This is a genomic window from Pseudoalteromonas sp. UCD-33C (genome assembly GCF_001306895.1).
Taxonomy (GTDB): domain Bacteria; phylum Pseudomonadota; class Gammaproteobacteria; order Enterobacterales; family Alteromonadaceae; genus Pseudoalteromonas.
In genome coordinates this window covers 1-57,671 of record NZ_LJTB01000014.1, presented here as the reverse complement: position 1 = coordinate 57,671, position 57,671 = coordinate 1, and the positions used below count along the sequence as shown (strand labels likewise).

Below are 57,671 nucleotides of genomic sequence, written 5' to 3'. Positions count from 1 at the left end.
AGATATACCAAAGATGCTTTGCGGTATCGGCAATACGCGGTGTCATTTTTGAGTCTTTAACCGGACCTGGTGTTTCTGCACGGTATAGCTGCATACCACCGACCCCTAGCATAGGCAGTACCGCGACTGCTAGTACGATGATCCCCATACCACCTAGCCATTGCAGTTGCTGGCGATAAAAGAGGACTGATTTAGGTAGGTATTCTATGCCCGTAAGTACGGTAGCCCCTGTGGTTGTCAGCCCTGAAAAGGCCTCAAATACGGAGTCAGCTAAGGAAAGATTAGGCTCTTGTAAGAACACTAAAGGCACCGCAGCGAAGGTACCTAGTACCAACCAGAACAAGACTACAATCAAGAAGCCTTCACGGGCTTTAAGATCACCATGCTCATGACGGTTTGGATAATAAGCTGCTAAACCAATAACAACACTAAAAATGAAAGCGAGAACGAATGGCACACCACCACCGTCTTTGTAGATCAAAGACACCAGTGCCGGTGGCACCATAGTGATACTAAATAACGCCACCAGCTGGCCGAGAATTTTTATTATGGTACGAAATTGCATCTAGGCGTATCGCTTTCTTATTAAATGTTTAGCTAATACAGTTTATTGTCTTACAGCCTTAATTGTAAGTAAACGGAATGTATTATTTTTACATTTCAAATTTTTCTGACTTTTAGGCTAACTCCGCCATGAGTCAATTCATGGATATCATCAATCGCTTGCTCTGCCTGACGGCTATCGATTTCAATTTGCCATGTGATGTTCTCTGCAAATTGTTTTTCGATATTAAGCACCTGATACTGATTTTTTAATAACTGCTCAATTGCACCTTGTACGCTGTAATCACTTTGGCCAACCAGCTCAACACTCGGTACCTTGGTAATGGTTTTAAGCTCTCGCATGGCATTATTTAAACTACCGCCATAGGCGCGAACTAGCCCACCTGTACCAAGCTTGATGCCCCCGAAATAACGGGTTACCACCGCTGTAATTTCACCAATACCAGAGCCTGTTAATACATTAAGCATTGGCTTACCTGCTGTGCCATTGGGCTCACCATCATCAGAAAAGCCATACACATGACTACCACCGGGGTTACCCGCAACATGTGCCCAGCAATTATGACGAGCATCGCTGTATTTATCTTGAATTTCTTTGATAAAGGCTTTTGCTGACGCAAGATCTGGGGTGTGGGCAATATGCACAATAAAGGTGCTTTTTTTGATTTCTTCTTGGTAAAAAACCGGCTCAGCCGGATATTGGTATTCAGACATAATTGCTTATCTAAAAAAAATGGGGCCTATTGGCCCCGATATTCACTAACCTTTATCGTTAATCTAAGTGTAGATCACGAGTCATGTTTTCTAGGCTATCTTCATGAACGATAATATTATCTTCAATACGGATACCGCCAAATGGCTTAAACTCTTCAACTTTTTCCCAGTTAATAAACTGTTTGTTGTCAGTTTGCGCAAGGTCACCTAATAACGAGTCGATAAAGTATAAACCAGGTTCAATAGTAAATACTTGGTTCTTTTCGATTAAGCGAGTGCAACGTAGGAACGGATGACCTTCAGGTGGTGCTTGGTGCGCACCTGTATCATCAGCCATGAAGCCACCCATATCGTGAACTTGTAAACCAAGGTGATGACCAAGACCATGCGGGAAGAACGTCGACGTAATACCACGCTCAACAATTTCAGCGGCTGGTAACTTCACAATATTAAAGTCGCTTAGTACTTGCGCTACACGCTGGTGACAATCTAAATGCAATTCACCGTATAACAAGCCAGGTTTTAATGCTTTACCTAAAGCGATTTGATGCTCAGTCATTACTTTAATTAAATCGCTAAACTCACCTGACTTTTTAAAATCATAAGTACGTGTGATATCAGCAGCATAACCATTAAAGTTTGCACCTGCGTCAATAAGGAAAGAGTGATGCGTTTGCGGCGCTTTAGGTTCAAAATGCGTGTAATGTAAAATTGCACAGTTCTCATTTAGTGCAACGATATTGCCGTAAGGCATCTCGTTTTCACTCTGGCGGGTAGCCATAAGGTAAGCTTGCTGAATATCAAACTCTGAACCACCAGCAAAAAACGTATCACGTGCTGCTTTGTGGCCATCTACCGCGATACGGTTAGCTTGGCGTAAACACTCAAGCTCATACTGCGTTTTATAAGCACGATGAAAATGAAGGTAGTTCATAACTGGCTCTGGGTTCATAATACTAAAGCCCAGCGCTTGCGCTACTTCTAGGTATTCACCGATATAGGCATATTTAGCTTTATCATAAGGAAGCAGTTTTTCTACCTGATCTGGCTGTACTAATAATTCAATATCAAAATACTCAGCCCAAAAATCACGTGGTTCGTCAGGTACTTTATGCCAAAAGTCGACAGGACGATAAAAAATCAGTTTCGGCTTAGATGCACCATCAACCACAATCCAACAATGTGGGTTGTCGATCACTGGTAACCAAGCTTTAAATTGCGGATTCACCTTAAACGGATAATACATGTCATCTAAAAACTGACGTTTAGCCTGACCTGAGTGAATTACTAACCCTTCTAAACCTTCACGCTCTGTAATTGTTCGAGTGCGTTGTTGCAAGGTTGCAATATGTTCGGCATATAACACCGCTAATTTATCCATAGTAAACCCATCTTTAGTAAATTTAACTTGTTAGCAGTCTATCATAGCCAGCACCATCCCCCAACTGAGGGAGGATAGTGTGACAAATCGAGTTTAACCACCCATCGACATATCAAGAATTGGCGCTAGAACATTGCCATCGCGTCCTAATCGAGTATGGTATACCTGCCTGTAAGCAAATACATTCTTAACGTAGTTTCGTGTTTCTGTATAAGGAATTAACTCAATCCACAGTTCAGCTGGCATAGCTTGCTCTGGGATCCAACGTTTAATACGATGATAACCCGCATTATAAGAAGCCGTTGCAAGGATTTCGTTGCCGTGGTTTTTCTTTTTCAAATACTGCAAATACTCACTACCAAGGCGAATATTAGTACGAGGCTGGTATAACTGCTTTCGTGATACAGAGCTTTTATTCATATACTTAGCAGTGCTTGGTAACAACTGCATCAAACCATGGGCATTGGCATGAGAACGTGCATCGGGCGCAAAAGAACTTTCACGACGTGAAATTGCAATGCTCCAAGCAACATCAATATGGCTGCGACTGCTATATGTTGCAAATACATCTTTGAACGCAAATGGGAAACGTAAGTCGACATAGTCCCACTCTTTTAACTGCGCCAAAGTGTAGATAGTACTGTCGTACCAATCAAGTTCAGCAGCAAGCAAAGACGCGGCGAGCTTTTCTTCTTTGGTTGATGTACCCGTTAAATAATTCCACTCACGACGCGCAGATGTAAAGCGCTCAAGCTCATATAAAGCACGAGCTCGCTTAAAGCCTGGAGCATTCGCCACTTCAAGCTTTAGCTTATTACTAATATTTATCTCTTTATTATTTAAGCTAACCGGAATACCTAAGCGTGCAGATGCTAAAAAGCCGTAATAATCACGCTCTTTAGCTACTGTTTGCCAGATTTCACGAGCACGCTCGACTTCACCACGTTGGTTTAAGCTATATGCTAACCAATATTGTTGACCTAGGCTCAGGTTTTCTTTGCCTGTAAAAAACGCCACAATGCCAGACCAATCTTGTCTCTCTAACATATTGCCAAGTTGCCATTGCATTAACTTTCTAGTTTGACGGTCTTTAGGCACTTTATTTAACCAAAAGCGCGCTTGTTGGTGGCCACTTGAAGCAAGCGACAAGGCAAAGCTGTAGTAAACATCCGCTTTTTGCTCGTCTGTATAATCGAACATGGTTTCGAGCTTTTCCCAGGCACGCAGTGCAAGGTCTTTATCTCGCCATACTAGGCGCTTAACTCCATAAATCGCAATCTGCCCTTCTTTAGCTGATTTTTTCTTGTAGCGATAAAGGCCCGCTGAAGCACTCGGATCTTTGCGTACCTTTAGATATAAATCAGCTAAATATTGGTCAGCACGAGGCAGTAGTGTTTTTAAGTATGGGATTAAACTTGATGAGCCCCCTTCGGCAGCCAAGCTAATGCGCTGCCAAACCCGCTCTTCGGTCTGGTAACCTTTTTTCTTCCAAAGAGAGAACAACTTATCGCACTCTTTTGGTTGTGATTTTCCTACCACCCATAAATCAGTAACTTGATTCATGATGGCTTTTTCAGGCGCACCTAAGTCCAATTGAAAACTTAAATAAGGACAGGTCAATTCGTTATTGCTTGTTTCGCGATAGTTACGAATATAAGCCGCTTTTTTGTTGTACTTTTTTAAGTAATTTAGCCATGCCTTACGTACAGGCCACTCTAGTGGCGTGTTTTGGTAAACATTGAGGTAGTTTTCGATTTCTGTCTGGTGTTTTAAGCTCGGATTACGTTGCCAATAAGCCTTTTCGACATAAGGCTTCAAAGGGTGATCAAGCCCACTTGCTGCCTCTTTCATGTCTTGATAATCACCGTAACGCGCCTTTTTTTCTGCTTTTAAAAAAGCGTCATGTTTATCGTTGGCTTCAGCTGCAAAAAAAGGAAAAAGTAATGCGGCAGCTGTCCAACCAAGGAGTTGTTTTTTCATGATGACCTTTAACAAAAATTAAAGAATTAATAACAAAAAACTTCTCCTACACCTTAGCACCAAACCAGCTATATTTTAACCAATCGCGATAAAGCGCAGTAAATTTTTCGTTGCATTTTCATTTTAAAGCAAGCACACTGATTGAAATGCAAACTCATCGTACCAGTCTTAGTTAATAAACTAGGGAGAATAATAATGTTATATAAAAGCGATTCATTTGAAGTTGCTTTCATCAAGGACAACATCGCCGAGTTTAAGTTCTGTGCAGACGGCTCAGTAAATAAACTTTCGCAGCAAACCTTGCAAGATTGCGCTTTAGCATTAAAAGAATTGGCAACAAACTCAGATATCAAAGGCATGGTGTTCACCAGCGATAAAGATCATTTCATTATCGGTGCCGACATTTTCGAATTTTTACCTACCTTCACTAAACCTCAAGAAGAACTTGTTGCATGGATCAAAAATGCAACTGACGTTTTTGATGCAATTGAAGATTTACCTTTCCCAACGCTAAGTGCTGTAAACGGCATGGCGCTTGGCGGTGGATGTGAGTGGGCACTTGCTACCGATTACCGCGTTGCTAGCTCTAACGCTAAAATTGGCCTACCTGAAGTTAAACTAGGCATCATGCCTGGTTTTGGTGGTACAGTTCGCCTTCCGCGCCTTATTGGCGCTGATAATGCGATGACATGGATCACTACAGGTAAAGAAAACCGCGCTGCTGATGCCCTAAAAGTAGGTGCTTTTGACGCAGTAGTTAGTGCTGACAAACTTTTAGAGTCAAGTATTGCAACACTTGAGCAAGCAATTGCTGGCAAGCTAGATTGGCAAGCAAAACGACAAGTAAAATTACAGCCACTGAAAATGAACCGTGTTGAGCAAGGTATGAGCTTTGCGATGGCTGAAGGCATGGTAATGGGTCAGACAAAAGGTCACTACCCAGCACCTGTTATGGCTGTAAAAACAATCAAAGCTGCAGCAAACTGTGAACGCGCTGAAGCAATGGCGATTGAAAACGCTAACTTTGCTAAATTAGCAGCAACAAGCGAAGCTGCTGCACAAACAGGTATTTTCTTAGCTGACCAATACATTAAAGGTAAAGCGAAGAAGCAAGCTAAACACAGTGAACTTGAGATCAAACAAGCAGCTGTATTAGGCGCAGGTATTATGGGCGGCGGTATTGCATACCAGTCTGCTTATAAAGGCACACCTATTATCATGAAAGACATCAACCAAGATGCACTTGATTTAGGAATGGGCGAAGCATCTAAGCTACTTGGCAAAAAAGTACAACGTGGCCATATGGCGATGGATAAGATGGTTGCTACCTTAGGCAAGATCAAGCCAACGCTAAACGATTCAGACTTACAAAGCGCAGACATCGTTGTTGAAGCCGTAGTTGAAAACCCTAAAGTGAAGCAAGCCGTTCTTGCTGGTCTTGAAAAAGACTTACCAGCGGGCACTATCCTAACTTCAAATACCTCAACAATTCGTATTGACGAGTTAGCATCGGCACTTGAAAAACCAGAAAACTTCTGTGGTATGCACTTCTTTAACCCAGTGCCAAAAATGCCATTAGTAGAAATCATTCGTGGTGAAAAAACATCAGAAGCGACAATTAATGCGGTTGTTGATTACGCATTAAAACTTGGTAAATCACCAATCGTTGTAAACGACTGCCCTGGTTTCTTTGTAAACCGCGTACTATTCCCTTACTTTGCAGGTTTCAGCAAACTTGTTGTTGAAGGTGCTGACTTCACTAAAGTTGATAAAGTGATGGAAAATGTATTTGGTTGGCCAATGGGTCCTGCATATCTTCTTGATGTTGTAGGTATCGATACGGCTTACCACTGTACAGGTGTAATGGCTGACGGTTTCCCTGAGCGTATGGCTCGCCAAGATAAAGACCCAGTTACTGTATTTGCAAACGAAAAACGCTTTGGTCAGAAAAATGGAGCAGGTTTCTACCAGTACGCACCAGACCGTCGTGGTCGCCTGAAAAAAGCAAAAGATGCAACAGCAACTCAGTTACTAAGTGCTATCACTGATGCACCTAAAGATTTCGACAAACAAGAAATCATTGACCGTTGTATGATCCCGATGATCAACGAAGTACTACTTTGTTTACAAGAAGGTATCGTAGCGTCTCCACAAGAAGCTGACATGGCGCTAATTTACGGCATTGGTTTCCCTCCATTTAGAGGCGGTGCATTCCGTTACTTAGATCAAACTGGTTTAGCGAACTTTGTTGCGACAGCAGACAAGTACGCTCATTTAGGTGCGATTTACCAAGTATCAGATGAAACTCGCAAGTGGGCCGAAGAAGGCCGTGTATTCTATAAGGTGGAAGGATAAGAAACATGAATAATCCAGTAATCGTAGATTGTATCCGCACACCAATGGGTCGTTCAAAGAACGGCGTATTCAAAAACAAGCGTGCGGAAGATTTAAGTGCTCACTTAATGAAAGGTTTGTTAGACCGTAACCCAGCCGTTGATCCAGCATCAATTGATGATATTTACTGGGGCTGTGTACAACAAACTTTAGAGCAAGGTTTTAACATTGCTCGTAACGCATCACTACTAGCCGGTATCCCTCACTCAGTACCAGCTGTTACAGTTAACCGTTTATGTGGTTCATCAATGCAAGCATTACACGATGCAGCACGCGCTATTATGACTGGCGCTGGTGATACCTACATCATTGGTGGTGTTGAACACATGGGTCACGTACCTATGACTCACGGTAATGATTTTCACCCAGGTTTATCAACGTCTGTAGCACAAGCTGCTGGCGTAATGGGTTTAACTGCAGAATACCTTGCTACGCTGCACGGCATTAGCCGCGAGCAACAAGACGAATTTGCTTACCGTTCACACCAACGTGCACACGCAGCAACTGTTGAAGGTCGTTTCCGTCGTGAAATCCTGCCAATGGAAGGTCACGATGCAGATGGTTCTTTAATCTTAGTTGAAGACGATGAAGTAATCCGCCCAGAGACAACTGTTGAAGGCTTATCGCAACTACGCCCTGTATTCAATCCAGCATCAGGTAGCGTAACGGCAGGTACTTCTTCTGCACTTTCTGACGGCGCGTCAGCAATGCTTGTAATGAGCGAAGAGAAAGCAAAAGAACTTGGTTTACCAATTCGTGCGCGTATTAAATCAATGGCTGTTGCAGGTTGCGATCCATCAATCATGGGTTACGGCCCAGTTCCAGCTTCGCAAAAAGCACTTCAACAAGCAGGTATCACCATCGACGATATCGATGTTGCTGAGCTTAACGAAGCGTTCGCAGCACAATCTCTACCAGTGTTAAAAGACCTCGGTCTGATGGATGTGGTAGATGAGAAAGTTAACCTAAATGGTGGTGCAATTGCACTTGGTCACCCACTTGGTTGTTCTGGTTCACGTATTAGCACAACGCTTGTTCATCTAATGGAAGACAAGAACGCTAAATACGGTCTAGCAACTATGTGTATTGGTTTAGGCCAAGGTATTGCAACTGTATTTGAGCGCGTAGAATAACGAGCTCACACCAAACATCTTGGTGATAAAAAGGCGCACTGACTTGCTCAGTGCGCCTTTTTTATTTGCTTTGCTTTCGGTTATTGAAACTGGCGGCAATAGAAAGTTAAAATAGCTGCTTATTAATCGTCTCTTTCACCTAAAAGGTCAGCCATGAGTTTTGATAATCCCGATCACCAATTAGATGCACTTGGCCTACGTTGTCCAGAACCTGTTATGATGGTGCGTGGCGCAGTACGTAAAATGAAAGATGGCGAAACATTACTTATCATCGCCGATGACCCATCAACCACCCGCGATATCCCAAGCTTTTGTACTTTTATGGATCACACACTTGTGGCTAAAGATGTAGAACAAGCACCCTATCGATACTTGGTGAAGAAAGGGTTGTAACAACGAGTTTCGAGTTTCGAGTTTCGAGTTTCGAGTTTCGAGTTAATCAATTAAAATTAAAAGTGAGCATTTATCAATATTAAACGCTCACTCGAACGGCTTAAAACTGACAGCTGAAAGCTTAAAGCTATTTCTTCGTTACTGTCACTTTTGGTTGATTACTATTGCGGTAATCAAAGCTCACGACATACACGCCTTTTGCAGCGGGTTTAAAGCTGAAATAATTGTAGATGGTATTACAGTCTGCATTGGCGGCTTGGCCTAGCACTAATGATTGCCCTGCTGGGTCCATATCACTGTAACCACAGTTATAGCCTTCGCTAAAATCTGCATCCGCTACTTTGAATTCATAAACCTTACCTGGTGTTGAAAACTTAACGTCGGTTTGGAATATGCCCGGTGCAACTTGCTCTAATTGATACTGCGGCTCGGCATCCCATAAGGTGAAATCACCACGTAAATACATAGTACGGTCAAGCTCTTTGCTAGGCAGAATATCGTCGATGCTTGGCATTTGCATTTGGCTAGAACAGGCCGTTAATAAGCCTGCTAATGCTAAAGTAATTACACGTTTCATTACTGTTCCTTTTGCTACAAAAAAGCCAGCACTGAGCTGGCTTTTATTAATTGGCTACTGCTTACTTCTGAAGTACAGAAATATCAGCAATATCTAAAAACAGACGGCTTAGTTGGCTTAATAATGCTAAACGGTTTTGTTTAACCGCTTCGTCATCGGCCATTACCATGACGTTATCGAAGAAGTTATCAACACTCTCACGGATACCCGCAAGTTGTGACAATGCTTCTTGGTAATCGCCATTTGCATATAAAGGTGCAAGCTCAGTTGCAAACTTAGCAACGTGTGACGCTAATACTTTTTCTGCGTCATCGCTTAATAGGCTCTCATTCACATCACCTTGTGTTGTGATGTCATTCTTAGCCAAGATATTGCTTACACGTTTATTTGCTGCTGCAAGCGCTTCTGCTGCGTCTAATGTACGGAAGTGACTTACTGCTTTAACACGGCGGTCGAAATCAACTGGTTTAGTTGGGCGACGTGCTAGCACTGCTTGAATGACATCAACTTCGATACCTTCATCTTGATACCATGCGCGGAAACGACCTAACATAAACTCAAACACATCTGTTGATACGTTTAGGTTCGTTAGCTTTTCACCGAATAGCGTTTGTGACTTAGCAACAAGGTCTAAGATATCTAGCGGTAATGATTTTTCAACCATGATGCGTAATGCACCGATAGCTGCACGGCGTAGTGCAAATGGGTCTTTGTCGCCTTTTGGCGCTTGACCAATACCAAAAATACCCACCAGCGTATCAAACTTATCAGCAATTGCTACCGCACAGCTGATCACATTTGTTGGTAAGTTATCACCCGCGAAGCGAGGCATATATTGTTCGTTTTGCGCTAGTGCCACTTCTTCTGCTTCACCGTCGTGACGGGCGTAATGCATACCCATTACACCTTGTACGTCGGTAAACTCCATAACCATTTCGGTCATTAAGTCTGTTTTACTTAATAAACCTGCTCGCTTAGCCAGCTCTGCATCAGCACCTAATTGCTCAGCAATATAACCGGCAAGTTCACTAATACGTTCAGATTTATCTTTCAGCGTACCAAGTTGCTTTTGGAATAAAACGGTATCTAGCGATTCTAAACGGCTCTCTAGCGTTTTCTTCTTATCTGTTTCGTAGAAGAACTGCGCATCCGCTAAACGAGGACGAACAACTTTTTCGTTACCAGCAATTACCACGCTTGGATCTTTACTTTCGATATTTGAAACAAATAGGAACTTGTTTAGTAAGTTGCCATCTTGGTCTAATAACGGGAAGTACTTTTGGTCGTCCTTCATAGTATAGATAAGCGCTTCTGAAGGAACATCTAAAAATGCTTCTTCGAATGTTGCTGTCAGCGTTACTGGCCATTCAACCAAGGATGTTACTTCTTCAAGTAAGTCTTCATCCATCGCTACTTTTGCATTTACAGCGCTAGCTGCTGCTTCAATTTGTTCGCGAATTTGTGCTTTACGCGCTTCGAAGTCAGCGACAACGTAAGCAGATTTAAGAACATCAAACACATCATCAGCGTGGTTGATTGTTACTTTTTCTGGATGATGGAAACGGTGACCTTGTAATTGGTTGCCAACTTGCTTACCAAGGATTTCACCTTCAATTAGCGTGCTACCAAATAAGATAGTCGCTGTGTGCACAGGGCGAATAAATTGTGTTTTATTTGCACCCCAACGCATTGGTTTAGGGATAGGTAATTTAGTAAGTGCTTTGTTTACAGCATCACTCATAAGTGATGTAGTTGCTTGACCTTCAACCTGTGCCTTATGTAATAACCAAGCGCCTTTATCTGTCTCAAGTGTTTGTGCATCGCTTACATCGATACCACAACCACGAGCCCAACCCATTGCTGCTTTAGTTGGATTACCATCGGCATCAAAAGCTGCTGCAACTGCAGGACCACGCTTTTCTACAACCTTGTCACTTTGCTTAGCCTCAAGTGCAGTAACACGCAAACCTAAACGACGTGGTGATGCGTACCAGTTAACGCCTTGGTGATTTAATTCTAAGCTTGCAAGCTCTGTTGCTAAGTTCTCAGCAAACGACTCAGCAAGTTTACGAAGTGCTTTCGGTGGCAACTCTTCTGTGCCAATTTCTACTAATAAATTTTCTGCTGACATGCTAATTCTTAATCCTTACAAAGCGGGAAACCAAGAGCTTCACGGGCATCATAGTAACTTTGCGCACATGCTTTAGATAAAGCACGAACACGTAAGATATAACGTTGACGTTCTGTTACTGAGATAGCGTGACGAGCGTCTAATAAGTTAAACGCATGTGAGGCTTTCATTACTTGCTCATAAGCTGGTAATGGTAAGCCTGCTTCAATTAGCTTTTCGCTTTCTTTTTCACAGTGATCGAACTGTGCAAATAAGAACTCAACATCCGCTTGTTCGAAGTTATAAGCTGACTGCTCTACTTCGTTTTGATGGAATACATCACCGTATGTCACACGACCCATAGGACCGTCTGCCCATACTAGGTCATAGATACTATCTACGCCCTGAATATACATTGCTAAACGCTCAAGACCATAAGTGATTTCACCGGTTACAGGTGAGCACTCTAAGCCACCTACTTGTTGGAAGTAAGTAAACTGAGTTACTTCCATGCCGTTTAACCAGATCTCCCAACCTAGACCCCATGCACCTAATGTAGGAGACTCCCAGTTGTCTTCTACGAAGCGAACTTCATCAGTTAGTGTATCGATACCAACGGCAGCTAAAGAGCCTAAATAGAGCTCCTGGATGTTTTCTGGTGATGGCTTTAATACTACTTGGAATTGGTAGTAATGCTGTAAACGGTTCGGGTTTTCACCATAACGACCATCAGTTGGACGGCGGCATGGTTGAACATACGCGCTCGACATTGGCTCTGGGCCAATCGACTTTAAGAAAGTTAACGGATGAAATGTCCCTGCTCCCACTTCCATATCGAGTGGTTGAGCAATCACACAGCCTTGCTGTGCCCAATAGTCCTGTAAAGCCAGGATCAAACCTTGAAAGGTTTTAACGTCATATTTTTGCATATTTGGCTTATAGTATCTGGTGCGTTTAGTCTGAAAATTGCTCTCAGTATACCTTGTGTGCAGTAAGGTTTTAAGCAGTTTGTGCTTTTTCAGCAATAAAAAAAGGAGCCTGTAGGCTCCTTTTTAATTCTTAATTTAGTGTTATACGTCTAGGTTAACTACACGTAGCGCATTCGTTTCGATGAAGTCACGACGCGGCTCAACTTGGTCACCCATTAGAGTCGCGAACAATTGGTCTGCAGCTACGGCATCTTCAATTGTTACTTTCAACATACGACGAGCATCTGGGTCCATAGTGGTTTCCCAAAGCTGATCAGGGTTCATCTCACCGAGTCCTTTATAACGTTGGATATAAAGACCACGCTTCGACTCATTGATTAACCACTCTAATGCATCCACAAAGTTATCAACAGCTAGAGTTTTCTCACCGCGTTGAACATATGCCCCTTCTTCAAGTAAGTTAGCAATGTTTACGCCTGTCGCTGCAATGCGTTTGTAGTCACGCGATGTGATGAAGTCATGGTTAAGTACATGTGCTTTATCCACACCATGCTGACGAATATTCACAACAGGATAATACATGTTGCGCTCAGTATCGTGCTCAGTACCCGCATGGAAGATAGTTGCATCTTCATCACGTGCAATTAAGTCGTCAACAAGGGTGTTAGTCCACTCTTTAACTTTTGCTTCATCTGCTAAATCAGCTTCGGTAATTTCACTTTGATAAATTAAACGTTCCATAACCGAATTTGGATATTTACGTTTTAAGCGCTCAATCACTTTAACTGTATTTTGATAGTCGTGAACAATTCTTTCTAGTTCTTCACCTTCAAGTGCAGATGCACCTTCGCTTGTATAAAGTGCAGCATTGTTTAATGCTAATGATGTTAAGTAATCAACAAGCGCTGGGTCATCTTTAATGTAGCGTTCTTGCTTACCTTTTTTCACTTTATAAAGTGGTGGCTGCGCAATATAGATAAAGCCTTTTTCTACAATCTCTGGCATTTGACGGTAGAAGAAAGTCAGTAGCAAGGTACGAATGTGAGAACCATCCACGTCCGCATCGGTCATGATAATGATACGATGATAGCGTAGCTTTTCTGGGTCATATTCATCACGACCAATACCACAACCTAATGCAGTGATTAGAGTTGCGACTTCTTGAGAAGAAAGCATCTTATCAAAGCGTGCTTTTTCAACGTTAAGAATCTTACCTTTAAGTGGCAAAATTGCTTGGTTTTTACGGTTACGACCCTGCTTAGCTGACCCACCTGCAGAGTCACCCTCCACTATGTATAGTTCAGAAAGTGCTGGATCTTTTTCTTGGCAGTCTGCCAATTTACCTGGTAAGCCAGCTAAATCCATTGCACCTTTACGGCGTGTCATTTCACGTGCTTTACGTGCTGCTTCACGAGCTCGTGCTGCATCAATAATTTTGCCAACAACTGTTTTAGCATCAACTGGGTTTTCTAATAAGAACTCTGTTAATTTTTCTGCCATTGCTTGTTCTACAGCAGACTTAACTTCACTTGATACTAGTTTGTCTTTAGTTTGTGATGAGAACTTAGGATCAGGAACTTTAACACTTACAACCGCAGTTAAGCCTTCACGAGCATCATCACCCGTTGCATTGCTTGTTGTTTTAGCTTTCTTATTAAAGCCTTCTTTTTCCATGTAGTTATTTAGCGTACGTGTTAGTGCTGCTCTAAAGCCAGCTAAGTGCGTACCACCATCACGTTGTGGAATGTTGTTTGTGAAACAGTAAATGCTTTCTTGGAAGCCATCGTTCCATTGCATTGAAACTTCTACACTAATACCGTCTTCTTCACGCTCATGGGTAAAGTGGAAAACACTTTTATGTACAGGTGTTTTGTTACGGTTTAGATATTCTACGAATGCTTGAATACCACCGTCATATTTGAAGTGGTCATTCTTAGATTCTTCGCGCTCATCAGTAAGAATGATACTTACACCAGAGTTTAAGAACGAAAGCTCACGTAAACGCTTTGCTAAAATATCGTAGTGGAAGTTAAGGTCAGTGAATGTTTCACCACTTGGCCAGAAACGTAATTCAGTACCTGTGTCTGTTGCGTCACCAATTATAGCTAATGGCGCATCTGGTACACCCATAGTATATGTTTGTTGGTGAATTTTGCCTTCACGACGAATGGTCAGTTGCAGCTTTTCAGATAGTGCATTTACTACCGAAACACCTACACCGTGTAAGCCACCAGATACTTTATAAGAGTTATCATCAAACTTACCACCAGCGTGAAGTACCGTCATGATAACTTCAGCCGCAGAAACACCTTCTTCTTCGTGAATAGATGTAGGAATACCACGACCGTTATCTCTTACAGAGACTGAACCGTCTAAGTGAATCGTTACAAAAATATCATCACAATGACCAGCTAAGGCTTCATCGATAGAGTTATCAACAACCTCAAACACCATATGGTGAAGGCCTGTACCGTCATCGGTGTCCCCTATATACATTCCTGGACGCTTTCTTACTGCGTCTAATCCTTTAAGTACTTTAATACTCGACGAATCGTAATTCTCAGACATGGTTAATCCCACTTATCTTGTTATTAGGTTGCCATGTTTCACGTGGAACATTTTTAGTTCTCGTTGCATGGGTTCCACCACAGCAGAAATACTTTCAGATAAAATTGATGAGATAAAAAGTTGCGAATCGCAATGAGTCAAAAGTTGACCCACTTTTTCTTTTGTATCTTCACCTAGTTCTGAAGGTAAGTCATCTATTAGCAATATAGATTGCTTATCTGTTTCTGACTCAATTAAGCTATTTTGCGTTACTTTTAACGCATAAAGCAAGAGCTTCAATTGACCGCGAGAAAAGGTATTTTCTACACTGTTACCAGAAACGCTAAAACTAAAATCAGCTTTATGCGGACCTTTACTTGTGAAACCTTGTTTGGCATCACGTTCAAAGCTTTGCTCAAGCGCCTCTGAGAGCGTTTCACTCTCTTTCCAGCCCGCATGAAAGTTAATTTCTAAATCGCTTACAAGCGTTAATTCTGCACACATTTTATCAAAAAACTGCTGCTTAAACCTACTTATATACGCGATTCTTAGATTATTTATTTGTTCAGCTAGTCTAACAAATTCTTTATCCCAAAACTTGATCTGTTCAAAATAATCTCTAGGTTTACTTTTTAATAGAGCATTACGTTGTTTCAGTACTTTATTAAAAGACTGCCACAAGTAAAAAAAGTCATGTTCCACGTGGAACAATCCTAAATCGAGAAATTTTCTACGTTCTTTTGGACCGCCAAAAAACAATGAATAGCTTTCTGGAGTAATAACTTGCACCGGCACTAGCTGAGCTAATTCAGAGATTTTACGGCTCGTTTTTCCCTGAATCTTTAAAGACGTTTCACCCGCTTGGTTTTTGCTTATACCAATCGGAATAGACAAATCATGCAGCGCTTTGCGACCATGAATCACAAACTTGTCTTGTTGATGCTGAATGATATTTTTATGTTTGGCGGTACGAAATGATTTACCGTGAGAAAGGAAATATATAGCCTCAAGGAGACTGGTTTTTCCGCTGCCATTTTCGCCATAGATAATGTTTATGCCATTAACCGGCTCAAGTGTCAGCGCCTCAATATTTCGAAAATTATTGAGGCTTAAATGACTTAAACTCATATAAGCTTATAGGCGCATCGGCATAACAACGTACATAGCTTCTTCGTCACCTGCACCTTCAATTAGCGCACTGCTATTAGAGTCTGCAAGTGTAAAGGTTACATCTTCTGTTTTTAATGTATTAAGTACATCAAGTACATAAGAAACGTTAAAGCCAATTTCAAGTTCGCCGCCTTGGTACATTACTTCAACGACCTCTTCAGCTTGTTCTTGCTCAGGGTTGTTTGCTGTAATTTTTAATAAACCTTCAGACAGGTTTAAACGTACACCACGGAATTTTTCATTCGATAAAATAGACACACGTTGGAAAGCACTGCGCAACCATTCACGATTAGCTGTAATTACTTTGTCACCACCACGCGGCAATACTCGACGATAATCAGGGAAACGACCATCAACTAGTTTACTAGTAAATGTAAACTCAGTATCAATAATACGAATATGGTTAGCACCAAATTGAATGGTTACTAGCTCATCATCAGCCACCATTAGGCGCATAATTTCTTGCACACCTTTACGTGGAATAATTAACTGACGCTGTGTATTTAAAGACTGTGGTAATTGCTTTTGTGCAATTGCCAAACGGTGGCCATCTGTAGCCACTGTTTTGATATCTGCGTTATCAACTTCAAATGACATACCGTTTAAGTAATAACGTACGTCTTGATTCGCCATAGAAAAGTGCGTGCTTTCTAAAAGTTTACGCAATTCTAAACGCGTTAGTTGAAATTCAACTTCACCATCCCACTGCTCAAGATTCGGAAAATCTTCAGCGGCCAGCGTAGTTAAAGAAAAACGGCTTTTACCACTTGTTAATAGTAACTGATGATCTTGGCTACTTAACGTTAGGTCTGAGCCATCAGGTAAACTTTTACAAATATCGAGTAACTTTTTAGCTGGTAAAGTGAGTTGCGTATCTGTGGTATCTTCACCGACAAACACACTCGCCACTAACTCAATTTCAAGATCAGTACCCGTCATCGAAAGTTGCCCGTTTTCAACAACTAACAGTACGTTCGATAAAATCGGTAAGGTGTGCTTACGCTCAATCGCACCAGACACTTGAACTAAAGGTTTTAAAAATTGCTCTCTTGATATTGTTATTTGCATAATAAAGTCGGCCTTAAGATGACAAGGTTCTTATTAAGTTTTGATAATCTTCTTTCACTTCGTGGCTTTCGTCACGTAGTGATTTAACTTTACGACAAGCGTGTAATACAGTTGTGTGATCACGACCACCAAAGGCGTCACCAATCTCAGGTAAACTGTGATTTGTAAGTTCTTTTGATAATGCCATGGCCACTTGACGTGGTCTTGCTACTGAACGGCTACGACGTTTAGATAGTAAATCTGACACACGAATACGGTAATACTCAGCAACAGTGCGTTGAATATTATCTATCGTTACCAGTTTATCTTGCAGCGCAAGTAAGTCACGTAGCGCTTCTTTTACAAAGTCGATTGAAATCGGACGACCAGTAAAGTTTGCATTAGCAATAACGCGGTTTAACGCCCCTTCTAATTCACGCACATTTGAACGCAACTTTTTAGCGATAAAAAAGGCAACTTCGTGAGGTAAATTGATTTTACTTTGCTGCGCTTTTTTCATCAAAATAGCAACGCGCGTTTCAAGTTCTGGTGGCTCAATAGCAATTGTTAAGCCCCAACCAAAACGTGATTTAAGGCGATCTTCAACCCCTTCTATCTCTTTAGGATAGCGGTCTGAAGTTAAGATAATCTGTTGATTTCCTTCAAGTAAAGCATTGAAGGTATGAAAGAACTCTTCTTGTGAGCGTTCTTTATTAGCGAAAAATTGAATGTCATCGATCATCAATGCATCAACACTTCGGTAATAACGTTTAAATTCTTCTATGGCATTATTTTGTAGCGCTTTAACCATGTCTTGCACAAATCGCTCAGAGTGCATATAAACAATTTTCGCGTCTGGCTTATTAGCCATAATACCGTTACCAACAGCGTGTAATAAGTGAGTTTTACCTAAGCCAGTACCACCGTATATAAATACAGGGTTAAATGCTGAACCTGGGTTATCTGCAACTTGAGTCGCTGCAGCTTTTGCTAATTGGTTTGATTTACCCTCAACAAAGCTATCAAAGGTGTAATTTTCTTTAATGTTTGATTTATAGCCTGATTTTGGTGCAGGTTCGACCGCTGCTTTTTCAGGTTTTGGCTGTTGTTTTTCGGGAGTTTGTTGTGGAACAGATGCGCTTGCTTCTGTTGCAGCCGGTGCAGATGCCACTTGGGCATTTAAAATAGGTTTACTACCAACATCAAAACGTAATTCAGGTGCTTCATCACCACAAATTTCAACGAGTAGTTCATTAATACGGTTTAAATACTTTTCTCTCACCCAATCCAAAACAAAACGGTTAGGTGCATATATAGTCAACGTATCTTCGGTACTTTCTGCTTGAAGTGGTCTTACCCACATACTGAATTGCTGTGAAGGCAATTCATCTTGCAATACATATAAACAACTTTGCCAAACCGACAGATACACAGTTAAACTCCCAGAGATTTAATTTTTATTCCCGTTCATCTTTAATGATGGAAAATCAAACATTTATTGCTAATCTTTGACCAACTTTCTTGGCCCAGACCGACTATTATGAAGGTACTTTATCCACAAGTACAAGATTGATTTTTATGAAAAATATGATCTCAGCAACATAAAAGAATAAAACACTGATTTTTAAGAAAATTATTTTTTAAGCTCGAACAGTGATCATAACAAATTTACAGCCAGATCGCGATCAAATTCTACGATCGAATTGGCTTTTCCCAAGCTTTTATTCACTTTTTATACAGAGGCTGTGGAAAACTTCTTATTTATGATGATCCTATATGATCAGCTAAAAGGATCCTTTATAATTACGGCCTCTGCAGCGTTTTAATGATTGACTTTTGTTGTCTTCATCTATAATATCTCGCGCTCGCAATGGCACCTGTGCCAGGATCGCGACCTGCATAGGATGTTTTAACCTTAACCGATCGGATGGAATTGTTATGAAAAGAACTTTTCAACCTAGCGTTTTAAAACGCAAACGTACACACGGTTTCCGTGCTCGTATGGCAACAGCAAATGGCCGTAAAGTATTAGCTCGTCGTCGTGCTAAAGGCCGTAAAGTTCTTTCTGCTTAATATATAAGTGGAAGACTTTAGCTTCAGCAGGGAGTTACGTCTGTTAACTCCCTCGCATTACTCTCGAATCTTTAATGAACCAGCACGCGCTGCGACTCCTTTCTTTACCCTATTAGCTAAACGCAATGACCAAACTAATCCTCGATTAGGTCTTACGGTCGCAAAAAAACGCGTTAAAAAAGCCTGTCAACGTAATCGAATTAAACGACTTGCTCGCGAAAGTTTCCGTTTAAATCAACATAAACTCGATAACATTGATATTGTGCTTATGGTTAAAAGTGGTATTGATGAACAGTCAAACGAAGAGCTAACAAAGCAACTAAATAAATTGTGGCGAAAAATTAACGAACGCTGCAAGCCTGGTGCACCTAAACCACCACCATTTAAAAAACGCCCGAATAAATCAGCTAAATCTAATAAACAAGCCTGATAGCAATAGAATTACAGGCTTAATTAAGGTATCTTTAGCTCACCTTTTAATCATGCATTTAAAATTCTACGATGGGAATTTAAATTCATGGTATCCATTGACTAAATTAACGCAGGGGCAGACACATCATGAGGTTACTTAAACCACTTGTTGCTATTCCAAAGCGCTGTTTAGTCATGCTAATACGCGGCTATCAAAAATGGATAAGCCCATTATTAGGCCCGCATTGTCGTTTTAATCCAACCTGCTCTAGTTACGCTATTCAAGCAATTAATTTGCATGGAAGTGTAAAAGGCAGTTGGTTAGCTGTTAAACGCATATTAAAATGCCACCCTTTACATGCTGGTGGGGATGATCCCGTACCGGCAAAAAATCATATTAACCACCAACACGAGAAATAAGAGCTGTTATGGAATCGCAACGCACGTTTTTATTAATCGGCTTGATGCTTGTGTCGTTTTTATTATTTCAAGAATGGAATAACGACTACAACGCACCAAAGGCTGATCCAAGTGCCACAACACAAACACTAGGCGCAACAACACCAGAATCTGATGACTTTATTCCAGCATCATCTGACGGTGAAGTTCCAGCTGTAACGACAGCAAAGCGCTCAGTTATTGATGTAACAACTGACGTATTCACTGTTAAAATTGACACCCGTGGTGGTGACATCATTGAAACAGACTTACTTCAGTACGAAGAAGAAAAAGGCAGTAACACACCTTACATGCTATTAGGTGAGTTCGATGGTAAGCAATACTTCTCGCAAAGTGGCTTAATTGGTTTAAATGGTCCTGACGCAACTGTTGCTGGTCGCCCTGTTTATAAAACCACACAAAAAGCATTCACTTTAACGGGTGATGAGCTACGTGTACCACTTGAGTTTACTGACAGTAAAGGTGTGACGTTTACTAAAACTTATATCTTCAAAAAAGGCGACTACGCTGTAGATTTAGAGTACACAGTAAACAACGTAACAGCTGATCCAATTCAAGTTCAGTTATACACGCAAGTAAAACGCACAGTACAAGAAAAAGGTAGCTTAGTAGATCAAAACTACTTAGGTGGCGCTTATGGCTCAGATGAAGAGAAGTATGAAAAATACAGCTTCTCAGACATGGCTGATAAAAACCTTAATATCACCACATCTGGCGGCTACATTGCATTTATTCAACACTACTTTGTAAGTGCGTGGGTACCAAAGCAAGATCAACAAAATACTCTTTACAGCAAACTTGTATCAGGTAATGCAGCAATTATTGGTGTTAAAGGTGAAGCAGTTAATGTACAAGCTGGTTCGCAAGCAACGCTTGGCTCAACCTACTATATGGGCCCGAAAGAGTCTGACGTACTAGAAGCAATTCACCCAGACTTAGACCTAACTGTAGATTACGGTTGGTTATTCTTTATCTCACAACCATTATTCGTATTACTTAAGTGGTTATACGGTATCTTAGGTAACTGGGGTCTAGCTATCATTGCAATCACGGTTATCGTTAAAACGGCAATGTACCCGCTTACTAAAGCACAATACACATCAATGGCGAAGATGCGTGCACTTCAGCCTAAAATGGCTGCACTAAAAGAGAAGTATGGTGATGACCGTCAAAAATTCGGTCAAGCTATGATGGAAATGTACCGCAAAGAAAAAGTGAACCCTATGGGTGGCTGTTTCCCGCTGTTACTACAAATGCCAATCTTCTTAGCATTATTCTACGTATTCTTAGAATCAACAGAGCTACGTCATGCTGAATTCGTTTTATGGTTAAATGACTTATCAGCAATGGACCCATACTACGTATTACCGGTTTTATTTGGTTTAAGTATGTTCATCACTCAAAAGCTGCAACCGATGACGGTTACTGACCCTATGCAGCAAAAAATGATGACCTTTATGCCAGTAGTATTCTCTATTTTCTTCTTATGGTTCCCATCTGGCCTAGTACTTTACTGGTTAGTATCGAACCTTATCTCAATCGCACAGATGCTAATCATCTACCGCGGTATGGAGAAAAAAGGTATTAAGGTAAGAGGCTAAACTCTTAACCCAATAAAAAAGGCGCTAACTGCGCCTTTTTTATTGCCTGGAAAAAAGCTAACCGAGAATAGGAGAATAAACTTGATTAGGCTCACTGCGTTCAGTAAAGCTCAAACTTGTTGTTAGTAGCGAAGCAACTACCAAACCGATTGCAACCACCCCAGATAAACCAAGCCACTTTACAGCCGTTGATTTACGCTTAACCCTAAGCCAACTCATATACATGCCAGCAGCGCTTACAAAGCTCATCAATGCACCAAATAGCCCCCAAATAAGCTTGGTACCAATTCCTGCAAAGTTACCAAAGTGCAGCGGATCAGCGGTGTCTTTAATTCGTGGAAGCAGGTTGAGTTCTTCCCCTTTTTGTACACCAAGAACTTCACCGGAACTTGGATTTAAATAAACCCGGTTAGCACGCAGGCGCAATAAAATATCATCGTTATAACCACGTACTTCAATAGGCTGAGCCGCTTTATTAGGATAACGAATATAGCGAATATCAAGGCTAGGAAACGCCTGTTGAGCGGCTTCATAAGCAGCAGCTAAACTAATTGGCGATAGACCTTTACGAGGACTTTGTTTTTTAAACTCACTTACAGCAGGTGGAATAGAGACATAGTGAGGTACCTTCGCAGTTTGCAGCCCATGTTCTACCAGATACCAAACCCCTGTGATGGCCATCACAGCAATAAACCATAAACTCCAAAGCCCTAACAGCTTATGCCAATCAGACCAACTACTTCGTTTACCAAGGCTTAGCGCAGCAGGCTTTTTCATAAAGCCTTGCCACCAGCGCCGATACACATAAAAACTCGAAACCAATAAAATAACGAGTAAAATACTCAAACTGGTGACGATTAATTTACCCGTCCAGCCCATCGATAAGTTCATATGCCAGTTACGTAAAAACCGCGATATCCGCGCCCACTCTCCTTCACCGAGTAAGCGACCCGTTGCAGCATCTAAATAAACAAAGCGAAATGAATCACCGACTTTAAGAGCCGCTTCAATGGCAAGGTAATCTTGCTTATGACGTTGGATATAAAGTAGCTGAGCTTGCGGATAATGCTTATTAAGGGTGTTTTCGAGAGCTGGGTAGTTAGTAGAGGCAGAAGAAGTTAAAGCACGGTACTTAGCGTCTGTTAAGTACTCGAGTTCATGACTTAACGTAGCGAGTGTTCCTGATACGCAGGTAACAAAAAGCAGGACTCCAACAAAAAGTCCTGCCCAAGAATGTAAATTAAACCAACTTTTAGCGTTCACACGCCACCATTAAAAGCTGTATTTAGCACTTAAATAGACACGGCGTGGCTCACCAGGAAAGTGCCCTGTTCGCTCGATAAAGCCACTGCTTGCGTATTCTTTATCAAATAGGTTCTTAACTGATAGATGCCATTGCCAGTTATCAACGGTTGTTTGCCACGCCATGTTGTAAACAGTGTAAGGTTTAACACGTTGACCACCTAAACTAAGCTGTTCATCAACATAGTCTAAGCCAGCAGAAATAGATGACGATAAGCTAGGTAGCTCATAGCGTGTCCATATACCTAGGGTATTTTGCGGCGCGTTAGCAAATTTATCGCTATCTGGAATTTGGTTACGAATGCTGTCGTTGGCTTTAGTAATACGGGTATCATTATAAGCGTAGCTTGCAGTAACTACCCAGCGCTCAGTGATGTCACCAACCACTTCGAGTTCAAAACCCTTACTTTGTACTTCACCAACGGCAACTAAGTCATCAACGCCGTCACCTGCAACATCACCTAATAAGCTAGGCTGTAGGATGTTTTCACGGACAATATCGTACACAGCCATATTAACAGCAAGTGTGTCTGCTAATAGCTTGGTTCTTAAACCTAACTCATTAATACGGCTAGTCTCTGGCGAGAATGGGCCACCCTTTGCTGTTTCTTGATTACTCGCACTTTGCGGCACAAAGCCAGTGCCATGTAGCGCATAAGGGAAGAACATATTGTTAATGTTATAGCTGGTACCAATACGGTAAGTTAAGTCGCTATCAGAAAACTCGGTTTGATTTAACAGATCTTTATCTTCAAAACGATCATACCTTAAGCCAGCTGTTACACTCCAATTAGCGGTGATATCTAGTTGATCTTGCAAGTAGGCACCAAAGCGGGTGCTATTCGTTTTCCCAAGCCTTGGTGTAATACTATCAAGATCATAATCATCAGCAGAGCTTAAACCATATTCAGGGTTGTTCAGATCAAGTCCTGGTACTGGGCCACCTTTACTTTGTTGCGTAGCTGTACGGTAAACGCTTTCAAAATCATGTTCATACCAATCACTACCAAACAACACTTGATGCTGCATGTCTGCAACTACAAATTCTGCAATCGCATTAGCTGTTAAGCTAAAACCTTCGTTCTCACGTACTTGATCACGAAACTCACGATGGCTCCAATCAACAATACCGTCGTCATCTGTATCTACGAGGCCTCTTGGTTCATGGTAGTTTTGCACTTCTTTGTTATCAAAATAACGTGCTGTGACATCTGTGCGCCAAACATCATTAAACTCATGTTTTAAAGTTGCCTGGTAGACATGGGCCTCAACATTTTGAAAGTCTGTCACCTCGTTATGATTCCAGCTAATATCAGTTAGAAAATTGCCATTATCATCAGCAGGTACACCACGTAAACGTGCCCCACCCAACTCTTGCTCTATATAGGTATACTGAGTGCTCAATTCGGTTGCACTATTTATAAGCCACGTATAACCAAGATCAACAATGGTATTATCGCTGCTAGTATTAGCACGGAATGGCTTTTCAGTATCACGGTAAAGACCAACACGGTAAGCATGATTATCAAGTGATCCACTCAATGTTCCTGTGCTTTCTAATGCACCACTAAAGAAGTCATCATTACCTACTTCAACTTCAATACTGTGTTCACTGGTGAATTTAGGCTTCTTAGTTACATAGTTAATAATACCACCCGGATTACCACTACCGTATATAGCGCCAGCAGGTCCTTTTAAAACCGCAACTTGTTCAATATTAAATAATTGCGGCACAGCAAAGCCATTGAAAGGGTCGCCCTTTACGCCATCATATAAAATCTCATCCTGGCGGAAACCACGGAATGTAACGCCTGAATAACTAAAGGCATTAACACCAGCTATATTGCTATAAAGGTCGGTAATTTGGCGAGCAGCCTGATCACTGATCAGCTCCTGCGGTAAAACTTGAATTGACTGAGGAATTTTCTCTAACGGTGTATTGGTACGAGTAGCAAAGCTAGACTCGGTTGGGCGATATAAAGAGAACGCACGGCCAACAACTTCTATTTTTTCGAGTTCTTTTGAATCACTTTGATCCGAAGTAGTCACTTCAGTTTGAGCATGGGCAACGCCCGAAAAACCAGCAGCAAGTGCAATAAAAACAGCAGAAAGACGCATAATAAAAAACGATAAGATTTAGAATGCGCAACATGGTAATGAATATAATTATCATTTGCAATGGTCGTTTATTATTAATTAAAGCTAAATAAAGTATTACTTACATCAGACTTTTGCTACCTCATTACTCAAACAGCTATTCGCATGAAATTAAGCCATAGGTTACAATAGAGCCAGCATTCATTCTTTTATTGGCATTATTTCATCGCATGATTAATCAAGACACAATTGCAGCACAAGCGACCGCACCAGGACGTGGTGGGGTTGGTATTATTCGCGTCTCTGGCAGCTTAGCTAAAACAGTGGCAGAACAGATTATTGGCCGTTGTCCTAAAACACGTTACGCAGACTATGTACCATTTAAAAGTTTGAGCGGTGAACAGCTTGACCAAGGTATTGCTATTTACTTCCAAGGGCCAAATTCATTTACCGGCGAAGACGTACTAGAACTACAAGGTCACGGCGGCCCTGTCGTACTTGATATGCTATTAAAAGAAATTAGCCAAATTGACGGTGTACGTTTAGCAAAACCAGGTGAGTTCTCTGAGCGCGCATTTATGAATGACAAGCTTGATTTAACCCAAGCAGAGGCAATTGCCGATTTAATTAATGCAACCAGTGAACAGGCAGCAAAAAGCGCCCTCCAATCACTGCAAGGTGAATTCTCTAAGCACATCGAAACGCTGGTGGAGAAAGTCATTCACCTACGTATGTATGTTGAAGCCGCAATTGATTTTCCAGATGAAGAAATCGACTTTTTATCAGACGGTAAAGTATCCGCAGATCTCAATGCCATTATTGATCAATTAGAGAATGTAACTCAGCAAGCTAAACAAGGTAGCATCATGCGTGAAGGTATGCGTGTTGTTATTGCGGGTCGCCCTAACGCTGGTAAATCAAGCTTATTAAATGCTTTAGCTGGCCGAGATGCAGCCATCGTTACCGAAATAGCAGGTACAACACGTGACGTATTACGCGAACATATCCACATTGATGGTATGCCACTACATATTATTGATACCGCAGGCCTGCGTGAAAGCCCTGATAAAGTAGAGCAAATTGGTATTGAACGCGCATGGGATGAAATTAACCAAGCCGATCGCGTACTATTTATGTTAGACGGCACAGACACATCAGCCACTGATCCTCATGATATTTGGCCAGAGTTTATGGCCAAGTTACCAGAGGGTATGGGTGTTACTGTGATCCGAAATAAAGCCGATATTTCCGGTGAAAATGTCGGTATGGATGAACATGATCAATATCCGGTGATCCGTTTAAGCGCTAAAAATGCAGAGGGTATAGAGTTAGTTCGTACTCACTTAAAGGCATGTATAGGTTTCCAAGGTGCCACAGAAGGTGGATTCATGGCACGCCGTCGTCACTTAGATGCACTTGATCACGCAGCCTATCATTTAAACACAGGCAAAGAGCAATTAGAGATGCATATTGCTGGTGAGATCTTGGCTGAAGAATTACGCCTAACTCAACAGTTCTTAAATGAGATAACGGGTGAATTTACCTCTGATGACCTACTTGGGAAAATCTTTAGTTCGTTCTGTATCGGTAAATAACAAGGTAAACCAAAGGAAACAAACATCCAACTTAAGTTAAAAAACCTAATTTATTCATACATTTAATTACTTTTTTATCTTTCTCTAGCTTCCTTTAGTTTCATAATATGGGCCTCGAATGGCCCACCGACCTCTTTGTTGTGGGCCACTATTGGTCCACCAAAGAGGAAGTTATTATGAAACTAACCATCGAGAAAAAATCACCTGATAGCACAGGCCGCCAACAACTACTATTAACCAGAAATTATGGTTCTTACCTAAATGAAAATGGCAAACGAGTTAAACGCCGTAAAAGACAATCAATGGACTTGTTCATTTATGCCACTCCTAAAGACAAGTTCCAACGTGACCATAATAAAAAGACCCTAGATATTTCTGAAAAGATAAGGGCACAAGCAGTTGTCGATTTAGCTAACAACAAGCATCATTTTGAAGACTCAGAAAAACAGCAAGAAAGCTTTTATAGCTACATGCAGCAAATAATAAACGACAAAGAGCACACAGACAGCACATCAAACGTATCGCTGTGGGAATCGGCGTTAATACATCTAAAGAGATATTGTGAAGGAAACCCGCTGTCATTTGCTGATTTTGATGCTGATGTATTACTAGGGTTCAGAACATACCTAATAAAACATGCACGAACAAAATCAGATAAGCCACTTTCTTCAAATACTACATCATGCTATTTCAATAAAGTGAGAGCGGCCTTAAACAAAGCATTCCACGAAGGCATTATTCGTCGAAATCCTGTAAACGAGGTAAAAAGCATTAAGATAGAACAAAACCCTCGTAATTACTTAGAAGAGGAAGAAGTAACTGCACTTTATAAAACAGAGTGCAGGTATGATGTACTGAAGCGAGCATTCTTATTCGGATGCCTCACAGGTATGCGCTGGAGTGATATTCAAAAGCTAACGTGGGAAAAACTCACAATGATAGATCCACGAGCAACTTTTAATCACATTAAAACAGGGCAACTTCAGTACTTATACCTTCCATCTGATGCCACTATGCTCTTAGATTCGCCAGGAGAAGCCCATGAACGTGTTTTTAAAGGCTTAAGATACTCAAGCTATACAAATGTTGCACTAACACAGTGGATGCTCAGAGCGGGGATTACAAAGCACATTACCTTTCACTGTGCGAGACACACATTTGCTGTACGTATGCTAACTAATGATGTTGATATTTATACCGTATCAAAGTTGCTTGGTCATTCAGAATTAAAAACGACACAAATCTATACAGACATCATAGATCGTAAGCGAAAAGAGGCGATGACCACCTTACCTAGCCTATTTCAATAAAGGATATTAGGTTGGGAAATATGGGAAACTGGGAAAATATAATAAAAACAGATAAATATAAATTTATTTACCTTCCCTCTTTCCCGTTTTTATTTGATAAGCCAGTTGTATCCAGGAGGTGTGAAAGCGTCGAGTGCTTGCCACTCAGAGCGCCGCATACCTCTTGGATAACCTTCACTACGCAGAGAAAAGCCAGTCAAGCTAGAAATCGCCCGAAGGGTTGCGAAGCAAGGGGGCCCCCGCTTGCGGGGTTCCGATTTATGGCTTTACAGGATTTGAAAGGAGTGGTTTTTATGCACGATTAATTGTGTAAATTCTCATTTTTAATCAATTCCTTCCAATTTATGTAGGGCCCCAAACGATCTAGAGTACTTGTATCAAGGTACCTGCCTTTTAGTTCTTGCTTACAATCTGAAATACACTCATTTATGACATCAAAAATATCTTCATTTGTGGGGCTTCTATCGAAGCTAACTTCTGGAACTAATTTGTGTGTTTTAAATACAAATTGTTTCTTCCTCGTTTTTACAATTCTTTTTTTATTGTCTTGCCAATATTGAGCCCTAACTTGATTACCAAGTATATAAATTTCTAAATAACCGATTATTTCATTATATTCCCAAGAACCACCAAATTTTTCATCTAAGTGATATTTGAAATTAAAATACCAATTCCTATCACTTTTAGCATAAGCTCTTTTAAATTTACCATCAGGGCCTCCAAACATTACCTTTTCAGAAAACAAATCTTTCTGTTTGTTATATTTACCCCTTTCAATACGATAGACAGGTATCGTAATTATTTCTACTCCCCTCATTATGCAGGTCCTTATTTGGTAAAACCGTTAGTTATAAACCAATTATCTAGCCTATCTATCTGGACGAATTCAGTCGGTACGGGATATGGTGTTACATACATGCACCAATAGGTGTTTTTACTAACATAGAGCTCTTCAATTGCTACATCACTACTATTCTTGGTGGCGGGCCATTTTAATAACTCTCTTAATTTTTCTAGATTTCTTAATAAAAACTCTCTCCTTTTAGCTATTTTACATAAATGGCTTTTTCCTTTAGATTTATCAAACATTTTTTCCTGTAACCGCTTCGAGTCCTTAATACAAAATGATGGTTGAACGTACTTACACTCAATAGTGAGCCAACGATTTTCATTTGGCCAATATGCTAGGACATCATAGTCACCAACGTCGTCAAAATTTTCTGACTTGAAGCGTCTTTTAAAATCGATACCGCGTAAAACATAATTCGAGTATCTACGCACAACTTTTTCAGATGCGTACTCAAGATCTTTTTCAATACTCTCTTTAATTCTCCTGACAGATCCATTTATCAATTTAGAGCTTTGTTCCGTGGGTAGATATCCTTCAGCTATAGCCCCAGCCCAAATATTCCGAGCCTGTTCAGCCATGCCAGCTCCCCACAACAAGTCATTACTCCCTAAGAGTGGAACAATAGGCCTTAAAGTATACCTGTAAGCCCTCTTGTTATGCTCCCATACAGGAACATCTGGTTCCTTAGTATTTTTTCCAAACAAAATTAGAGTTTTCTTTGGTTCCAGAGTGAGGAAGTTAATAGCATTATTTATTGCATTTCGATTAGATTCGCCCAAAGCCATTGATATGACATTTACCAAATCACTTGGCTCGCTTTGATATATAAACGACTCTTTCACGTCTTCTTTATATTGTGTCCACTTTGACATAACCGAGAGCACTTCAATCATCAATGTAAATTTAAAACCTAAATCTGTTTCAAACGCAGAATCCAAACTAGGAACAAACCGTTCAAGGTTTGAGCTTACCTGGTCTTCTTCATTTAAACCTTTTCCGAGTTTGATCTCTGATTCTATTCGAGTAAACTTTCTTTCTTGATCTTCGCGTTCTTTTGAATAGAAAACTTCTGGAACAAAGTCGTCATTAATTTCTATTCCAGCTACTTGAATTCCATTATGTAGAATATCACTAGCAGAATATAGAACACTTAACCAATCAACTTTTCCAATCAATTCTTGAAAATTTTGAAGTTTACAATTAATGCCTCCATCCCACTCCATACCAACACAAAACTCTATTAGGTACCTAATATTTTGAGAGTCCTTAGAGTTTTTATCTTTAGTTTCATGGAGTTTTTCTTCTCGATCATATGCAACTTCATGCTTCAAACTCTGTATAATTCGCTGCTGGAACTCCTTGGATTTTACAAATAACTTCTCATGTTGGGTTATACATAGCTCTATCAGCTTAGCCCTGTTAAAGCTCTGTATTTTTCTATGAATATCAACTCTAAATTTATCTCTTGCATCATTTATTATTTTCTTAGCGGCGCTTAGTTCATATCGGCCTGGTTTCACCCCCAAACTTTTTAAAATAATAGCTAATTCTTTCCTTGCTAATTTATAATCTCGAGGATGTGCAGTCTCATAATCTGAATACTCAGGTAAGGAAATATTTTTTTCAATTGCATTAATCAAAACCCTTGGGGATCTAGAACAACTTTCTTTAATAGCTTTAGCTACATTCTCTGGATAATCTGAATTAGCTAATGTACTCAGCATAACAATTAACTCATGAACAGCTTTTGCTTGTGCTGAAGCATCTTTAGCTTCACGAAAGTGAGCAAAAATAGAGCTTAGATTAAAGTTGGTAGTTAATTCTAATACTTCATTATCCTCCTTTGTTAGATAATAATTTATTAAAAATTCGCTATTTAATGCATCCGTGATATTTTTATCATCATATCTAGCTGGTGCAGCAATACAATTAATCCTAATAAAGCTTTTACAAAATATATTTAGGCTCGAAATTAATTCCTCTCTTTGCTTAAGGGCATCAGTAAAAGCTTCTAAAGCAAAAGTAAGAATTTTGGCATCTTCGATCTCTAAATTTTCACTAATGTTCATACTGTAAAAGTGAACTTCACACTCACCAATTACTGTATACCAAGAGATTGTGAAGTCATCTTTGGCTATTATTGAGTAAATATCATCATAATTACTTTCCAAACACCAAGACTTGTATTTTACTGGAAATTGTTTTGGGGCATTACACCAGTACTCTTTTAGCTTACCAAATCGCCAATCACAACCGTAATGAGGGTCTAACATTATATGAGTCGGTTCATTTGCTCCGTCGACTAAAACAGAATGCGAATCAATATAGGCTGCAAGTTTGTCTACAGGGCCTGATAAACCAAATGTAAGTTCATCTTGTTTTAGGTAGTTAAAAAAAGAAATAAGTGATTTTGAATCATCCAGTGAAGAAAATATTGTCACAAAGTCATATAAAGAAAGTAGCTCCGACCCCTTAATTGGTAAGTCTAAAAACTGATTTTTAGTTGTAACCACCGAAGAAACATATAAAAAAGCTAAAGTACCTTCTTCAAAACTAAAACTTTCGGGTAATATGTAGCACTCTTCACTAATAGGATTATATAGGGTTACATTTTCACCTTGAGAGAAAACTAGGCTTAATGATTTAGTTAGCTCTTTCGTTTTTTGAGTATCATTAAAAGTTGGCAGTATTACGTACAGTAAATCATCATTAAATATCAATCCTGGTATAACAATTTTTTCCAAAATGGATTCACTTTGTAATATTAGTGGCCCAGATAAAAAATCTTTAAAGTTTATTTTGATATAATTGGACAAACTTGAAATAAATGTTAATTCATCGATTGAAGATTCCGAAACCTCACTCCAACGGTCTATAATTATGCTTGCTAAATTCCTCACTGAAACAGGAAAATAACCCCTTTCCGAAAAAGCGAAAAAAAAGTTTTGAAAACTTCCATCAACTACTTTATTTGTAAACTCACTCTCATTATGAGGTAGATGAAAATTATCTTTATTAACAAGGTGTGAGCCTGCATGATTTTTAATATTTATATTATTATTTAAAGCTTCAATAGCTATTTTGGTAGATTGCCAAGCTTGCTCGGAAGGAATGGTCAATGTTCCAGGTTCAATATATTTATTACTCCCTAAATGGGATGCCGGAATAGATTCAATAAATACTCTTTGTATTTCAATTGCTAATCGCATTTCAATTAGAGCTTGAGTATTCTTTTTATTTCTAATTTCAAAGGCGTTAATAAAATCAGTTATTCTCTCAACACTGCCTCCATACAAAACAGGTAAGGTTTCTTCCATTAAAACTAATTTAATTTCTCCCCAGTCAGCCTCAGGAACAAAGTCCTCAGAAGCAGGAAAGTCAGGCAGAAGTCCATACATAGTCAACATTAAAGATCTAAAGTCGAGGTAACTTTTTATCTGTGGCTCTTGTAGAAAATCTTCTCGTTTCATTTCCAAAAGTGAGCCCCACAAAAGAGAATGTTTTAGCAAGCAACTTCTATTCGGAAACCAAATTTCAGAGCACACTATACAGTAAGCTAACTCTTCAAATTGATATCTCCTAAAGAGCCTACCTAGTGATTGCTTTGCACTTTCATAGGTTTTACTTGAAGAAGCCAATTTTATATTTTTTTTCTTTGTGTTAATTGATTTACGCTTCTTTTTTTTGTTTCTTATACGAGATTTTGGCATTTTTAATCCTTGACCATTAATTTCCATGAAACTTGTTTTGAATAGATCAATCAAATTTTCTAACATCTATAAAACTAACATTAAAAGTACAATTTTTATTCTTGTTTTAGAAGCATTAATACCGATTTTGTATAAGTCGTCCCTACTCGAAAGAGGTAGGGACGACTCGCAGAGTCGCCCGTCGAGGCCACTGCTCATGATGCCTCGACACCCAATCCGCCTTGAAAAATTACAGGGCCAGAAGAGGGATGAAGATTTGAGCACGTCAAAAAGGTGTTGCAATCTCTGATCACTGTGATAATTTTATTTATGAACTAGCTCGAAATGAGCATCAAGAAAAAGGGCGTTCTCACTGCCCGTAACACGTTCCTGAGGAGCTGCATTCGCAGCATTATGGGTCACACGACCACCCCCTATAAACAACACAAGTATAAACCACAGTAGTTCGCGCTGTATTTCAACAGAAATCACACGGCTCAGCTTTGTTGCTTTAGACCAGTTAGCCTTTATGTCTTTCGACAATATGCTCGGTTACGCACCGTTCATATGGCTTTAAAACTTACCTATTTTGGCGTTTCGCCCCCTGGTCTTCGGTTTGGTGTTTTTCTCAATACTTTCAAAATTACTTTTTAAATTTATGAGGAACATGAAATGAGCCAATTAGGATACCGACTTCACCAAATGGTGAACGACACACACCGCGAAAGTAGCTTTAGCACTAGAGCTACCCGAAGCAACGTTTTAAACCTTGCAGCAGCACAACTACTTAGCCATGGTTATAGGTTAAGAGATCCATCAGGTCTTAAAACCAAGCATATCAATCATCTTGTTACACGTTGGCAAGATGAAGGTCTAGCACCAAAAACAATAAAAAACAGAATGGCGGCCTTGCGTTGGATTGCTGAGAAAATAGGTAAACCTAATATCTGTTCACGCAGCAATGATGATTACGGCATTCCCAGAGTTCGCAACAACCCCATTGGCAAGTCAAAAACGTTAGACATGGATAAGCATGCCAAGATCAAAAGTGACTTGATCAAGCTTTCCCTGCGTTTGCAGCAAGAGTTTGGGCTTAGAAAAGAGGAGTGTATGAAATTCAGCTTATCCTATGCTTTGATAAATGCTAACACTCTACAAATAAAAGGCTCATGGGCTAAAGGTGGCAAATACCGCAAAATTCCGATCTTAAAAGAATCTCAACGACAGCTCATTCGTGATATTGGTGCCGTTACTAAAGGCGCACTTATCGAACCTGACAAAAACTATAAGTCACAAATGGAACAGTACGACCGCGAAACAATTCGAGTTGGATTAAATAAAAATCACGGACTGCGTCATCATTACGCAAGGGAGCGTTATTTAGAGCTTACAGGCTGGAAATGCCCTGCTGACGGCGGCCCACATAGAAGAGAGCTGTCGCCCACTGATTATGAGCATGATACCAAAGTCCGTGAGCAAATTAGCCAAGAGTTAGGTCATGAACGTTTGAAGATAACCTATGCTTACTTGGGAAGTTAAAATTAGGCATGCCTAATTTTGAATGGGCGAATACACTAACATCGCCCTAGTTTATTGATCTACTAACCCTCAGTTTTTACACCCGTTTTTATCGCAGTTGATTTTAGAGTGAGAGTCTACCCAATGGGTAGCTTCCTTTTTAGTATCAAAACCACATCCTGTTGTTCCACCTTTACTTCCTTTGTGAACAATTCCAGTTGGCACATGTTTAACAGCCATAATTCTACTCCATCAGATTGATTTAAAAATTAACGCTTATAAGTTAAGCATTAATAGGATGGCAATTATTGAGCAAAAAGCTAGTTATTTATTCTTATTTTTTGAAAAAAGTAAAAGTATTGATTTTGAATAATTTACTATAACCACATGAAAGTTATTGTTTTTAGTGTTTCAAAATTTAACGTGTGAGACATCTTCCATATTGATTTAAAAGGATTTATTGGCTTAACTAAAAGCAAGTTCAATTATCGACCAAATTAGGCATGCCTAATTTTAGGAGCCTCCTATGTGGAAAAAAGCGTTAAAAGTAACAGGGTTGGTGGCACTAGGTGTTGTTGATGTTTTGCTATCAGTTTCTGAAGAAAATGACCAGCTTGATGAATTGGATGATGGTATGGGTAACATTATTGCTGATGGTGAAGAAATGACTCGCGCAGAAGCTGAAGACGTAAAAGCTCGTGGCGAGCTCTACGATACTTACTTGTAAATTAGGCATGCCTAATTTAAAAGAGGAAATGATGACAAATAAAGAGCTTTGGCCATTTAAGCCTGTATATGATGAGCTGAAGATTCGCTTAGCTGGTATCGAGGATGAGTGTGAACCATTAGGTTTAGAGCTTAATCTTCGCAATGAAACGGAAGAAGAGATGTTCATTGCTTTAACCACACAAAAAGCGTTTGCATTTGATGTTATGAATGAACATGACGATATTTGGGATATTCGATTGGAACCCTTTTCAACGTTCAAAAATCGTAGCGCTCAAATTTTCTTTCCTTTCACAGGCATTAACCCAACTAAACGGTTTAAAATTAGTAACTGGATTTTAGAGCTTTGTAATTGGGAAGGTAATATCTACTTGGGTAATACGAGACATTAAGGTGTACTTATGACTGATTATGAATGGTTTCAAATGTGGGTGTTAATGGTGCTGGCTATTCGCTCTACTCGGCACTACAACATACTGAAGCATAATTTATTTGAAGCAATTAAAGAGGGTAAAATATAACTATGGCTCCTTTACTAACAGGCTGCGCTTTAATTCTAGCAATAGTGATATTTTTTGCTGTTCTATTCCATAAAAAAGTACGCAGATAAATTAATTATATCAGTGTGACTCACATGATTATGAGCCACACATATTTAATTTACTGTGAAATTGCTTGCTCGAAAAATTCTCGATCGAACTCATCCATATCTTCTATCTGAATAGCTTCTCGTAGCTGAAAATTACAAATATCCCTAGGGTTACAGCTATTATTTTGCAAATTATTTGCAGCCCCCCACCAATTTGATTTTCTACCGGATTTTCTTTCGAGCATGTCATGCTTGTTAGCAACTTGATATGCCAAAACCCCACAATCAATATTGTTACTTTCCGCAACTTGAATAACCGAGTTTTTAAGCCAAGCAATATTTCCCTTTGCATTCGCAAAGCACATATTGACATATTCATCAGCCTTGGAGCCTAACAAAACCTCAGATGCAAATTCATTGGCCTCTATTTCTTCCTTATCCATCCTTCTTTCATCACTTGTTTCACTTAGCTCTATGAGTGAGAATTCAGCAAGTTGCGGTCGTTGGGTAGCGTGATAATATTCATGCAAAAGATCAAAAGCCCATCGTGAAGCATGAAGAGATTTCTGTTTTAAAACAATTACATTTCTATGCGATATTCTCCAAGTTGCACCATGAAATGCTCCTGAGTCATTTAACGCTAGAACAATTATTCCTTTGGAATAGACATACGAGAGTATTGATTCAAAATTTACATTACCATATTTATCATGTATATCACGCCTAACTTCTAATGGCTCTTGAGACAATTTTTGTTTATCTTTATCAAAATATTTTGCCGCAAGTTTAGCCACAGAATATGCGTATTGAGTATAGGCACTAGCATATTGTTGATTAGCTCCTGCTGGCATTTTAAATCGCGCAACTAGCGAGCCATCTCTGCCTATAGATAAAGCTTCATCACCCAACAGTTGCTCTCTAGTCCAACCAAAAATTGCGTTGACTTTTTCACAAACTCTTTCAACCCAAGAGTCACAATCAAAGTTGAGAATATCTCTTGGTGCTATCCTCTTTTCAATAAATGATTTATCTAAACCAGCATCAGAAAGCTTACTTAATAATAAATTTTGCACACGCGATGATTTCGGTAAGAAAACATCTTCGGTTATTTTTAGATCTAAAGCCCCAATAATTGATACAATAGTAGAAAAACTAGCAGATGAATACTCAGTATTCTCATACCTTTGAATTTGTTGCTCTTTCATACCTAATTTCTCAGCTAAATCCTTCTGAGTTAACCCCAAATAAATTCTTGATCTTATTAGAGCCTTTGGTAAATCAGCTATATTATCTACATCAAAAACAGCAAACTCTCCAGATAATAGCTGCTCATATTCTTCAACTTCTTTAATTAGATCGTCTCGTTGGAAAGTAAGAGCATTTTTTTGAGCTCGCACAAGTAATGGATTTGTATTAGTGGTCTCTTGCTCCATTCGTTGGATAGCTACACTAAATTCTTGTATCTTCCTTTTTGAAATAGCTAATTGCCTAGAATTTTTAATCATTTCTTACCTCCAATATCTATTCCCACGATCCCTTTTTTATCACCTGTATTTTTATCTTCTTGGAAAAAATTAAGAAATGTTTTCCCACTAACTCCTTCAGGTATCTCTGCAGGAAAAACATCCCCTCTATACTTTGCTTCGATCAATTTTCTGTCTTTTATACTTTCCAACAATAGACATTTATCCAGTTTAGATGCGTCAACGCCATCAATACTCCAAGCCATATCATAATCACCAGGAATCTCCTTTTCTGTTACAAAGCTCCCATCAATATAAATTAACTTACAACCCGCAAGCTCTAAATTTTTTATTAATAAATTAAGCCCATCAAGAAGCCATGCTCTTTTTGCATTATAACCAAAACGCTCAGTCAGCTCTTGCATCGTAGCTTTATGTATACCTTCAGGAAGGTTTCCTTGCTCATTGAAGTCTGGAATCATTAAACAACTTTATTGTTGGGTTAAAGTTTAGCCCTTATACTTTTTTTTTACACATTTGTCAACCTTAAACATTTAGACAGCCTTAATCATTACCTAGAAAGTTCAACTAACATTTTAAAATAGTAAAGCACTGTTTTTATATACATACTGTATATAAAAAAGGGTGTTAATAGTTCCCCCTGTTTTTCACAACAAAAATTACTGAGTTTTGCTCAAATAACTCCAAGCGAAACTAAAAGAAATCAAAGTAAAGGAGCTTTATTATGTTTGAGCTTAGAGAAACAGGTTTATTTTACACCCCAACAGCCGATTCAGAACCAAGGTTCTTGTGTGGCCCAATTCAAGTGCTTGGCATTTCAAGAGGAGGTAATAGTACTCGAGACTACGGCTTGCTTGTTGAGTGGAAAAACTTAGACGGTATTTGCATACGCAAGCTGATACCACGACGCCACATTATTAATGATCAAGGTAAGGTGTTAAAAGAATTGCTTGTAGATACAGGCCTTGCACTTTCAAGTCGTAAAGGTATATGGGACCCAATAACATCTTACCTGATTCAAGCAAGGCCAGAAAAACGATATAAAAGCGCGACTCAAACAGGCTGGCTTAATAATAGCTTTGTTACACCCAGTTGGTGCGTAAGTAATGGAGCAGAGCAAGTTATTTACTCAGGCACAAAAGAAGCTGATTTTTTAAGTTCCGCAGGTACCTTATCTAGTTGGCAGAAAGAGGTTGGTACTCTTTGTATTAATAACCCATTACTTGCATTTACTGTTTGCACAGGCTTATGTGCCCCCCTGATTCATTGGTTAAATTGGCCCAGTTGTGGTGTTCACCTGTTTGGTAAGTCCAAAGTATCTAAAACAACGATCTTAATCATGGCTGCAAGCTTGTACTCAGGTACTGACTTCTATTATGCATGGAGAAGCACCGCTAATGGGTTAGAAGCAATAGCGGTGGAACACAATAACTTACTGCTTTGCTTAGATGAACTGCATCAGGTAGACCCTGAGGTCGTCGATCAGTCCATTTATACAATAGCTAATGGAATGTCAAAATCACGCAGTAATAAAGATGGCTCCCAAAGCCAGCGAAAAAAGTGGCGACTTATCTTTTTAAGTACCGGTGAAATGGGACTTGAAGAAAAGCTTTCATCAATACATAAAGGCGTAAAAGCAGGTCAAGAAATCCGTTTCTTAGAAGTACCAGCCCAAAGGCAACATGGTGCTTATGACGATCTTTATGGTCATAACAACATGAATGACTTTTCTGAATCTATTTGGAAAGCCGTTAACGAAAATCACGGCACTGTCATGCCACAATGGGTTGAGTACTTAAGCACTATTGATGATCTCCCTACTCTTTTAAATCGCAATATCAAAGCGATGTTAACCCATTGGGAAATAACAAAAGAAAATAATGGCAATCAGGTTATTGAAGCAGCAAAAAGATTTGCGTTACATGGTGTGAGTGGTGAATTGGCTGCTTCAGCTGGGCTTATGCCTTGGCCTAAAGGCCTTGCTGAAAAAAGCGCAAAGGAAGCCTTTGATGCTTGGCTCGAAATACGTGGCTCTTCTAGTGATTCAGAAGATGACAAGTTGATAAAACAATTACCAACTGCCTTAAAACTTTGGCGACGAAAATTATTACCTGAAGGTAAGTTTTTGGGTGATAACTACGGCTACGCGATAGAAAAAGATGGCCAGCTTGCTTGGTTCGTAACTCGTGATGCATTTATGGAAGGCTTAAAGGTTAATTATAAAAATGATATTTCTCATACGGTTAAATTGATGTGTAAAAATCATTGGTTGGAAAGTCGTGAAGGTCGAGGAACATTCAAGAAAGTAATCGCAGGTGGGCCGCCTGGTGGTCGCTACTTTAAAGTGCTACCACAACAAATTGTGGCTGATTTAGCTTTAGATGAAGCACTTTCCCAAGTTTATTTCCCAACTTAACGTTATGAATTAATTTAATTTTCCCAAAATTCCCGTTTTCCCAAGAGATTTTAGAGAGTAGACCATGAACGTGAGCAATAATGACAGACCAAGCAATGTTGAAAAGATGACTTTACTAGAAAAAGTACAGATAAAAAGCTATCTAAGTACTGTATCTAATCTTACTGTAGATGAATGCGTGATCTATACGGGGTTAGCTAAAAGCTATATTTATAAACTCACTCACGCAGGGATCATCCCTCATTCAAAGCCTAATGGCAGAAGAATCATCTTTAATCGATTAGAACTAGATGACTGGCTGTTTAGTAATAAGGTTGAAAGTGCTGATGATCTGAGTGATTTCATCAAACATTCAGCAAAAGCTCTTAACAGAAAAGCATCTATAAACTATCGATGATTAAACTTGGTGATCGGGCTTACTTTCCTTTAGTTTACTTGCACGATATTTTCTAATGCGAAAGTGGGCCACCACAGACCCACCTAAAAAACATAAACCTGCTGTTTTTATTGGCTTTTTCACTTATTGTATCGGTAAATAAATTCCGGTCATCAATATTATAAAAAAGAGTCTTGCGACTCTTTTTTGTTTTTAGTCCAGTAATCAATTATCGGTTCAGGGCCGAAACCAGCCAGTAATTAACCTCATATCAATTAGTCTAGCGATGTTATTAAACGGAGGACATCATGGACAAATATCAACTCTTTCACCAATTACACCACCAGCAAAGCGGCTTTATACTTGCTAATGCGTGGGATCTTAGTTCAGCACAATTCATCCAAGCTGCGGGAGCTAAAGCAGTAGCAACAACCAGTTGGGGAATTGCTGCCAGTTTAGGGTTAGCTGATGGTGAAAACATCTCTTTTAAAACTCAATTAGCGCTGGTTAAAAGCTTAACCGAACACCTTCATATTCCACTCTCTGTCGATATAGAGTCAGGCTACAGTAACGATCCGCTGCAAATTAGCGAAAACGTTTTAGCGTTAGCAAGATTAGGAGTTGTAGGCATCAATATAGAGGACTCTGATAAAGACACTAACGCACTGAGATCTACCGAGCAGCAATGCACTATTATTAGTGAGATAAAAAAAGTACTTAACGAAAATGGCTTCGGTGGTTTATTTATAAACGCCAGAACTGATACCTACTTTGTTAGTGACTCCCCTTTTCAAGCAACATTAAAGCGAGCAAAAGCGTATCAAAATGCAGGTGCAGACGGTCTGTTTGTGCCCGGCTTAACTAATATAGAGCACATAACCAGCTTAGCTAACACAATAGATATGCCATTAAATGTTATGGCAATGAGCAATTTTAACTCAGCAAAAGCCGCTTTCGCTGGTGGTGCAAAACGGTTTTCATTGGGTAATTCGCTCTATGAACTAGTCGGTAATACGATAAAAACCAGTTTAACTCAGATCGAAAACTAACTTAGCGAGCTAAAAAATCAGATCAAAACAGCTTTTAAGATCGAATTTAGCTAAAAATGTTATCCACATTTGGGGATTTTTTAGATCTAAAGGCTGATTTGATCATATAAAAACGCGGAAATTTGAATTTATTTTCATACAACAGCCCTTTTTGATAACTAATTTTCTTAAAAACAGCCTTTATTAGCGCTTATTTAAGTTTTTTTCGATCTATTTTATTGATCGCAAATTGCAAACCGATCGTTATCAACAAGCGATCTATCCACAAAACGATCATACTCACTCTTTTTATCAGATCTGAAAATTTAAGCGCTTACACATAATTAAAGATCAACAACTTAGCAAAGTTATACAGTTTCCAATATTTAGCTTGATCAGAACTTTCCCCAAATTTATTAACAGCTTGATCAAAGGGTTTAATTTATGAATAAATATAAAAAACCATTAAAAACAGTAGATTATAAAAAGCATTGAATTAAAGCTGTCATTTTAAGCAGAAAAACTTATTCAGATCGTAATTCAACGCTTTACTCACACCCTAACTTAGTTATCATGTGGCCACTTATTTCTATACATGATCAATCACATGCAATCAGTAAATATCATCGTTGGCAGCCAAATGGGATCTGCAGAATACGTGGCAGAGCAACTAGCAGAAGCCCTTGAACAACAAGGGATCCAAGTGCAGCTTCATGAACAGCCTGTATTTGATGATATTGATCAGCAAGATACTATTTGGTTGTTATGTACTTCTACATACGGCGCGGGAGACTACCCAGAGAACCTACTGCCATTTGTTGAGTCTATTAACCAACAGGCTGATCTTAAAGGATTAAAATACAGTGTGATCGGATTAGGTGACACTAGTTACGACACCTATAACTATGCAGGCCGTAATCTAGATGAGTTATTAGCTATTAAAGGCGCAAACCGCGTGGCAGAACGCTTAGAGCTAAATATTCTTGATGAAGCATTGCCAGAAGACACAGCATTAGCCTGGTTACCAAGCTGGATCGAATCAGTGGGGCTCAATTAAACCGATCGGTGTTGATCGTTGTTATAAAAGTTACCCACAATTTACTGATAATTTAGATCGGATTGTGGATAAACACTGATCTAACTGCGATTTTAACCTAGTTTATCCCTTGGATAAGATCCAATCGATATTGCCCTGTGTATAAATAGCCCTTTTGATCAAAGCTTTTACGCGGGAAGATCCGATCATATTAACACCTTTAGATCTGCGTTAAGATCATGTTTTAAATAGTAAAGCGAACATTATCAACAGATCTAGCTGTTACTAGTAGTAAGAGTAATAAAAGATCTCTTTAAAAGATCCTTTATATTATTAGAGATCACCCACTTAGATCTTGAGCACTGTTTAATCATTTATCTTCTCTAAATTTCTAGGTAGAATACGCTCCCTTTACAAAGTTTTGCTGGTCGATTAAGTAGGATCCCATAAATGATTTTTCACGAACGTTTTGATGTTATTGTTGTAGGTGGTGGACATGCAGGTACTGAAGCTGCATTAGCATCTGCTCGCATGGGCATGAATACCCTATTGCTAACTCATAATATGGATACCCTTGGTCAAATGTCTTGTAACCCGGCAATTGGCGGTATTGGTAAAGGCCATTTAGTTAAAGAGATCGATGCACTTGGTGGTGCAATGGCTCAGGCTATTGATAAAGGCGGTATTCAATTTCGTACTTTAAATTCATCTAAAGGCCCTGCTGTACGTGCTACACGTGCTCAAGCTGACCGTGCTTTGTATAAAGCAGCTATTCAACACACTTTACAACATCAAGAAAACTTAAAGATCTTCCAACAATCATGTGACGATCTAATCGTTGAAGGTGATCGAGTAATCGGTGTTGTAACGCAAATGGGTCTTCGTTTTAGTGCGCCTTCTGTGGTTCTTACCGTAGGTACTTTCTTAGGTGGTCAGATCCATATTGGTTTAGAGAACTTCAAAGGTGGTCGTGCTGGCGATCCACCTTCAATTGCACTTGCAGAGCGTTTACGTGAATTACCTTTCCGTGTTGATCGCTTAAAAACAGGCACGCCTCCTCGTATTGATGCGCGTACTGTTGACTTTAGCAAGATGCAAGAACAGCCTGGTGATACCCCAACGCCTGTATTCTCATTTATGGGTAAACAATCGGATCACCCACAGCAGATCCCGTGTTACATCACTTATACAAATGAAAAAACACATGATGTGATCCGCAATAACTTACATCGCTCACCTATGTATTCAGGTGTAATTGAAGGTATTGGTCCACGTTACTGCCCTTCAATCGAAGATAAGATCGTACGTTTTGCTGATAAAGACAAACATCAAATCTTTGTTGAGCCTGAAGGTTTAACATCATACGAATTATATCCAAATGGTATTTCAACGAGTTTACCGTTTGATGTACAGCTTGAAATTGTGCAATCAATCACTGGTTTTGAAAATGCACATATTTGTCGTCCTGGTTATGCTATTGAGTATGACTTCTTTGATCCGCGCGACTTAAAGCAATCATTAGAAACTAAGTTTATTAATGGTTTATTCTTCGCTGGCCAAATCAATGGTACAACCGGTTACGAAGAAGCTGGCGCACAAGGTTTAATAGCGGGTATGAACGCCGCATTACAAGTACAAGGCAAAGAGTCTTGGACACCTCGTCGTGATGAAGCATACACAGGTGTACTAATTGACGACCTAGCAACATTAGGTACTAAAGAACCGTACCGTATGTTTACTAGCCGTGCTGAATACCGTTTATTACTTCGTGAAGATAATGCCGACATTCGTTTAACTGAAAAAGGCCGTGAACTTGGCTTAGTTGACGATGCTCGTTGGGCTGCATTTAACGAAAAAATGGAAATCATCGAAAAAGAAACGCAACGCTTAAAAGAAACATGGATCCACAAAGATCACGTTGCTGTTGATCAAGTAAACGCGTTATTAAAAACACCACTGACTCGTGAAGCGAGCCTTGAAGATCTGATCCGCCGTCCTGAAATTCGTTATAACGACTTAATGGCAATCGATGGTTTAGGTTCTGAGTTTGATAACCAAGCTGCACTTGAGCAAGTTGAGATCCATACTAAGTACGCAGGCTATATTGCTCGTCAGCAAGATGAGATCAATAAACAGCTACGTCATGAACAAACTGTATTACCAAAAGACTTTGATTATTCAACTGTTTCTGGTTTATCGAATGAGGTTATTGCAAAGCTTACTGATAGTCGTCCAGATACAATTGGCCAAGCGTCACGTATTTCAGGTATCACCCCTGCTGCTATTTCGCTATTATTAGTCTATCTGAAAAAGCAAGGCTTACTGCGCAAGACTGCGTAGTTGGTGAGGAATACAGTGTTACAACAACAATTAACTTCGCTGTTAGCGCAAACTGATATTGCGCTAACAGAAAAACAGCAACAACAACTTGTGCAATATGTTGAATTATTAGACAAGTGGAACAAAGCGTATAACTTAACCTCTGTTCGTTTACCTGAAGAAATGATGGTTAAACATATTATGGATAGCTTAGTTGTTGCACCACACCTTAAAGGCAAACATTACATTGATGTGGGTACGGGTCCTGGTTTACCGGGTATCGTATTAGCCATCGCTTTACCTGATACACAATTTGTATTGTTAGATAGTTTAGGTAAACGCGTACGCTTTTTGATGCAGGTAAAACATGCACTTGGTCTTGAAAATGTAACCCCAGTGCAGTCTAGAGTTGAAGAATATCAACCAAGTGTTAAATTAGATGGTGTATTAAGTCGTGCATTCGCCTCTTTACAAGATATGGTTGACTGGTGTGCGCACTTGATTGATCATTCAGGTAAATTTATCGCCTTAAAAGGCGTATTTCCGAGCGAAGAACTAGACTCATTACCTAAAGGTATTAAGTTTGATGAAAAAATCAGCTTGGAAGTACCTGAGTTAGATGCGCAAAGACATCTAATCATTCTATCTAAAGACTAGGGATCAGAGCACTGTGGCAAAAGTCATCGCATTAGCAAACCAAAAAGGTGGTGTTGGTAAAACAACCACCGCTGTGAATCTCGCGGCATCGATGGCCGCGACGAAGCGTAAAGTGTTATTAATCGATCTTGATCCGCAAGGAAACGCTACCATGGGTAGTGGTGTCGATAAATACGGTGATGTTGCGACTATTTACGATTTATTGATTGAAGAAACACCAATCGATGAAGTGATCAATAAAGAAACCTCAGGTGAGTATCACTTAATTGCTGCTAATGGCGATGTGACTGCCGCTGAAGTTAAACTAATGGAATTGTTTGCTCGTGAAGTGCGTTTACGTAATGCGCTTGAACAAATTCAAGATCAATACGATTTCATTTTTATCGACTGCCCGCCTTCACTTAACATGCTTACTGTTAATGCAATGGCTGCCGCAGATTCGATTTTAGTTCCGATGCAATGTGAGTATTATGCCCTTGAAGGTTTAACGGCATTAATGGATACCATTACTCAGCTATCTAAGCTAGTAAATCCAGCGTTAACAATTGAAGGGATTTTGCGCACCATGTATGATCCGCGCAATCGCCTTGCAAATGATGTATCAGAACAACTCAAACAACATTTTGGCGATAAAGTATATCGTACCGTTATCCCACGTAATGTCCGTTTAGCAGAAGCGCCGAGTTTTGGTGCCCCTGCCATGTATTATGACCGTGCATCAAGTGGTGCTAAAGCTTACTTAGCCCTAGCCGGCGAAATGTTACGTAGAAAAGAGAAAACATCTTCAGCAGTAGCCTAACTTCGAGGTAAAAAAATAACATGTCTGCTAAAAAACGCGGTTTAGGCCGAGGACTCGACGCTTTATTAAGTTCATCAAAACCTGCCCCAAGTGCAAATAATCAGCAACAAGCGACAGCAACACCAGAGCAAGTCTCTGAAGTTGTTGCAGAGCAAAGCAAAGGTGAGCTGCAAAAATTAGCGATTGAGTTTTTACAATCGGGTAAATATCAACCGCGTAAAGACATGTCTGAAGAAGCGCTAGAAGAGTTAGCCAGCTCAATTCGTGCCCAAGGCATCATTCAGCCAATTGTTGTGCGCCAAATTGGTGCAGACAAATATGAAATTATTGCTGGTGAACGTCGTTGGCGTGCTGCTCAACTTGCAAAATTAGATGCTGTTCCATGTATCATCAAAGATGTGCCAGATGAAGCAGCCGTTGCAATCGCATTGATTGAAAATATCCAACGTGAAGACCTAAACGCGATGGAAGAAGCGATTGCATTGAATCGTTTACTTAACGAATTTGAACTCACTCATCAACAAGTCGCCGAAGCTGTTGGTAAATCGCGTACGACTGTGACTAATTTACTACGTCTAAATAACCTTAACGAAGATGTTAAAATCTTGTTAGAACATGGCGACATCGAAATGGGTCATGCACGCTGTTTATTGGCACTTGAAGGCGAAGCGCAGTCAGATGCTGCTAGATTAGCGGTTGCTAAAGCGTTGACTGTTCGTGAAACTGAGAAATTAGTTCGCTCTATCTTAGAACCAGCTCCGAAAAAAGAAGTGCAAGAAAAAGATCCGGATGTCAAACAGTTAGAACAAAAACTTGCTGAAAATTTAGGCGCCAAAGTAGAAATAAACTACAATAAAAAAGGCAAAGGAAAACTGGTTATCTCTTATACAACTCTTGATGAGTTGGATGGCATTTTAAGCCGTATAAATTAAGACTATTCCCGTCATTAATTAATAACATGTCCAAAAAGAGACATTTGTGGTGTTTTTGCACTACAAAGGGTCGACTCAAGTTGCAAAACTGGTAGGAATCAGTATAATTTCGCCAGTTTTCATACCCTGACAATTTAACGTTCTAAAGGTTAACAAAACGTGACTAATAGGTTAGCAAGGCCGTATAGGCTTGCCGCATTTAAATTAATTTGTCTTCAGGGTATCGTAGCATTAATCGCTGCAGTAATTGTTTTTATAGGTTGGGGAGTCAATGCCGGCCAGTCAGCGCTTGCTGGCGGAGCTGTTGCACTACTCCCTAATTTTGTATTTGCTGTCTATGCATTCCGTTATATGGGTGCAAGTCGAGTAAATCAAGTGTATGCCTCGCTAAAGCGCGGCAACGGATTAAAATTTATGCTAACAATCGTTTTGTTTGCACTGATACTGAAGTCTTACACGGTCGTTTTATTACCGTTTTTCTGTGTTTATGTATTGGTGTTATTTAGCGGATTGTTTGCGCCCGTTTTTTTTAATCATTAACTTTTGGGATATAACATGGCTGCAGAAGAAGTAACTCTATCAAGCCATATTCAGCACCACTTAACTAACGCTAAGATGTGCTCGACCGACGCTGGTCTTGCCTTCAACAAAGCGTGTGCAGACAGTGGTTTCTGGACATGGAATATAGATACCCTCGCATGGTCAATCGGTCTAGGTCTTGTATTTTTATGGATCTTCCGTAGTGCCGCTAAGAAAGCAAATACCGGTGTACCTGGTAAATTTCAGTGTTTCATTGAAATGATCGTTGAGTTCGTTGGCGACAACGTACGTGACACATACCACGGTAAAAGTGCATTAATCGCTCCATTAGCTCTAACGATTTTCGTTTGGGTGTTCTTAATGAACTTAATGGACTTGATTCCGGTTGATTTCCTACCTGCATTAGCTGGCTTCGTTGGCGAGCAAGCATTTGGTATGGATTCTCACGACGTTTACATGAAGATTGTACCTACAACAGACATCAACATGACTGCTGCACTTGCTATTGGTGTATTCATTCTGATGATCGGTTACGCAATCAAAATCAAAGGGATTGGCGGATTCTTAGCTGAATTAACGCTTCACCCGTTCAGCTCTAATAACAAGCTAGCGATGGTGTTCTTAATCCCATGTAACTTATTACTAGAAACAATCGCTTTAGTTGCTAAGCCGTTCTCGTTAGCACTGCGTTTATTCGGTAACTTATATGCTGGTGAGTTGATTTTCATCTTGATCGGCGCAGTTGGTTTAATGCAACTACCGTTGCACTTTATTTGGGCTGTATTCCACATCTTAGTAATCGTACTGCAAGCATTCGTATTCATGATGCTTACAATCGTTTACCTAAGCATGGCAAGCTCAGATAATCACTAATTTTTTACACTTTTAAAATTTAATTTTAATTTACAATTGAAACTTTGGAGAAAAAAATGGAACTAGTATTAGGTCTTAAGTATATCGCTGTTGCTCTACTTATCGGCTTCGGTGCAATCGGTACTGCAATCGGCTTTGGTAACATGGGTGGTAAATTCCTAGAAGCTTGTGCTCGTCAACCTGAACTTGCACCTTCATTACAAGTTAAGATGTTCATCCTTGCTGGTCTAATCGATGCCGTAGCTATGATCGGTGTTGGTATCGCAATGGTATTGTTGTTCGTACTTTAATATTATTTTTTGAACAGCTTACTATTTTAAGGAGGAGCGGTCGTGAACTTAACAGCCACTCTTATCGGTGAATTAATTGCATTTACGGTTTTCGTACTTTTCTGTATGAAATACGTATGGCCACCACTAAATGGTGCAATTGAAGCTCGCCAGAAGAAAATCGAAGATGGTTTAGCTGCCTCTGATAGAGCCGAAAAAGACTTAGAACTTGCGCAAAAGAAAGCTGCTGAGCAGCTTAAAGAGGCAAAAGCTCAAGCGGCTGATATCATTGAACAAGCTAAAAAGCGTGCCACGCTAATCGTTGACGAAGAAACTGTTCGTGGTCAACAAGAGCGTGAAAAAATTATTGCTCAAGGGCACTCTGAAATCGAAGCAGAGCGTAACCGTGTAACAGAAGAACTACGTAAACAAGTAGCGACGCTGGCAGTGGTTGGTGCTGAGAAGATTTTAGAGCGCGAAATCAATCAAGCCGCACACAGTGACATCGTTGAAAAACTTGTCGCTGAGCTGTAATTAGGAGGGTATGAGCATGTCTGAATTGGCTACTATCGCTCGCCCATACGCTAAAGCGGCTTTTGAACTTGCCGTTGAAAAAGGCACTGTTGAAAGTTGGAACGACATGCTGTTCTTTGCTGGCCACGTTGCCAGCAACGAGCAAGCCGCTGCCGCGCTAGCTGGATTGCCTACTGCTACTGAACAAGCAGATCTGTTTATCAAGATCTGTGCAGAGCAGCTCAACGAACAAGGTCAGAACCTAATCAAGGTGATGGCTGAAAATGGACGTTTAGTTGCACTGCCTGCTGTTGCTGAGTTATTCGCTGAATTTAAAGCGGACTACGACAAAGAAATCGACGTTGACGTGATTTCTGCAACACCGCTTGCTGCTGAGCAGCAAGCAACATTGGTAGCGGCACTTGAAAAACGTTTCGCACGCAAAGTTAAGCTGAATTGTAGTGAAGATACTACAGTTGTTGGCGGTCTTATCATTAAGGCGGGTGACACTGTAATCGACGGCTCAGTACGTGGCAAATTAGCCCGCTTAGCTACATCACTACAATCGTAATTGGGAAAAAGAGCATGCAACTTAATTCCACTGAAATTTCAGATCTGATCAAACAACGTATTGAGCAGTTCGAAGTTGTAAGTGAAGCTCGTAACGAAGGTACTATCGTATCTGTTACTGACGGTATCATCCGCATCCACGGTCTTGCTGACTGTATGCAAGGTGAGATGATCGAGCTTCCTGGCAACCGTTATGCTATCGCACTAAACCTTGAGCGTGACTCAGTAGGTGCTGTAGTAATGGGTCCTTACGCTGACCTTAAAGAAGGCGTAAAAGTTAAATCAACTGGTCGTATCCTAGAGGTTCCTGTTGGTCGTGGTCTACTTGGTCGTGTTGTTAACACACTAGGTGCACCTATCGACGGTAAAGGCGCTTTAGATAACGACGGTTTTGAACCTGTTGAGAAAATCGCACCAGGCGTTATCGAACGCCAATCAGTAGATGAGCCAGTACAAACTGGTTATAAATCTATCGATGCGATGATCCCAGTAGGTCGTGGTCAACGTGAGCTTGTGATCGGTGACCGCCAAACTGGTAAAACTGCATTAGCAATCGATGCTATCATCAACCAAAAAGGTACAGGCGTTAAGTGTGTGTACGTTGCAGTTGGTCAAAAAGCATCTACTATCGCTAACGTAGTACGTAAATTAGAAGAGCACGGTGCATTAGAAAACACAATTGTTGTTGTTGCATCTGCTTCTGAATCTGCGGCACTTCAGTACCTTGCACCATTCTCTGGTTGTACTATGGGTGAATACTTCCGTGACCGTGGTGAAGACGCGCTAATCGTATATGATGATTTATCTAAGCAAGCTGTTGCTTACCGTCAAATCTCATTACTACTTAAGCGTCCACCAGGCCGTGAAGCATACCCAGGTGACGTATTCTACCTTCACTCACGTCTTCTAGAGCGTGCATCACGTGTAAACGCTGATTACGTTGAGAAGTTCACTAATGGTGAAGTGAAAGGTAAAACAGGTTCATTGACGGCATTGCCAATCATTGAAACTCAAGGCGGCGACGTTTCTGCGTTCGTACCGACAAACGTTATCTCTATCACCGATGGTCAGATCTTCCTAGAAACTGACTTATTCAACTCAGGTATCCGTCCAGCTGTTAACGCTGGTATCTCGGTATCTCGTGTTGGTGGTGCAGCGCAAACTAAAATCGTTAAGAAACTAGGTGGTGGTATCCGTCTAGCGTTAGCTCAGTACCGTGAATTAGCTGCGTTCTCGCAGTTCGCGTCTGACCTTGACGATGCAACACGTGCTCAATTAGAGCATGGTGAGCGCGTAACAGAGCTAATGAAGCAGAAACAGTACGCACCAATGTCTGTTGCTGAAATGTCTCTGTCGCTATTTGCTGCTGAAAAAGGCTACCTAAAAGACATCGAAATCGCGAAAATCATGGATTTCGAAGCTGGCCTAATTTCTTATGCAAACAGCACATACGCAGAGCTAATGGCTCAAATCAATGAAACTGGTAACTACAACGCTGAGATTGAAGCTCAACTTAAAGAACTTCTAGAGAAGTTCAAGTCGACGCAAACTTGGTAATTTAGTTATGAATGGTGAGCTTTAGGCAACTAAAGCCCACCTGATTCGGAGAGAGAGTCATGGCCAGCGGAAAAGAGATTAAAAGCAAGATCGGGAGTATCAAGAATACTCAAAAGATCACCAGCGCAATGGAAATGGTTGCTGCGTCTAAAATGAAAAGAGCGCAGGAACGTGTGGCGTCAAGCCGTCCATACGCTGAAAACTTACGCCAAGTGATTGGTCGTGTTGCTCAAGCAAATCTTGATTTTACTCACCCTTTCTTAGAAGAGCGTGAAGTAAAACGAGTTGGTTATATTGTTATCTCTACTGACCGTGGTCTATGTGGTGGCTTGAACTCAAACGAGTTCAAAAAAGTTGCCCTAGATGTTAAAGCGTGGAAAGAAAAAGGCGTTGAAGCTGAATTTACTACTTTAGGTAGCAAAGCAGCTGGCTTTTTCCAACGTTTTGGCGGTAAGTTAGTCGCTAAAAAAGCGAACTTAGGAGATACACCTTCACTACAAGACGTTATTGGTCCTGTAAAGACAATGCTAGATGCATACTCTGAAGGTAAAATTGACCGCTTATACGTAGTATTTAACAAGTTCGTTAATACTATGAAGCAAGAGCCAACAATCGATCAGTTACTCCCTTTGCCAAAAGCTGAAGAAGAAGTATCTCAACATTCTTGGGATTACTTATATGAGCCAAACCCAGAAGCAATTTTAGAAGCTCTGTTAGTACGCTTTATTGAGTCTCAAGTATACCAAGGTGTAGTTGAGAACGCTGCCTCTGAACAGGCTGCCCGTATGGTTGCAATGAAAGCTGCAACTGATAACGCAGGCGACCTTATGGATGAGTTACAGCTTGTTTATAACAAGGCTCGTCAAGCTGCAATCACACAAGAAATTAGTGAGATTGTTGGCGGTTCGGCAGCAGTTTAACGCTTCGGCAAAGTTTAATGAGAGGAATAGACATGAGTTTAGGTAAGGTCGTCCAAATTATCGGCGCCGTTGTGGATATCGAATTTCCACAAGACAACGTGCCAGCCGTATATGACGCACTAAAAGTAACAGATGGCGACTTAGCTGGTTTAACTTTAGAAGTTCAACAACAGCTAGGTGGCGGTGTGGTACGTGGTATCGCACTTGGTACTACTGACGGTTTACGTCGTGGTACTGCAGTAGAAGGTACAGGTCAGCCAATCCACGTTCCTGTAGGTACGAAGACACTAGGTCGTATCATGGACGTTTTAGGTAACCCTATTGATGAAGCTGGTCCAATTGGTGAAGAAGAGCGTATGTCTATTCACCGTGCAGCACCTTCTTATGAAGAACAATCAAGTTCAGTAGAACTTTTAGAGACTGGTATCAAGGTAATCGACCTTGTATGTCCATTCGCTAAAGGTGGTAAAGTTGGTCTATTCGGTGGTGCCGGTGTTGGTAAAACCGTAAACATGATGGAACTTATCCGTAACATCGCAATCGAGCACAGCGGTTACTCAGTATTCGCAGGTGTTGGTGAGCGTACTCGTGAGGGTAATGACTTCTACCATGAGATGAACGACTCAAACGTACTAGACAAAGTATCTCTAGTATACGGTCAAATGAATGAGCCACCGGGTAACCGTTTACGCGTAGCGTTAACTGGTCTTACTATGGCTGAGAAGTTCCGTGACGAAGGTCGTGATGTACTTTTCTTCGTTGATAACATCTACCGTTATACTCTAGCGGGTACAGAGGTATCAGCACTTCTAGGTCGTATGCCTTCAGCAGTAGGTTATCAACCAACTCTTGCTGAAGAAATGGGTGTACTTCAAGAGCGTATCGCATCTACTAAGACGGGTTCAATCACTTCAATCCAAGCGGTATACGTACCTGCGGATGACTTAACTGACCCATCTCCAGCAACAACGTTTGCTCACTTAGATGCAACAGTAGTACTTTCTCGTGATATCGCTTCACTTGGTATCTACCCTGCGGTAGACCCACTTGATTCATCTTCACGTCAACTTGACCCTCTAGTAATCGGTCAAGAGCACTACGATACAGCGCGTGGCGTTCAAACAGTTCTTCAACGTTATAAAGAACTTAAAGACATCATCGCAATCCTAGGTATGGACGAGCTTTCTGACGAAGATAAGCAAGTTGTATCTCGTGCACGTAAAATCCAGCGTTTCCTATCTCAGCCGTTCTTCGTTGCTGAGGTATTCACAGGCGCGCCTGGTAAATACGTGTCACTTAAAGACACAATTGCTGGCTTCAAAGGTATCTTAAACGGTGAGTTTGATGATATGCCAGAGCAAGCGTTCTACATGGTTGGCTCTATTGAAGAAGCTCAAGAAAAAGCCAAAAGCATGTAATTAGGAGGGTAGTATGGCGGCTATGACTGTACATCTTGACGTAGTAAGCGCAGAAGAGAGCTTGTTCTCTGGTCTGGTTGAATCGATTCAAGTGAGTGGTAGTGAAGGTGACCTTGGTGTTAACTATGGTCACGCTCCATTATTAACTGCCCTAAAACCTGGTATGGTACGTTTAGTTAAGCAATTTGGTCACGAAGACGTGATGTATATTGCTGGCGGCACGCTAGAAGTTCAACCGGATCGCATCACTATTCTTGCAGATACTGCAGTTCGTGGTGAAGACCTAGACGAGCAAGCGGCTGAAAAAGCTAAACGTGATGCTGAAGAGCAAATGGCGAATACGTCAACTGCTGAGTTAGATTATCAACAAGCTGCAGTGCAACTTGCTGAAGCAATCGCTCAACTTCGCGTAATTCAACAATTACGTAAAAAGTAAGCCTACTCGGTTTTCGAAAAGCCCACTTAATGTGGGCTTTTTTGTGTCTAAAATTCACTGTTTTATACCCTATTCTGAACATTGTACTTATAACCTGCACTTTTCCCCGCTACAATGTGTTAATTGATAATGAGCTAAGCTTTTATACAAGGTTCTTTCCTTCAAGCTAGGATTGAGTATTTGCACATGATGTGACTTGCGCAACTTTGCATGTTTATAGCTAAATTCATTACGTCCCACTAAAACAAAGAAAGAAGGATATTGTTTTAATGTCTTTGACTACCGTTATTCTCGCTGCTGGTAAAGGCACCCGTATGCGCTCTGCTCTACCTAAGGTATTACACAAAGTTGCTGGTAAACCTATGGTGCAGCACGTTATCGATAATGCCACTGCCCTTGGCGCTCGTGAAACAAATCTTGTTTACGGTCATGGCCGTGAGCAGCTTCAAGAAGCCCTATCGCACAACCAAGTAAACTGGGTATTACAAGAAGAACAACTCGGTACGGGTCATGCTGTTGCTGTTGCTAAAGAACATATTGCCGATGATGACACCGTATTAATTCTCTATGGTGATGTGCCACTAACAAAACGCGCGACCTTAGAAAAGCTACTTGCTGCGACTCCAGAAAAAGGCTTAGCAGTATTAACGGTTACCTTAGATGACCCATCAGGTTATGGCCGAATGATCCGTGAAAATGGCAAGCTAGTAGGTATTATCGAACAAAAAGATGCTTCACCTGAGCAACTTGCGATTAAAGAAATCAATACCGGTATTATGGCTGCTAATGGTGCGCTACTTAAACGTTGGTTAGGTAACCTATCTAACAATAACGCTCAAGGTGAATATTACTTAACAGACATTGTTGCGATGGCACACAGTGAAGGTGTTGAAATTACTTCTGCACAGCCTGAGCATCCGATGGAAGTTGAAGGTGCTAATAATCGCGTACAACTTTCAGCGCTTGAACGTGCATACCAAGCGTGGCAAGCAGAAGAGCTAATGCTAAACGGCGCAACACTTGCTGATCCTGCTCGTATTGATATACGTGGTGAAGTAACGACCGGCGAAGACGTACTGATCGACGTTAATGTTATTTTCGAAGGTAAAGTAACTCTGGGTAATAACGTACAGATTGGCCCAAATTGCGTACTTAAAGATTGTACTATCGGCGATAACGTTGTTATTAAAGCTAACTCACTGGTTGAAGAAGCCAGTGTTGCAGCGAAATGTACTTTAGGTCCTTATGCCCGCCTTCGCCCTGGTGCGATTATGGAAGAAGACTCACACATTGGTAACTTCGTTGAGATGAAAAAGACTCGCTTAGGTAAAGGCTCAAAAGCAAATCACCTAACCTACTTAGGCGACACTGAAGTTGGCGAAAAAGTTAATATTGGCGCAGGTACTATTACTTGTAACTATGATGGCGTAAACAAATCAAAAACTATTATTGGAGATAACGCCTTTATCGGTTCTAACTCATCACTGGTGGCCCCTGTTAATATTGGCTCAATGGCAACGATTGGCGCTGGCTCTGTTATCACTAATACAGTTGAAGACGATCAGCTTGCAGTCGCTCGTGGTAAACAACGTAACCTTACTGGTTGGAAGCGCCCAACTAAAAAGTAATGAGCTACCCTACTAATTTATAAATAAAAAGCGAGTTTATCCTCGCTTTTTTTATGACTAAATTTTGTTCTCATAAAAGTGCCATATAGTTGTAATACCTGGGTGTTGTAATTACCTCAATACAACTCCAAGGAAAAATAATAATGTTAAAAAGATCAATTATTGCGCTATCACTTTTAACCATTCTTTCTGGCTGCTCATTAGACGGTGACGACGGCAAAGACGGCCTACAAGGTGAACAAGGTCCTGCAGGTCAAAATGGTACTAATGGAACTGATGGGGTAAATGGCACCGATGGTACAAACGGAACTGACGGAGCAAATGGTACAGATGCAAACGCTGCTTTAACTATAAATCTTATCGGCCGTGCAGTGCTGAACGCAGAAAGCCCTGAAGGTGCTGCGGAAATTGTTGCTTACCAAGCATCTAAACAACGAATATTTGCTATCAATAGTTCCGGTGATTCTGCGGTCGTTAATATCATGAAAGCCGATAGCTTTGACCGTGCAGCTTTAGTTAAAAATAACGAAGGGGTTATAAACGGCACTAATTTAAGCTCAGAGATTACCCTTGCACTTAATGAGCACAGTGTGGGCGATGCAAACAGTATCGCTATTGATGCTAATAATGAACTTTTAGCCGTCGCAATGGCAGCTAGTAATACCGGTGATGCTGGTTTAATCGCATTTTATGATATCAGTGGCGACGAGCCTCAGTTTATTAAAAATGTCACTGTTGGCGCCCTGCCCGACATGGTTACTTTTAGCCATGATGGCAATAAAGTATTGGTTGCAAATGAAGGCGAACCTAATGGTGATTACAGTATTGACCCTGAAGGCTCTATCAGCATTATTAATATCAATAATGGTGTAATTGCAGATACTGCTATTAGCATTACTTTTTCAGCTTATAACGACAAACAAGCAGAGCTTGAAGAACTTGGGATTGTATTTGCTAACCCGAGAGGTCGAACAATCAACGGTAACTTGATTAATACAACCGTAGCAATGGATTTAGAACCTGAATACATCAGCATTTCAAAAGACAATAAGTTTGCTTACGTGTCACTACAAGAAAATAACGCCCTTGCTATCGTCAACCTTGAAGATAATAGCATCGAGCTAAAAGGCTTAGGTTTTAAGGATTGGTCTAATTTACTTTTTGATGCATCAGATAAAGACGGTGGCGTTAACTTTAAATCGTACCCTGGTCTCTATGGCATGTATCAACCAGATACTATTTCAAGCTTTACTTGGAAAGGTGCTAACTTTATTGTCACAGCGAACGAAGGTGATGCTCGAGAATACTTCTTTGATACAACCGACGAAGCTGATTGTTTAGCAAAAGGTGGTCTAGATTACGATGAAGATGATGGTTGCTTATCATATATAGATGAAACCAGAGCTAAAGACTTAACACTGGCAAGAAATTTTGATTACCTGAACAATGACAACAGTGATATTGGCCGTTTAAAAGTGACCACTGTTAAAGGTGATGAAGATAATAATGGCGAATATGAATCACTCTATGCATATGGTGCCCGCTCTTTTACTATTTGGGATAGTAACGGCATGGTGGTTTTTGACTCTGGCGATCAAATCTCACGCATTACTGCATCAGTTCACGGAGCTGCATTCAATAATAACGAAGATGAAAATGACGGTGATAGTCGCTCTGATGACAAAGGTGCAGAACCAGAAGCTTTAGCACTGGGTACGATTGGCGAACGTACATTTGCATTTATTGGTTTAGAGCGTATGGGTGGCATTATGGTGTTTGATATTACTAATCCATACAATGTGACATTCCAAGATTACTTTTTTAATCGTGGCCTAGAAGCTGATGCAGATATAACAGGTGATCTTGCTCCTGAAGGTATGGCATTTATACCTGCAGAACAAAGTGCAACAAATGAAGCATTGCTAGTTGTTGGTAATGAAATTTCGGGTTCAATCGCTGTTTGGGAAATTTCTACTAACTAATCCGCCTTATAAAAATAAAAAGCGACATAGCTAATTTAAAGTATGTCGCTTTTCTATACCATTTTATCCTCACAAAAATGACTGCTTTTTGAGCTAAAACCCCTCTGTAGCCCTTTATTTGTATGGTTATTGTACTAATTTGAAAATATTCAAAAAAACCTTCAAAAAGTGCTTGCGTTAATTCCTCGCATCCCTATAATGCGCATCCACTGACACGGCGGGCAGCAATGAAAAGCGCTGAACAAAGTGACACAGAGTTAAGTAAAACTTCGGTTTAAAACGGTCTAAAAAGAAAGTTTGAAATTAAGTGTTGACTCGAAAAATTAAGGATGTATTATACGCATCCCTAGCGACAACGTCGCAACGTTCTTTAACAATATAAAGCAATCATCTGTGTGGGCACTCGTACAGATTGAGTTCTAACAGCGAAACTTAGTTTACTAAGTAACGCAAACAAATTTAGAGTCTCAATTGAACTGAGTGACCAACGGAAACAAGTTTACTTGTTTCGGCACAGTCAATTCGATTCGAAAGAATCAAAATTCAGAATTCATTGAGCACGAAACTTCGGTTTCAAAAAACTTTTAATTGAAGAGTTTGATCATGGCTCAGATTGAACGCTGGCGGCAGGCCTAACACATGCAAGTCGAGCGGTAACAGAGAGTAGCTTGCTACTCTGCTGACGAGCGGCGGACGGGTGAGTAATGCTTGGGAATATGCCTTATGGTGGGGGACAACAGTTGGAAACGACTGCTAATA

General features: G+C 40.3%; 49 protein-coding genes and 1 rRNA gene (1 of these 50 running past the window's edge). 32 read left to right on the top strand and 18 right to left on the bottom strand.

Going from position 1 to position 57,671, the window contains the following annotated elements:
* The 4 genes from AOG26_RS18150 to AOG26_RS18135 all read right to left on the bottom strand — a co-directional run.
* Positions 1-565, bottom strand: partial view of a TrkH family potassium uptake protein gene (locus AOG26_RS18150; protein WP_054563770.1) — the start only. It extends 887 nt beyond the left edge of the window; 565 of the gene's 1,452 nt are visible here — the first part of the coding sequence; it begins with the start codon at positions 563-565; its stop codon lies beyond the left edge, outside the window.
* 95 nt (positions 566-660) lie between these two features.
* On the bottom strand, positions 661-1,278 hold the full coding sequence (locus tag AOG26_RS18145; protein WP_054563769.1) for a YigZ family protein: 618 nt from the start codon (positions 1,276-1,278) through the stop codon (positions 661-663).
* A 58-nt stretch (positions 1,279-1,336) separates the two neighbouring features.
* Positions 1,337-2,659 carry a Xaa-Pro dipeptidase gene (gene pepQ / locus AOG26_RS18140; RefSeq protein WP_054563768.1) on the bottom strand — a complete coding sequence of 441 codons (1,323 nt, stop codon included), beginning with the start codon at positions 2,657-2,659 and terminating at the stop codon, positions 1,337-1,339.
* Between the two features lie 93 nt (positions 2,660-2,752).
* On the bottom strand, positions 2,753-4,639 hold the full coding sequence (locus AOG26_RS18135; RefSeq protein WP_054563767.1) for a transglycosylase SLT domain-containing protein: 1,887 nt from the start codon (positions 4,637-4,639) through the stop codon (positions 2,753-2,755).
* Between the two features lie 195 nt (positions 4,640-4,834).
* Between AOG26_RS18135 and fadB the strand changes: the two genes are divergently transcribed.
* The 3 genes from fadB (at position 4,835) to tusA (ending at position 8,559) form a co-directional block, all read left to right on the top strand.
* Entirely contained in the window at positions 4,835-6,994 is a 2,160-nt protein-coding gene (fadB, locus tag AOG26_RS18130) for a fatty acid oxidation complex subunit alpha FadB (RefSeq protein WP_054563766.1), read from the top strand.
* A 5-nt stretch (positions 6,995-6,999) separates the two neighbouring features.
* On the top strand, positions 7,000-8,166 hold the full coding sequence (fadA, locus tag AOG26_RS18125; protein WP_054563765.1) for an acetyl-CoA C-acyltransferase FadA: 1,167 nt from the start codon (positions 7,000-7,002) through the stop codon (positions 8,164-8,166).
* 153 nt (positions 8,167-8,319) lie between these two features.
* Positions 8,320-8,559 (top strand): sulfurtransferase TusA, encoded by a 240-nt coding sequence (tusA, locus tag AOG26_RS18120; RefSeq protein ID WP_054554785.1) that lies wholly within the window; start codon positions 8,320-8,322, stop codon positions 8,557-8,559.
* A gap of 127 nt (positions 8,560-8,686) precedes the next feature.
* Here the strand turns inward: tusA and AOG26_RS18115 are convergent, their stop codons facing one another.
* From AOG26_RS18115 to dnaA, 7 genes are all read right to left on the bottom strand, one after another.
* Positions 8,687-9,136 carry a hypothetical protein gene (locus AOG26_RS18115; RefSeq protein WP_054563764.1) on the bottom strand — a complete coding sequence of 150 codons (450 nt, stop codon included), beginning with the start codon at positions 9,134-9,136 and terminating at the stop codon, positions 8,687-8,689.
* A 61-nt stretch (positions 9,137-9,197) separates the two neighbouring features.
* Positions 9,198-11,267 carry a glycine--tRNA ligase subunit beta gene (glyS, locus tag AOG26_RS18110; RefSeq protein WP_054563763.1) on the bottom strand — a complete coding sequence of 690 codons (2,070 nt, stop codon included), beginning with the start codon at positions 11,265-11,267 and terminating at the stop codon, positions 9,198-9,200.
* Positions 11,268-11,275: 8 nt separating this feature from the next.
* Positions 11,276-12,175, bottom strand: a complete 900-nt coding sequence (gene glyQ / locus AOG26_RS18105) for a glycine--tRNA ligase subunit alpha (protein ID WP_054554789.1) — start codon at positions 12,173-12,175, stop codon at positions 11,276-11,278.
* A gap of 141 nt (positions 12,176-12,316) precedes the next feature.
* Positions 12,317-14,743, bottom strand: a complete 2,427-nt coding sequence (gene gyrB / locus AOG26_RS18100) for a DNA topoisomerase (ATP-hydrolyzing) subunit B (RefSeq protein WP_054563762.1) — start codon at positions 14,741-14,743, stop codon at positions 12,317-12,319.
* Between the two features lie 12 nt (positions 14,744-14,755).
* Positions 14,756-15,850: a DNA replication/repair protein RecF gene (recF, locus tag AOG26_RS18095; RefSeq protein ID WP_054563761.1), complete on the bottom strand. Its 1,095-nt coding sequence runs from the start codon at positions 15,848-15,850 to the stop codon at positions 14,756-14,758.
* A gap of 6 nt (positions 15,851-15,856) precedes the next feature.
* Positions 15,857-16,960, bottom strand: coding sequence for a DNA polymerase III subunit beta (gene dnaN / locus AOG26_RS18090; protein WP_054563760.1), 1,104 nt, complete (start codon positions 16,958-16,960; stop codon positions 15,857-15,859).
* A 13-nt stretch (positions 16,961-16,973) separates the two neighbouring features.
* Positions 16,974-18,371: a chromosomal replication initiator protein DnaA gene (gene dnaA / locus AOG26_RS18085; RefSeq protein ID WP_054563759.1), complete on the bottom strand. Its 1,398-nt coding sequence runs from the start codon at positions 18,369-18,371 to the stop codon at positions 16,974-16,976.
* 506 nt (positions 18,372-18,877) lie between these two features.
* Between dnaA and rpmH the strand changes: the two genes are divergently transcribed.
* The 4 genes from rpmH (at position 18,878) to yidC (ending at position 21,483) form a co-directional block, all read left to right on the top strand.
* A complete protein-coding gene (rpmH, locus tag AOG26_RS18080) occupies positions 18,878-19,012 on the top strand; it encodes a 50S ribosomal protein L34 (RefSeq protein WP_008488847.1) in 135 nt (44 codons plus the stop codon).
* 7 nt (positions 19,013-19,019) lie between these two features.
* Entirely contained in the window at positions 19,020-19,442 is a 423-nt protein-coding gene (gene rnpA / locus AOG26_RS18075; protein ID WP_058583673.1) for a ribonuclease P protein component, read from the top strand.
* 128 nt (positions 19,443-19,570) lie between these two features.
* On the top strand, positions 19,571-19,843 hold the full coding sequence (gene yidD / locus AOG26_RS18070; RefSeq protein ID WP_054563758.1) for a membrane protein insertion efficiency factor YidD: 273 nt from the start codon (positions 19,571-19,573) through the stop codon (positions 19,841-19,843).
* An 8-nt stretch (positions 19,844-19,851) separates the two neighbouring features.
* Entirely contained in the window at positions 19,852-21,483 is a 1,632-nt protein-coding gene (gene yidC / locus AOG26_RS18065) for a membrane protein insertase YidC (RefSeq protein ID WP_054563757.1), read from the top strand.
* Between the two features lie 57 nt (positions 21,484-21,540).
* On the opposite strand, the gene AOG26_RS18060 is transcribed toward yidC, so the two are convergent.
* Positions 21,541-22,746, bottom strand: a complete 1,206-nt coding sequence (locus AOG26_RS18060; RefSeq protein WP_054563756.1) for a PepSY-associated TM helix domain-containing protein — start codon at positions 22,744-22,746, stop codon at positions 21,541-21,543.
* Between the two features lie 9 nt (positions 22,747-22,755).
* On the bottom strand, positions 22,756-24,903 hold the full coding sequence (locus AOG26_RS18055) for a TonB-dependent siderophore receptor (RefSeq protein ID WP_054563755.1): 2,148 nt from the start codon (positions 24,901-24,903) through the stop codon (positions 22,756-22,758).
* 209 nt (positions 24,904-25,112) lie between these two features.
* On the opposite strand from AOG26_RS18055, the gene mnmE reads away from it, so the two are divergent.
* A complete protein-coding gene (mnmE, locus tag AOG26_RS18050; protein WP_054563754.1) occupies positions 25,113-26,477 on the top strand; it encodes a tRNA uridine-5-carboxymethylaminomethyl(34) synthesis GTPase MnmE in 1,365 nt (454 codons plus the stop codon).
* A 176-nt stretch (positions 26,478-26,653) separates the two neighbouring features.
* Positions 26,654-27,787, top strand: a complete 1,134-nt coding sequence (locus AOG26_RS18045; RefSeq protein ID WP_054563753.1) for a tyrosine-type recombinase/integrase — start codon at positions 26,654-26,656, stop codon at positions 27,785-27,787.
* Positions 27,788-28,088: 301 nt separating this feature from the next.
* On the opposite strand, the gene AOG26_RS18035 is transcribed toward AOG26_RS18045, so the two are convergent.
* Entirely contained in the window at positions 28,089-28,604 is a 516-nt protein-coding gene (locus AOG26_RS18035) for a hypothetical protein (protein ID WP_054563751.1), read from the bottom strand.
* A gap of 11 nt (positions 28,605-28,615) precedes the next feature.
* On the bottom strand, positions 28,616-32,347 hold the full coding sequence (locus AOG26_RS18030) for a hypothetical protein (protein ID WP_160316775.1): 3,732 nt from the start codon (positions 32,345-32,347) through the stop codon (positions 28,616-28,618).
* A 651-nt stretch (positions 32,348-32,998) separates the two neighbouring features.
* On the opposite strand from AOG26_RS18030, the gene AOG26_RS18020 reads away from it, so the two are divergent.
* A complete protein-coding gene (locus AOG26_RS18020; RefSeq protein WP_054563748.1) occupies positions 32,999-33,865 on the top strand; it encodes a phage integrase N-terminal domain-containing protein in 867 nt (288 codons plus the stop codon).
* 69 nt (positions 33,866-33,934) lie between these two features.
* Here AOG26_RS18020 and AOG26_RS20890 read toward each other — a convergent pair whose 3' ends face one another.
* Positions 33,935-34,084, bottom strand: coding sequence for a hypothetical protein (locus AOG26_RS20890; protein WP_006793968.1), 150 nt, complete (start codon positions 34,082-34,084; stop codon positions 33,935-33,937).
* Between the two features lie 286 nt (positions 34,085-34,370).
* Here AOG26_RS20890 and AOG26_RS18015 point away from each other — a divergent pair, with 286 nt between their 5' ends.
* Both AOG26_RS18015 and AOG26_RS18010 read left to right on the top strand, forming a co-directional pair.
* The gene (locus AOG26_RS18015) at positions 34,371-34,571 is read left to right on the top strand and encodes a hypothetical protein (protein ID WP_006793966.1); all 201 of its coding nucleotides are present in this window, start codon (positions 34,371-34,373) and stop codon (positions 34,569-34,571) included.
* 7 nt (positions 34,572-34,578) lie between these two features.
* Entirely contained in the window at positions 34,579-34,962 is a 384-nt protein-coding gene (locus AOG26_RS18010; RefSeq protein ID WP_235575515.1) for a hypothetical protein, read from the top strand.
* 268 nt (positions 34,963-35,230) lie between these two features.
* On the opposite strand, the gene AOG26_RS18005 is transcribed toward AOG26_RS18010, so the two are convergent.
* Positions 35,231-36,664 (bottom strand): XRE family transcriptional regulator, encoded by a 1,434-nt coding sequence (locus AOG26_RS18005; protein WP_054563746.1) that lies wholly within the window; start codon positions 36,662-36,664, stop codon positions 35,231-35,233.
* Positions 36,661-37,104, bottom strand: coding sequence for a DUF6932 family protein (locus AOG26_RS18000; RefSeq protein ID WP_054563745.1), 444 nt, complete (start codon positions 37,102-37,104; stop codon positions 36,661-36,663). The genes AOG26_RS18005 and AOG26_RS18000 overlap by 4 nt, the downstream gene beginning before the upstream one ends.
* Before the next feature lie 263 nt (positions 37,105-37,367).
* Here AOG26_RS18000 and AOG26_RS17995 point away from each other — a divergent pair, with 263 nt between their 5' ends.
* The 20 genes from AOG26_RS17995 to AOG26_RS17900 all read left to right on the top strand — a co-directional run.
* Positions 37,368-39,059, top strand: a complete 1,692-nt coding sequence (locus AOG26_RS17995; RefSeq protein ID WP_054563744.1) for a DUF927 domain-containing protein — start codon at positions 37,368-37,370, stop codon at positions 39,057-39,059.
* 64 nt (positions 39,060-39,123) lie between these two features.
* Positions 39,124-39,456: an excisionase family DNA-binding protein gene (locus AOG26_RS17990; protein WP_016900014.1), complete on the top strand. Its 333-nt coding sequence runs from the start codon at positions 39,124-39,126 to the stop codon at positions 39,454-39,456.
* Positions 39,457-39,743: 287 nt separating this feature from the next.
* Complete coding sequence (locus tag AOG26_RS17985) at positions 39,744-40,484, top strand: isocitrate lyase/PEP mutase family protein (RefSeq protein WP_054563743.1); 741 nt, start codon at positions 39,744-39,746, stop codon at positions 40,482-40,484.
* A gap of 586 nt (positions 40,485-41,070) precedes the next feature.
* Positions 41,071-41,520 carry an FMN-binding protein MioC gene (gene mioC / locus AOG26_RS17980; protein WP_054563742.1) on the top strand — a complete coding sequence of 150 codons (450 nt, stop codon included), beginning with the start codon at positions 41,071-41,073 and terminating at the stop codon, positions 41,518-41,520.
* 429 nt (positions 41,521-41,949) lie between these two features.
* A complete protein-coding gene (gene mnmG, locus AOG26_RS17975; protein WP_054554801.1) occupies positions 41,950-43,839 on the top strand; it encodes a tRNA uridine-5-carboxymethylaminomethyl(34) synthesis enzyme MnmG in 1,890 nt (629 codons plus the stop codon).
* 15 nt (positions 43,840-43,854) lie between these two features.
* Positions 43,855-44,475: a 16S rRNA (guanine(527)-N(7))-methyltransferase RsmG gene (rsmG, locus tag AOG26_RS17970; protein WP_054554802.1), complete on the top strand. Its 621-nt coding sequence runs from the start codon at positions 43,855-43,857 to the stop codon at positions 44,473-44,475.
* A gap of 13 nt (positions 44,476-44,488) precedes the next feature.
* Complete coding sequence (locus AOG26_RS17965) at positions 44,489-45,274, top strand: ParA family protein (RefSeq protein WP_054554803.1); 786 nt, start codon at positions 44,489-44,491, stop codon at positions 45,272-45,274.
* A gap of 20 nt (positions 45,275-45,294) precedes the next feature.
* A complete protein-coding gene (locus AOG26_RS17960; protein ID WP_054554804.1) occupies positions 45,295-46,206 on the top strand; it encodes a ParB/RepB/Spo0J family partition protein in 912 nt (303 codons plus the stop codon).
* 159 nt (positions 46,207-46,365) lie between these two features.
* Positions 46,366-46,746 carry an ATP synthase subunit I gene (locus tag AOG26_RS17955; protein ID WP_054554805.1) on the top strand — a complete coding sequence of 127 codons (381 nt, stop codon included), beginning with the start codon at positions 46,366-46,368 and terminating at the stop codon, positions 46,744-46,746.
* Positions 46,747-46,761: 15 nt separating this feature from the next.
* Entirely contained in the window at positions 46,762-47,619 is an 858-nt protein-coding gene (atpB, locus tag AOG26_RS17950) for a F0F1 ATP synthase subunit A (protein WP_054563741.1), read from the top strand.
* Positions 47,620-47,675: 56 nt separating this feature from the next.
* Complete coding sequence (atpE, locus tag AOG26_RS17945) at positions 47,676-47,909, top strand: F0F1 ATP synthase subunit C (protein WP_004335261.1); 234 nt, start codon at positions 47,676-47,678, stop codon at positions 47,907-47,909.
* A gap of 42 nt (positions 47,910-47,951) precedes the next feature.
* Positions 47,952-48,422, top strand: a complete 471-nt coding sequence (gene atpF, locus AOG26_RS17940; RefSeq protein ID WP_054554807.1) for a F0F1 ATP synthase subunit B — start codon at positions 47,952-47,954, stop codon at positions 48,420-48,422.
* Between the two features lie 16 nt (positions 48,423-48,438).
* Positions 48,439-48,972 (top strand): F0F1 ATP synthase subunit delta, encoded by a 534-nt coding sequence (gene atpH / locus AOG26_RS17935; RefSeq protein WP_054554808.1) that lies wholly within the window; start codon positions 48,439-48,441, stop codon positions 48,970-48,972.
* Between the two features lie 14 nt (positions 48,973-48,986).
* Positions 48,987-50,528 carry a F0F1 ATP synthase subunit alpha gene (atpA, locus tag AOG26_RS17930; protein ID WP_054554809.1) on the top strand — a complete coding sequence of 514 codons (1,542 nt, stop codon included), beginning with the start codon at positions 48,987-48,989 and terminating at the stop codon, positions 50,526-50,528.
* Between the two features lie 59 nt (positions 50,529-50,587).
* Positions 50,588-51,448, top strand: coding sequence for a F0F1 ATP synthase subunit gamma (atpG, locus tag AOG26_RS17925; protein WP_054563740.1), 861 nt, complete (start codon positions 50,588-50,590; stop codon positions 51,446-51,448).
* A gap of 32 nt (positions 51,449-51,480) precedes the next feature.
* On the top strand, positions 51,481-52,866 hold the full coding sequence (gene atpD / locus AOG26_RS17920) for a F0F1 ATP synthase subunit beta (RefSeq protein WP_054554811.1): 1,386 nt from the start codon (positions 51,481-51,483) through the stop codon (positions 52,864-52,866).
* A gap of 13 nt (positions 52,867-52,879) precedes the next feature.
* Complete coding sequence (locus AOG26_RS17915) at positions 52,880-53,302, top strand: F0F1 ATP synthase subunit epsilon (RefSeq protein ID WP_054554812.1); 423 nt, start codon at positions 52,880-52,882, stop codon at positions 53,300-53,302.
* Between the two features lie 269 nt (positions 53,303-53,571).
* Positions 53,572-54,930: a bifunctional UDP-N-acetylglucosamine diphosphorylase/glucosamine-1-phosphate N-acetyltransferase GlmU gene (gene glmU, locus AOG26_RS17910; protein ID WP_054563739.1), complete on the top strand. Its 1,359-nt coding sequence runs from the start codon at positions 53,572-53,574 to the stop codon at positions 54,928-54,930.
* Between the two features lie 143 nt (positions 54,931-55,073).
* A complete protein-coding gene (locus AOG26_RS17905) occupies positions 55,074-56,912 on the top strand; it encodes a choice-of-anchor I family protein (protein WP_054563738.1) in 1,839 nt (612 codons plus the stop codon).
* A gap of 585 nt (positions 56,913-57,497) precedes the next feature.
* A 16S ribosomal RNA gene (locus AOG26_RS17900) occupies positions 57,498-57,671 on the top strand; the annotation flags it as partial.

Excerpts from the sequence above, each read along its gene's own strand:
- AOG26_RS18145 (WP_054563769.1), bottom strand. The coding sequence starts at position 1,278 with ATGTCTGAATACCAATATCCGGCTGAGCCGGTTTTTTACCAAGAAGAA.
- pepQ (WP_054563768.1), bottom strand. The coding sequence starts at position 2,659 with ATGGATAAATTAGCGGTGTTATATGCCGAACATATTGCAACCTTGCAA.
- AOG26_RS18135 (WP_054563767.1), bottom strand. The coding sequence starts at position 4,639 with ATGAAAAAACAACTCCTTGGTTGGACAGCTGCCGCATTACTTTTTCCT.
- fadB (WP_054563766.1), top strand. The coding sequence starts at position 4,835 with ATGTTATATAAAAGCGATTCATTTGAAGTTGCTTTCATCAAGGACAAC.
- fadA (WP_054563765.1), top strand. The coding sequence starts at position 7,000 with ATGAATAATCCAGTAATCGTAGATTGTATCCGCACACCAATGGGTCGT.
- tusA (WP_054554785.1), top strand. The coding sequence starts at position 8,320 with ATGAGTTTTGATAATCCCGATCACCAATTAGATGCACTTGGCCTACGT.
- AOG26_RS18115 (WP_054563764.1), bottom strand. The coding sequence starts at position 9,136 with ATGAAACGTGTAATTACTTTAGCATTAGCAGGCTTATTAACGGCCTGT.
- glyS (WP_054563763.1), bottom strand. The coding sequence starts at position 11,267 with ATGTCAGCAGAAAATTTATTAGTAGAAATTGGCACAGAAGAGTTGCCA.
- glyQ (WP_054554789.1), bottom strand. The coding sequence starts at position 12,175 with ATGCAAAAATATGACGTTAAAACCTTTCAAGGTTTGATCCTGGCTTTA.
- gyrB (WP_054563762.1), bottom strand. The coding sequence starts at position 14,743 with ATGTCTGAGAATTACGATTCGTCGAGTATTAAAGTACTTAAAGGATTA.
- recF (WP_054563761.1), bottom strand. The coding sequence starts at position 15,850 with ATGAGTTTAAGTCATTTAAGCCTCAATAATTTTCGAAATATTGAGGCG.
- dnaN (WP_054563760.1), bottom strand. The coding sequence starts at position 16,960 with ATGCAAATAACAATATCAAGAGAGCAATTTTTAAAACCTTTAGTTCAA.
- rpmH (WP_008488847.1), top strand. The coding sequence starts at position 18,878 with ATGAAAAGAACTTTTCAACCTAGCGTTTTAAAACGCAAACGTACACAC.
- yidD (WP_054563758.1), top strand. The coding sequence starts at position 19,571 with ATGAGGTTACTTAAACCACTTGTTGCTATTCCAAAGCGCTGTTTAGTC.
- yidC (WP_054563757.1), top strand. The coding sequence starts at position 19,852 with ATGGAATCGCAACGCACGTTTTTATTAATCGGCTTGATGCTTGTGTCG.
- AOG26_RS18055 (WP_054563755.1), bottom strand. The coding sequence starts at position 24,903 with ATGCGTCTTTCTGCTGTTTTTATTGCACTTGCTGCTGGTTTTTCGGGC.
- mnmE (WP_054563754.1), top strand. The coding sequence starts at position 25,113 with ATGATTAATCAAGACACAATTGCAGCACAAGCGACCGCACCAGGACGT.
- AOG26_RS18045 (WP_054563753.1), top strand. The coding sequence starts at position 26,654 with ATGAAACTAACCATCGAGAAAAAATCACCTGATAGCACAGGCCGCCAA.
- AOG26_RS18035 (WP_054563751.1), bottom strand. The coding sequence starts at position 28,604 with ATGAGGGGAGTAGAAATAATTACGATACCTGTCTATCGTATTGAAAGG.
- AOG26_RS18030 (WP_160316775.1), bottom strand. The coding sequence starts at position 32,347 with ATGCCAAAATCTCGTATAAGAAACAAAAAAAAGAAGCGTAAATCAATT.
- AOG26_RS18020 (WP_054563748.1), top strand. The coding sequence starts at position 32,999 with ATGAGCCAATTAGGATACCGACTTCACCAAATGGTGAACGACACACAC.
- AOG26_RS20890 (WP_006793968.1), bottom strand. The coding sequence starts at position 34,084 with ATGGCTGTTAAACATGTGCCAACTGGAATTGTTCACAAAGGAAGTAAA.
- AOG26_RS18015 (WP_006793966.1), top strand. The coding sequence starts at position 34,371 with ATGTGGAAAAAAGCGTTAAAAGTAACAGGGTTGGTGGCACTAGGTGTT.
- AOG26_RS18010 (WP_235575515.1), top strand. The coding sequence starts at position 34,579 with ATGCCTAATTTAAAAGAGGAAATGATGACAAATAAAGAGCTTTGGCCA.
- AOG26_RS18005 (WP_054563746.1), bottom strand. The coding sequence starts at position 36,664 with ATGATTAAAAATTCTAGGCAATTAGCTATTTCAAAAAGGAAGATACAA.
- AOG26_RS18000 (WP_054563745.1), bottom strand. The coding sequence starts at position 37,104 with ATGATTCCAGACTTCAATGAGCAAGGAAACCTTCCTGAAGGTATACAT.
- AOG26_RS17995 (WP_054563744.1), top strand. The coding sequence starts at position 37,368 with ATGTTTGAGCTTAGAGAAACAGGTTTATTTTACACCCCAACAGCCGAT.
- AOG26_RS17990 (WP_016900014.1), top strand. The coding sequence starts at position 39,124 with ATGAACGTGAGCAATAATGACAGACCAAGCAATGTTGAAAAGATGACT.
- AOG26_RS17985 (WP_054563743.1), top strand. The coding sequence starts at position 39,744 with ATGGACAAATATCAACTCTTTCACCAATTACACCACCAGCAAAGCGGC.
- mioC (WP_054563742.1), top strand. The coding sequence starts at position 41,071 with ATGCAATCAGTAAATATCATCGTTGGCAGCCAAATGGGATCTGCAGAA.
- mnmG (WP_054554801.1), top strand. The coding sequence starts at position 41,950 with ATGATTTTTCACGAACGTTTTGATGTTATTGTTGTAGGTGGTGGACAT.
- AOG26_RS17960 (WP_054554804.1), top strand. The coding sequence starts at position 45,295 with ATGTCTGCTAAAAAACGCGGTTTAGGCCGAGGACTCGACGCTTTATTA.
- atpB (WP_054563741.1), top strand. The coding sequence starts at position 46,762 with ATGGCTGCAGAAGAAGTAACTCTATCAAGCCATATTCAGCACCACTTA.
- atpE (WP_004335261.1), top strand. The coding sequence starts at position 47,676 with ATGGAACTAGTATTAGGTCTTAAGTATATCGCTGTTGCTCTACTTATC.
- atpH (WP_054554808.1), top strand. The coding sequence starts at position 48,439 with ATGTCTGAATTGGCTACTATCGCTCGCCCATACGCTAAAGCGGCTTTT.
- atpA (WP_054554809.1), top strand. The coding sequence starts at position 48,987 with ATGCAACTTAATTCCACTGAAATTTCAGATCTGATCAAACAACGTATT.
- atpG (WP_054563740.1), top strand. The coding sequence starts at position 50,588 with ATGGCCAGCGGAAAAGAGATTAAAAGCAAGATCGGGAGTATCAAGAAT.
- atpD (WP_054554811.1), top strand. The coding sequence starts at position 51,481 with ATGAGTTTAGGTAAGGTCGTCCAAATTATCGGCGCCGTTGTGGATATC.
- AOG26_RS17915 (WP_054554812.1), top strand. The coding sequence starts at position 52,880 with ATGGCGGCTATGACTGTACATCTTGACGTAGTAAGCGCAGAAGAGAGC.
- glmU (WP_054563739.1), top strand. The coding sequence starts at position 53,572 with ATGTCTTTGACTACCGTTATTCTCGCTGCTGGTAAAGGCACCCGTATG.
- AOG26_RS17905 (WP_054563738.1), top strand. The coding sequence starts at position 55,074 with ATGTTAAAAAGATCAATTATTGCGCTATCACTTTTAACCATTCTTTCT.